At 64.8% G+C, this 57,671-nt stretch carries 42 protein-coding genes (1 of these 42 cut by a window edge); 9 read left to right on the top strand and 33 right to left on the bottom strand.

Annotated features, from left to right (window positions below; all coding sequences use genetic code 11):
- Window positions 1-137: 137 nt before the first annotated feature.
- The gene (locus tag IE071_RS14025) at window positions 138-1,373 is read left to right on the top strand and encodes a multifunctional CCA addition/repair protein (RefSeq protein ID WP_189442031.1); all 1,236 of its coding nucleotides are present in this window, start codon (window positions 138-140) and stop codon (window positions 1,371-1,373) included.
- Window positions 1,374-1,449: 76 nt separating this feature from the next.
- Window positions 1,450-3,666: an LTA synthase family protein gene (locus IE071_RS14020; RefSeq protein WP_229792914.1), complete on the top strand. Its 2,217-nt coding sequence runs from the start codon at window positions 1,450-1,452 to the stop codon at window positions 3,664-3,666.
- On the opposite strand, the gene IE071_RS14015 is transcribed toward IE071_RS14020, so the two are convergent.
- The 3 genes from IE071_RS14015 to IE071_RS14005 form a co-directional block, all read right to left on the bottom strand.
- A complete protein-coding gene (locus IE071_RS14015) occupies window positions 3,643-3,987 on the bottom strand; it encodes a VanZ family protein (protein ID WP_425503466.1) in 345 nt (114 codons plus the stop codon). The two genes, IE071_RS14020 and IE071_RS14015, sit on opposite strands and share 24 nt — an antisense overlap.
- Window positions 3,988-4,061: 74 nt before the next feature.
- Entirely contained in the window at window positions 4,062-5,255 is a 1,194-nt protein-coding gene (locus tag IE071_RS14010; protein ID WP_189442026.1) for a class I SAM-dependent methyltransferase, read from the bottom strand.
- 50 nt (window positions 5,256-5,305) lie between these two features.
- A complete protein-coding gene (locus IE071_RS14005) occupies window positions 5,306-7,468 on the bottom strand; it encodes a TonB-dependent receptor (RefSeq protein ID WP_189442024.1) in 2,163 nt (720 codons plus the stop codon).
- Window positions 7,469-7,682: 214 nt separating this feature from the next.
- Between IE071_RS14005 and IE071_RS14000 the strand changes: the two genes are divergently transcribed.
- A complete protein-coding gene (locus tag IE071_RS14000) occupies window positions 7,683-8,465 on the top strand; it encodes a hypothetical protein (protein WP_189442022.1) in 783 nt (260 codons plus the stop codon).
- Window positions 8,466-8,537: 72 nt separating this feature from the next.
- A complete protein-coding gene (locus IE071_RS13995; protein WP_189442020.1) occupies window positions 8,538-9,284 on the top strand; it encodes a pteridine reductase in 747 nt (248 codons plus the stop codon).
- Window positions 9,285-9,317: 33 nt separating this feature from the next.
- Here the strand turns inward: IE071_RS13995 and IE071_RS13990 are convergent, their stop codons facing one another.
- The 3 genes from IE071_RS13990 to folB all read right to left on the bottom strand — a co-directional run bounded on the left by IE071_RS13990 (window position 9,318) and on the right by folB (window position 11,104).
- Complete coding sequence (locus tag IE071_RS13990) at window positions 9,318-10,181, bottom strand: DUF6159 family protein (protein WP_189442018.1); 864 nt, start codon at window positions 10,179-10,181, stop codon at window positions 9,318-9,320.
- A gap of 75 nt (window positions 10,182-10,256) precedes the next feature.
- Window positions 10,257-10,745, bottom strand: coding sequence for a 2-amino-4-hydroxy-6-hydroxymethyldihydropteridine diphosphokinase (folK, locus tag IE071_RS13985; RefSeq protein ID WP_189442016.1), 489 nt, complete (start codon window positions 10,743-10,745; stop codon window positions 10,257-10,259).
- Window positions 10,745-11,104 (bottom strand): dihydroneopterin aldolase, encoded by a 360-nt coding sequence (gene folB / locus IE071_RS13980; protein WP_189442014.1) that lies wholly within the window; start codon window positions 11,102-11,104, stop codon window positions 10,745-10,747. The genes folK and folB overlap by 1 nt, the downstream gene beginning before the upstream one ends.
- 99 nt (window positions 11,105-11,203) lie before the next feature.
- Between folB and dbpA the strand changes: the two genes are divergently transcribed.
- The gene (gene dbpA / locus IE071_RS13975) at window positions 11,204-12,583 is read left to right on the top strand and encodes an ATP-dependent RNA helicase DbpA (protein WP_189442012.1); all 1,380 of its coding nucleotides are present in this window, start codon (window positions 11,204-11,206) and stop codon (window positions 12,581-12,583) included.
- A 31-nt stretch (window positions 12,584-12,614) separates the two neighbouring features.
- On the top strand, window positions 12,615-13,400 hold the full coding sequence (locus IE071_RS13970) for a glutaminyl-peptide cyclotransferase (RefSeq protein ID WP_189442010.1): 786 nt from the start codon (window positions 12,615-12,617) through the stop codon (window positions 13,398-13,400).
- A gap of 9 nt (window positions 13,401-13,409) precedes the next feature.
- Here the strand turns inward: IE071_RS13970 and IE071_RS13965 are convergent, their stop codons facing one another.
- The 19 genes from IE071_RS13965 to IE071_RS13805 all read right to left on the bottom strand — a co-directional run bounded on the left by IE071_RS13965 (window position 13,410) and on the right by IE071_RS13805 (window position 43,596).
- Window positions 13,410-14,666 carry a TIGR03862 family flavoprotein gene (locus IE071_RS13965; protein WP_189442009.1) on the bottom strand — a complete coding sequence of 419 codons (1,257 nt, stop codon included), beginning with the start codon at window positions 14,664-14,666 and terminating at the stop codon, window positions 13,410-13,412.
- Window positions 14,667-14,833: 167 nt separating this feature from the next.
- On the bottom strand, window positions 14,834-16,168 hold the full coding sequence (locus IE071_RS13960; protein WP_229792913.1) for a PKD domain-containing protein: 1,335 nt from the start codon (window positions 16,166-16,168) through the stop codon (window positions 14,834-14,836).
- Window positions 16,169-16,693: 525 nt separating this feature from the next.
- Window positions 16,694-17,767: a hypothetical protein gene (locus IE071_RS13955; RefSeq protein WP_229792912.1), complete on the bottom strand. Its 1,074-nt coding sequence runs from the start codon at window positions 17,765-17,767 to the stop codon at window positions 16,694-16,696.
- A gap of 635 nt (window positions 17,768-18,402) precedes the next feature.
- Complete coding sequence (locus IE071_RS13950) at window positions 18,403-20,490, bottom strand: PKD domain-containing protein (protein WP_189442005.1); 2,088 nt, start codon at window positions 20,488-20,490, stop codon at window positions 18,403-18,405.
- Between the two features lie 670 nt (window positions 20,491-21,160).
- Window positions 21,161-23,683 (bottom strand): ATP-dependent helicase HrpB, encoded by a 2,523-nt coding sequence (hrpB, locus tag IE071_RS13945; RefSeq protein ID WP_189442003.1) that lies wholly within the window; start codon window positions 23,681-23,683, stop codon window positions 21,161-21,163.
- A gap of 102 nt (window positions 23,684-23,785) precedes the next feature.
- Window positions 23,786-26,407 carry a type II secretion system secretin GspD gene (gene gspD / locus IE071_RS13940; RefSeq protein ID WP_189442001.1) on the bottom strand — a complete coding sequence of 874 codons (2,622 nt, stop codon included), beginning with the start codon at window positions 26,405-26,407 and terminating at the stop codon, window positions 23,786-23,788.
- A 3-nt stretch (window positions 26,408-26,410) separates the two neighbouring features.
- Window positions 26,411-27,109, bottom strand: a complete 699-nt coding sequence (locus IE071_RS13935) for a general secretion pathway protein GspN (RefSeq protein WP_189441999.1) — start codon at window positions 27,107-27,109, stop codon at window positions 26,411-26,413.
- A complete protein-coding gene (gene gspM / locus IE071_RS13930; protein WP_189441997.1) occupies window positions 27,106-27,759 on the bottom strand; it encodes a type II secretion system protein GspM in 654 nt (217 codons plus the stop codon). The genes IE071_RS13935 and gspM overlap by 4 nt, the downstream gene beginning before the upstream one ends.
- Window positions 27,756-28,943 carry a PilN domain-containing protein gene (locus tag IE071_RS13925; protein WP_189441995.1) on the bottom strand — a complete coding sequence of 396 codons (1,188 nt, stop codon included), beginning with the start codon at window positions 28,941-28,943 and terminating at the stop codon, window positions 27,756-27,758. The genes gspM and IE071_RS13925 overlap by 4 nt, the downstream gene beginning before the upstream one ends.
- The gene (locus tag IE071_RS13920) at window positions 28,940-29,812 is read right to left on the bottom strand and encodes a type II secretion system minor pseudopilin (protein WP_189441993.1); all 873 of its coding nucleotides are present in this window, start codon (window positions 29,810-29,812) and stop codon (window positions 28,940-28,942) included. The genes IE071_RS13925 and IE071_RS13920 overlap by 4 nt, the downstream gene beginning before the upstream one ends.
- Entirely contained in the window at window positions 29,809-30,468 is a 660-nt protein-coding gene (locus IE071_RS13915) for a prepilin-type N-terminal cleavage/methylation domain-containing protein (RefSeq protein WP_189441992.1), read from the bottom strand. The genes IE071_RS13920 and IE071_RS13915 overlap by 4 nt, the downstream gene beginning before the upstream one ends.
- A complete protein-coding gene (locus tag IE071_RS13910; RefSeq protein WP_189441990.1) occupies window positions 30,465-30,887 on the bottom strand; it encodes a type IV pilus modification PilV family protein in 423 nt (140 codons plus the stop codon). The genes IE071_RS13915 and IE071_RS13910 overlap by 4 nt, the downstream gene beginning before the upstream one ends.
- The gene (locus IE071_RS13905) at window positions 30,884-31,342 is read right to left on the bottom strand and encodes a GspH/FimT family pseudopilin (protein WP_189441988.1); all 459 of its coding nucleotides are present in this window, start codon (window positions 31,340-31,342) and stop codon (window positions 30,884-30,886) included. Before IE071_RS13905 ends, IE071_RS13910 begins: the two co-directional genes overlap by 4 nt.
- A gap of 3 nt (window positions 31,343-31,345) precedes the next feature.
- Window positions 31,346-31,771 (bottom strand): type II secretion system major pseudopilin GspG, encoded by a 426-nt coding sequence (gene gspG, locus IE071_RS13900; RefSeq protein WP_189441986.1) that lies wholly within the window; start codon window positions 31,769-31,771, stop codon window positions 31,346-31,348.
- A 31-nt stretch (window positions 31,772-31,802) separates the two neighbouring features.
- The gene (gene gspF / locus IE071_RS13895) at window positions 31,803-33,020 is read right to left on the bottom strand and encodes a type II secretion system inner membrane protein GspF (RefSeq protein ID WP_189441984.1); all 1,218 of its coding nucleotides are present in this window, start codon (window positions 33,018-33,020) and stop codon (window positions 31,803-31,805) included.
- Between the two features lies 1 nt (window position 33,021).
- Window positions 33,022-34,755 (bottom strand): type II secretion system ATPase GspE, encoded by a 1,734-nt coding sequence (gene gspE / locus IE071_RS13890; protein ID WP_425503463.1) that lies wholly within the window; start codon window positions 34,753-34,755, stop codon window positions 33,022-33,024.
- A 234-nt stretch (window positions 34,756-34,989) separates the two neighbouring features.
- Complete coding sequence (locus IE071_RS15945; RefSeq protein WP_268244965.1) at window positions 34,990-40,890, bottom strand: ESPR-type extended signal peptide-containing protein; 5,901 nt, start codon at window positions 40,888-40,890, stop codon at window positions 34,990-34,992.
- A gap of 313 nt (window positions 40,891-41,203) precedes the next feature.
- Window positions 41,204-43,183 carry a PA domain-containing protein gene (locus IE071_RS13810; protein WP_189441983.1) on the bottom strand — a complete coding sequence of 660 codons (1,980 nt, stop codon included), beginning with the start codon at window positions 43,181-43,183 and terminating at the stop codon, window positions 41,204-41,206.
- Window positions 43,180-43,596, bottom strand: coding sequence for a post-PEP-CTERM-1 domain-containing protein (locus IE071_RS13805; protein ID WP_189441982.1), 417 nt, complete (start codon window positions 43,594-43,596; stop codon window positions 43,180-43,182). The genes IE071_RS13810 and IE071_RS13805 overlap by 4 nt, the downstream gene beginning before the upstream one ends.
- Before the next feature lie 529 nt (window positions 43,597-44,125).
- On the opposite strand from IE071_RS13805, the gene IE071_RS13800 reads away from it, so the two are divergent.
- Window positions 44,126-44,914 carry a TatD family hydrolase gene (locus IE071_RS13800; protein WP_189441981.1) on the top strand — a complete coding sequence of 263 codons (789 nt, stop codon included), beginning with the start codon at window positions 44,126-44,128 and terminating at the stop codon, window positions 44,912-44,914.
- Between the two features lie 119 nt (window positions 44,915-45,033).
- Here the strand turns inward: IE071_RS13800 and IE071_RS13795 are convergent, their stop codons facing one another.
- The 4 genes from IE071_RS13795 to IE071_RS13780 all read right to left on the bottom strand — a co-directional run bounded on the left by IE071_RS13795 (window position 45,034) and on the right by IE071_RS13780 (window position 48,922).
- Window positions 45,034-45,570 carry a pseudouridine synthase gene (locus tag IE071_RS13795; protein WP_189441980.1) on the bottom strand — a complete coding sequence of 179 codons (537 nt, stop codon included), beginning with the start codon at window positions 45,568-45,570 and terminating at the stop codon, window positions 45,034-45,036.
- Window positions 45,571-45,613: 43 nt separating this feature from the next.
- A complete protein-coding gene (locus IE071_RS13790) occupies window positions 45,614-46,543 on the bottom strand; it encodes a class I SAM-dependent methyltransferase (RefSeq protein WP_189441979.1) in 930 nt (309 codons plus the stop codon).
- A 273-nt stretch (window positions 46,544-46,816) separates the two neighbouring features.
- Entirely contained in the window at window positions 46,817-47,929 is a 1,113-nt protein-coding gene (locus IE071_RS13785) for an S-(hydroxymethyl)glutathione dehydrogenase/class III alcohol dehydrogenase (protein WP_189441977.1), read from the bottom strand.
- 72 nt (window positions 47,930-48,001) lie between these two features.
- Window positions 48,002-48,922, bottom strand: coding sequence for a LysR substrate-binding domain-containing protein (locus tag IE071_RS13780; RefSeq protein ID WP_189441976.1), 921 nt, complete (start codon window positions 48,920-48,922; stop codon window positions 48,002-48,004).
- A 107-nt stretch (window positions 48,923-49,029) separates the two neighbouring features.
- Here IE071_RS13780 and IE071_RS13775 point away from each other — a divergent pair, with 107 nt between their 5' ends.
- Both IE071_RS13775 and IE071_RS13770 read left to right on the top strand, forming a co-directional pair.
- On the top strand, window positions 49,030-49,209 hold the full coding sequence (locus tag IE071_RS13775; protein ID WP_189441974.1) for a hypothetical protein: 180 nt from the start codon (window positions 49,030-49,032) through the stop codon (window positions 49,207-49,209).
- A 105-nt stretch (window positions 49,210-49,314) separates the two neighbouring features.
- Window positions 49,315-50,262, top strand: a complete 948-nt coding sequence (locus IE071_RS13770; protein WP_189441972.1) for an aldo/keto reductase — start codon at window positions 49,315-49,317, stop codon at window positions 50,260-50,262.
- Here the strand turns inward: IE071_RS13770 and IE071_RS13765 are convergent, their stop codons facing one another.
- From IE071_RS13765 to IE071_RS13750, 4 genes are all read right to left on the bottom strand, one after another.
- Complete coding sequence (locus IE071_RS13765; protein WP_189441970.1) at window positions 50,263-51,366, bottom strand: TraB/GumN family protein; 1,104 nt, start codon at window positions 51,364-51,366, stop codon at window positions 50,263-50,265.
- Between the two features lie 163 nt (window positions 51,367-51,529).
- The gene (locus IE071_RS13760; RefSeq protein WP_189441968.1) at window positions 51,530-53,755 is read right to left on the bottom strand and encodes an NADP-dependent isocitrate dehydrogenase; all 2,226 of its coding nucleotides are present in this window, start codon (window positions 53,753-53,755) and stop codon (window positions 51,530-51,532) included.
- Window positions 53,756-54,011: 256 nt separating this feature from the next.
- Entirely contained in the window at window positions 54,012-54,536 is a 525-nt protein-coding gene (locus IE071_RS13755) for a hypothetical protein (RefSeq protein ID WP_189441965.1), read from the bottom strand.
- A gap of 293 nt (window positions 54,537-54,829) precedes the next feature.
- Window positions 54,830-57,671: the 3' portion of an efflux RND transporter permease subunit gene (locus tag IE071_RS13750; RefSeq protein ID WP_189441963.1), read on the bottom strand. It continues 287 nt past the right edge of the window; the window shows 2,842 of its 3,129 coding nt (coding positions 288-3,129); the start codon falls outside the window, past its right edge — the gene reads right to left on this strand; its stop codon occupies window positions 54,830-54,832.

Below are 57,671 nucleotides of genomic sequence, written 5' to 3'. Positions count from 1 at the left end.
CAATCCTGTGTCACAAGCTTACGTGAGGGCCGCGGCGGCATAAAGCACGTGGCGACTCCTCGGCTTGGCCGTCTCGATTCCCGGCTGCGATGCCGACGCATGGCATCAGCTGGCATGGCGCATGGCAGAATCCTCCCATGCACATCTATCTGGTCGGCGGCGCGGTCCGTGACAACTTGCTGGGGCGGCCGGTGGTCGATCGCGATCACGTGGTGGTCGGCGCGCTGCCGGAGGAGTTGCTGGCGCTGGGCTACAAGCCGGTGGGAAAGGACTTCCCGGTGTTCCTGCATCCGCAGACCGGCGAGGAATATGCGCTGGCGCGCACCGAGCGCAAGACCGGGCGCGGCTATCACGGCTTCGTGTTCCAGGCCGATGCGACGGTGACGCTGGAGCAGGATCTGGCGCGGCGCGACCTCACCATCAACGCGATCGCGCAGGACGGGCACGGCGCGCTGACCGATCCGTACCACGGCGTGCGCGACATCGAGGCACGCGTGTTGCGCCATGTGTCGCCGGCGTTCGTCGAGGATCCGGTGCGTGTGCTGCGGGTGGCACGCTTCGCCGCGCGCTTCGCGCCGCTCGGTTTCACGGTGGCCGAGGAGACGATGGCGCTGATGCGGCAGATGGTGCGCGACGGCGAGGTCGATCATCTGGTGCCCGAACGCGTGTGGGCGGAAACGCGCAAGGCGCTGGGCGAGCCGCAGCCGTCGGCATTCCTGCGCGTGCTGCGTGAGTGCGGCGCACTGGCCGTGCTGTTTCCCGAGATCGATGCCTTGTATGGCGTACCGCAGCGTGCCGAGTTCCATCCGGAGATCGACACCGGCGTGCATCTGGAGATGGTGCTGGATGCGGCGGCACGGCTCGCACCGGGCGATGACCTGGTCGGTTTCTGCGCGCTCACGCACGACCTCGGCAAGGCACTGACGCCAGCCGACGATCTGCCGCGGCATATCGGCCATGAGCATCGCGGTGTGGCACCGCTGCGCGCGCTGACCGCTCGCCTGAAGGTACCGACCGAGCACGCCGCGCTGGCCGAACTGGTGTGCCGTGAGCATCTGAATGCGCATCGCGCGTTCGAGCTGAAGCCGGCCACCGTGCTGAAGTTGCTGAGTTCGCTCGATGCACTGCGGCGACCGGCGCGGCTGGATGCCTTCCTGGCTGCCTGCGAAGCGGACAAACGTGGCCGGCTTGGCCACGAGCACGATGCCTACCCGCAGGCGGCGTACCTGCGCGACGCGCGTGCGGCCGCGGCGGCGGTCGATGCTGCAGCCTTTGTTGCCGCGGGCCTGAGCGGTTCAGCGATCGGCGCGGCCATGGAAACGGCACGAACCCACGCCATCGCCGCGCTGAAAACTAACCATTCGCCAAGCTGATCCGCGGTATAAAGCCCGGGTTACGGCGCCTGCATCGCGCGCCCGTTGATCACATATTTTTTTGCTGGAGTTGCCTGTGTCGAGCGCATTCACCCCGACTTCCCCGCTGCGTCAGCGTTTTCGCCCGTTGTGGTGGCTGGCGATCACCTTCATCGCGATCTCGTTCGTCACCCGCGTGGTGCTGCTGATCATGTCCGGCAACGAAGTGGCACATACGCCACTGAACCTGCTGTACGCATTCGGCGTGGGTTTCGGCTATGACCTGATCACCTATATCTACGTGGCGTGGCCGCTGGTGCTGTTCCTGTGGCTGGTGCCGACGCGACGTGCCACGGTCTCCGGCCTGGGCCAGTGGCTGCTGTGGATACTGGCGCTGGCGCTGGTGTATGCACTGTGCCTGGGCGTGCTGTATGCGCTGTATCGCGCACACATAGGCATGACCTGGCCGCTGGTGGTGCTGTTCCTGCTGGTATTGCCGATCCCGGGTTTCGCCTATGTCTCGCGCGGCGGCCAGTGGGCGCTGTACGGGCTGGCGCTGGTTCTGCTGTACGGGCTGCTGTTCGTGGCGGCGTCGGAGCTGGTGTTCTGGAACGAGTTCAGCGTGCGCTTCAATTTCATCGCGGTGGACTATCTGGTCTACACCAACGAGGTGATCGGCAATATCCGCGAGTCGTACCCGATCGGCCGCTGGCTGGCCTTGCTGGTGGTGGGCGCCCTGGTGGTGTTCGCGATCGGCCGGCGCGGCCTGCGTGCGCGCGACGACGGCAGTCGCTTATGGCAGCGTGGCAAGATCGCGCTGCTGTGGCTGGTGCTGACCGTGGTCTCGCTGGCCGCAGTCAACGGCGGCATGAAGGATCGCACCAGCAACAACTACGTCAACGAACTGGCCGGCAACGGCATCTACCAGTTCTTCAACGCATTCCGCAGCAGCCATCTCGACTACGCGAAGTTCTACCGCACGTTGCCGGATGATCAGGCATTCCGGCTGGTGCGCGAAGGCCTCAAGACGCCGGACGCGACCTACCTCAGCGATGACCCGCAGGATCTCACCCGCGCGATCCGCCGGGTCGGCCCGGAGCAGCATCTCAACGTGGTGCTGATCAGCGTGGAGAGCCTGTCCGGCGATTATCTAGGCACGTTCGGCAGCAAGGAAAACATCACGCCGTACCTCGACTCGCTGGTCAGCCAGAGCCTGTTCTTCGACAACCTCTACGCGAACGGCACGCGCACCGTGCGCGGGCTGGAAGCGCTGTCGCTGTCGGTGCCGCCGACGCCCGGCGACTCGCTGCTGAAGGAGCACAACAACGAGAACCTGTTCTCGCTGGCGGACATCTTCAACGACCGCGGCTACCAGTCGGACTTCGTCTACGGCGGCTACGGCGAATTCGACAACATGAATTACTTCTTCGGCCACAACGGCTATCGCACGGTGGATCGTCGCGACATCCCGAAGGGCGCCACGATCCACAGCGAGAACGTGTGGGGCGTGGCCGACGAGGATCTGTACACGCTGGCACTGAAGCAGATGGACGACGCACATGCCGCCGGCAAGCCGTTCTTCCTGCACATCATGACCACCTCCAACCACCGGCCGTACACCTTCCCGGCCGGACGCGTCAGCCAGGCCAACCAGACCCGTCCCGGCGCGGTGGCGTATACCGACTGGTCGATCGGCGACTTCATCAAGCGTGCGCGCGAGAAATCGTATTTTGACGACACCGTGTTCGTGATCACTGCCGACCACTGCGCCTCCAGCGCCGGCAAGACCAGCGTGCCGGTGAACCGCTATCACATCCCGCTGTGGATCTATGCGCCGAAGCACATCAAGCCGCAGCGCGTGGAGCGGCTGATGGGCCAGGTCGACATCGCGCCGACCCTGCTCGGCCTGCTCAACTTCAGCTACCGCTCGCGCTTCTTCGGCTACGACCTGTTCCAGCTGGAGCCCGGTCGCGAGCGCGCGTTCCCGGCCACCTACGAGAAGCTTGGCTACCTGCACAACGACGTGCTCACCGTGTTGGAACCGCAGCGCAAGCTGGAGCAGATGAAGCCGGACTACGCCACCGGCGATGCCACGCCGATCACGCCGCAAGACGAAGGTCAGATCGATCAAGCGATCGCCTATTACCAGGTCGCCAGCGGGCTGTTCCGACATGGCGGACTGGTGCGCCGGCCAACCGATTCGACCGCGGTGGAGCCATTGCCGGCAGCAGCGGCTTCCGTGCCGGTGCCAGCCAGCTCAACCGCGCCGGCTACCGCCAGTTCGATCGGCTCAGTGCCTGCGCCAACGCATTGACCATGACTCGACGCTCGCCAGTACATTGGCGAGCGCCGTGCGCAGCAACAAGAGCGCCAGCAGGATGCCGATGCCATCGGCCAGTACGTCGAACACATCGGCATCGCGTGGTGGGCACAACCACTGCGCGAACTCGATGAAGATGCCGAATGCCAGGCAGCCCCATGCGGCCCAGCCACGGGCATGCCGTTCGCGATAGACATTGCCCCACCAGCCCATCAGGCAGGTGAACGTGGTCGCGTGAAGCAGCTTGTCGCCATACGGGAAATCCAGCGTAATGCCGGGGTCCGGGCGCAGCGCCATCCACAGTATCCAGAGCATGATCACGCCGCCCAGCGCGATCCATAGCCGTTGCCAGCGCAGCCGTCCAGACGGCTGAATCGACACCGGTCCGGTCAAAGCCGGCCGCCCTGATCGGCCGCCAGCAGCTCGGCCGGCAACGGTAGCACGTCGAGGCCACGCGCCAGCAGCATCGCCTGGAAGCGTTCGCCCATCTGATCGGGCAGCATCAGCCGCTTCACCTGCTGCGCGAGCCGATAGCGGCTGTGCTCGTCGGCGATCTTCGCCTGCTCGCTTTCGAAGATCTCCTGCAGACCGGCGCCGATCAGGAACTGTGCCTGCGGCAGGTACGCGGCCACACCGAAGCCGGCCGAGTTGCCCGCTTCGGCCAGCGCAGTGAAATCGACCGAGGCAGTGAGGTCGTTGAGGCCTGGCAGGTACAGCGGATCGTTGTGCGCGTGATGGCGGTAATGCGCCATCAAGGTGCCGTCGTCGCGCTCGGGAAGGTAGAACTCGCGACGCACGTAACCGTAGTCGACGAACAGCATCAGTCCAGCCGTGAGCGAACCGGCCACCGCCTGGATCCAGTACGGCAGCTGCGGCAGGATTTCCGAACGATAGCCATCAACAAAGTCGCTGCCGAGATCGCGTTCGACATGACGCACTGCACCGGCCACCAGCGCATCGGCCGGACGATCGATGCGCATCAAACGGCCTTCGCCATCCAGCGCCACGTATTCTTCGTAGACTTCACCAGCACGCATCGCAAAGCGCGTGGCCGGCAGCGCGTCGATCACTTCGTTGGCAAACAGCACGCCGCGCCAGTCCTGTTCGGGTGGACGATCCAGCCATTGCACACGGGCGCTGAGCTCGGCTGGGAGATTTGCGTGCAGCCGTTCGTTCTGACGCTCGCGCAGGTCCGCACTGGGTTCGAGGATCAGGTACTGCCGCGGCAGCGTGCCGTCAGCCACCAGCGCCTTGAGTGCTGCCTCGGCGAAGGCGCCGCTGCCTCCACCCAGCTCCAGAAAATCCGCGTCGTCGCCAAGCATCGCCAGTGTCGGCTGCACTGCATTGATCACGCAGCGCGCGAACAGATCACCCAGTTCCGGCGCAGTGACGAAATCACCAGCCGCGCCGAACTTGGTCTTGCCCGCGCTGTAGTAACCCAGCCCCGGCGTATACAGACAACGCTCCATGTATTGCGAGAACGGCAGTGGCCCGTGCGAGGCGATCTGCTCGCGCAACAACTGCAGCAGATGATCGGAATGCGCGCGCTCGTCGGCGCTGGGTTCAGGGAGACGGGAAGGCATCGGACTTGCCGGTAGTGAAAAGCGCGGCAAGCATAGCGGATGGGGCGCGATCAGAAATCCTTCTGCAGGCTCAGATACAGGCCGCGACGCGGACCGAACTGTGGTGCGCCGACGCCGATGCCGGTGCCGTCGCGCAGCTCATAGGTGCGGTCCAACGCATTGATCACCGCCAGCTGGGTATGCAGCTTGCCGAAATGATCAAAGGTGAAGTCGTGCGAGACGTTGAGGTTCAACTGGAAGTACGCCGGCAGCGAGGCGCCGTTCGGCACGGTGCCGTCCTTGCGCAATCCGCTGCCGAACAGGAAATCGGCGCCGAGCTTGGTGTTGCTGTCCAGCGCGTAGTTGACGCCGCCGGAGGAAGACAGTTTCTGGTCGTGGTCGAGGAAGATGTAATGGTTGTAGACGTAGGCCAGATCTTCCGGCGAGAAGTTGTACTGGCTGGTGATGATGCGCTTGCCCATCGCTTGGCTCAGCGCCACGTTGAAATAGGCCGACAGCGGGCCCTGCTGGTAGTTGGCAGTGAACTCCAGACCTTTCACCCGACCGAGGTCGTAGTTGAAGGTCGAATAGACCAGCGCGGAACCGAACTGGCCCTCATCCTGCAGTCGCTGCACGTTGCGGTAGTAAGCGTCCACGCCCACGGTCCAGGCACTGCCGAGGTTCTGCGAAATACCCGCGTCGAAGTAGTCCGAGCGCTCGGCCAGCGGCGTGTTGTTGCCGTTGTCCGGCACGGCGTTGGTGGTGCCGTCGAATTTGGCGATATTGGCGCTGGCGATCATCTCGGTCGCCGGCGGCGTGAAGTAGCGCGAGTAGCCGGCGTGCACGGTGGTGCTGGCGGTCGCCTGCCAGACCAAGCCGAGGCGCGGGCTCAGCTGGCTCTCGGTGCGCGCCAACTGGTACTGGTCGCCGCGCAAGCCATAGTTCAGCGTCCACTTGTCGCCGATGCTCCACTCGTCCTGCACATAGGCCGACCAGGTCTTTGCAGTGAGGCGGCTGTTGTCGAGGATGTTGATCGGCGTGGTGCTGGTCTGGTTGCCATCGGCGTCGGCCGGAAACACCCACGCATCGTTGCCGCTGACGGCGCGTTCGAAACTGCTGTAGACGCCGTAGCGCAAGGTATGGCTGCTGCCCATCGGCGTGGAGAAATCCGCCTGCAACGTGCTGGCGCGATTGTCGCGAGTCACCGCCGAGGCAACGCCGTTGAACATCAGCTCACCGATCTCGTCCGGCGTATAGGCGACGCTGCTGTAACGCTGGCCCACCGATACCTGATAGTCGGTCAGGCCCAACCGACCCTGCAGCGCCAGCACGCCGAAGCGGGTGTTCTCGCGCTGCTGCTCGTTCAGATCGGCGGAGTTGAAATCGACGGTATCCAGGTAGCCGAACTGCGGTTGCTGGCCTGGATTGTTTGGAATCTGGAAGCGGTTGTTGGCCATGCCGAACAGCAGGCTCAAGCGGGTGTCGTCGTTGATCAGGTAGCTGATGTCGCCGAAGCTCTTCACCTGATTGGTATGGTCGTGGATCGCCTTCTTGCTGGCCGTCGGGTTCTCGATGCCGACGTCGTTTTCCAGATAATTGGCCGTGAGGAAGTAACTCCAGCGATCATCGCTGCCCCAGATCGACGCATTCGGGTTGAGCGTGCCGTAAGAGCCAGCGGTGATACCGACACTGCCGCCATTGCCCAGGTCATGCCCGCTGCGGGTGGTGATGTCGACAACCGCGGCCGTGCGCAGGCCGTACTGGGCCGGCAGTGCGCCATCGAGCAGCTTCACGTTATCGATCATGCGCGCATCGAGACTTTGCCCGAAGCCACCGATCGACTCGGGAATGATCACGCCATTGATGCGGTATTGCAGGTTCGCGTGGTCGCCGCGCACGTGCAGGCCGCCATAGGAATCCTGCACCACGCCCGGCGCCTGCAACAACACCTGGTTCATCGGCGTGGCCGCACCCAGTGGCAGCTGGGCGATCGCCTTCTGGTCGATCACGTACTGGCTGCTGCCGGTATCCGGCGATAGCGCGTTGCGCGCCTGATCCAGCTTGGCCGACACGTCGATCGCGCCCAGAGTCTTGGTCGTGGGCTGGTCGTTGCCGCTATCAGCCGGGTCATCCGTGCCTGTGGCGGCAACTGTTGTCAGCGGCGTCTCGGTGGCGTGCACGGCGGTCACCGCCAGGGCAGCGGCAAGGCTCAGGGCGAGCAGGGATGGTTTCATCATGAATTCCAGCAAGGGGTCAAAAAGGGAGTTGTGTGTAATGTTATAACATTACTAACCATCCGCCTCACCTGCCTGGGCCAGAAGTCATGTCTTGTCCAGGGCCGTAACCCGCCGCGATCAGCCACTGCCGGCCATTGAGTCCGGCTTCACACAGCTCCTCTAGACTGCATGGACGTCCGCCTTTCACGGTGGCGATTCCATGGAGTACCGCATGGCCAAGCACAGCGAGCAGGTTCCCGCCGTCATCGCACCGGTCGAGCACAACCGGGTGACCCAGGCGATCCTCGATTTCGTCAGCAAGGTGCCGGACAGCAAGGTCGGCAGCAGCAAGGACCCCGCCACGGAGGCGCGCCGGCTAGCCCAGCGCGCGGCCCAGCGCGCCGCACTCACCGCCGGTTCGCTGGCGCTGCCGCCGGGTCCGCTGGGCTGGCTGACTCTGCTGCCGGAGCTGATCGCGATCTGGAAAATCCAGGGCCAGATGGTCAGCGATATCGCCGCCGCTTACGGTCGCAATCACAGCCTGGGCCGCGAACAGATGTTGTGGTGCCTGTTCCGGCATACCGCCGCGCAGGCGTTCCGCGACCTGGTCGTGCAGATGGGCGACCGGCTGGTGTTCCGACGGATGTCTTACACCGTCGCTCAACGGGTGGCCAAGCAGGTCGGCGTGAAGCTGACCCAGCGCACGGTGAGCGAGGGCCTTTCGCGCTGGCTGCCGGTGATCGGCGCGCTCGGTGTCGGCGCCTACGCGTATTACGACACCGGACAGGTCGCCAGCACCGCGATCGCCCTGTTCAGTGGCGATGTCGTGATGACCGACGAAGGCGATGAAACCGTTGCGGAAGCGGTCAAGGCGGCGCCGCGCAAGAAGGCCTCACCGGTGCGTCGCGCGATGGACAAGCTGGTCGACAAGGCGACCACCGGTGCCGCGCGCAAAGTCGCCAATGCCGCACGCAAGGCCGCCAGCAGGAAACCGCGCCAGCCGAAGGCGGACTGATCGCTCGCCAGTGGATGACGCACTGCATGCTTTACGGCAAGCTGCCCGCTGGACTGCCGCAGGAACCGACGCATGAAGCCACGCCATGATCGCCCCGTCGCACTGATCACCGGCGCCGGTCGTCGCGTGGGTGCGGTGATCGCACGCACGCTGCACGCGGCCGGCTACGACCTCGCCCTGCACTATCGCCATTCCGTCGATGATGCCCGCGTACTCGCCGATGAACTGGAGCAGCAGCGCAGCGGCAGCACCTTGCTGCTGCAGGCCGAACTGGCCGAGTTGTCGACGCTACCGGTCATGATCGATCAGCTGCTGGCGCATTACGGCCGGCTCGACGCATTGGTCAACAATGCCTCGGCGTTCTATCCCACCCCGCTGGGCACCGCGACAGTGCAACAATGGAACGAGCTGTTCACCTCCAACGCGCAGGCACCGTTCTTCCTCAGCCAGGCGGCGATACCGGCCCTGCGCGCAGCGCGCGGCGGCATCGTCAACATGATCGACATTTACGCCGAACGGCCACTGGCGGCACACCCGCTGTACTGCATGGCCAAGGCGGCGCTCGCCGCGATGACCCGCTCACTTGCACTGGATCTGGGTCCGGACATACGCGTCAACGGCGTAGCGCCCGGCGCCGTGATGTGGCCGAGCGACGGCAAGCCGTATGCTGACCAGCAGGTAATGCTGGCCCGCACGCCGCTGCAGCGTGCGGGCACGCCGGACGATGTGGCCAGCGCGGTACTGTGGCTGCTGCGCGACGCGCCATTCGTCACCGGCCAGATCATCCGCATCGACGGCGGCCGCACATTGTCGGTGTGACTGCCTCCCTGCGCGGGGAGGCAGTTCATCGCATCACTGCTTCTGCTTGCTGCGGAACGCCTGCTCCAGCAACGCCTGATCGAAACCGACACTGGCCTCGCCACCTTCCGCATAGCGATACAGCGCGGCCGCATAAATACCCTGCAGCGACGACTGGATCAGCCCGAGCAGGATGAATCCCAGCACCACCACGGTTACCGCCAGCACGATCGCCACGACCGACTGCAGTGCGAACGCTCCGCCGATCAGTGCCGCACCCACCAGCACAGCCACGAACATCAGCAGGCCGAACACCACACCGATGCCGCCGTTGCCGATCAGGTTCTCGCCCCAGCTGCGCTTGAGCAGCTCCACACTGCGCTTGACTGCATCCACCGGCCCCACGTCCTGGCTGGCGAGGATCGGCACCACCAGAAACGTTGCCACGGTCCATGCCAGACCGAGGAAGCCGACCACCAGCCGCCCGATCAGGCCGAGCCGCTCCTGCACCATCCGCAACAGCAGACCAACGGTGGCCGCAATCAGCGCGTAACCAAGGATGTGCGGAAGCCGCGAACGCGCCAGCGCAAAACCCGTCGCCACACTGGTCGGCTCACCGCGCAGATGCATCAGCGCCACACCGGTCAACGCGGTCTGGAAGAAGATGATCACGAAGTACTGCACCAGATAGAACGCGAACATCAGCAGATATGCGCCCGCCGACATGCGTTGATGGAAGTCCTGCCCGGCATGTTCGCCACCGATCACCATCACTGCGACCGGGATCAGGAAACTCGCCGCCACCAGCAGCGTGCACAGCCCCGACAGCAACGGAAACACCAGCAATGACTTGTCCGAGCGCAACACCGTCGCGCTCGCCTTCATCAAGGCCCAACTGCGTGCAAATTTTCCAGCCATGTGCGTCGCCCCGCGTCCGTGGATAGTGAGTTGCCTTTCTAGCACCAGCCATCGACACGCAACAGTGCGGACCACTCAGTCCGGCAGCGGCTCGACGATCAGCGGCTCTTGTTCCGCCGGAAACGCCGCCCACAGTTCGGCCATGCTGCGCCCACTCAGCGGGTGCCGGAACGCCGGCGCGATATCCGCGATTGGCCGCAGCACGAAGGCGTGCTTGATCTCGTTGCGCGGAATCTGCAGATGGCCCGGCCCATCGAGCACCAGCGCGTCGTAGAACACGATGTCGATATCCAACGTGCGGTCGGAGTAGCGCGGCACATCGCGGCGGCGGCCGTGGCTATCCTCCAGCGCATGCAGCCAGTCATTCAGCGCCTCGGGCGAGAGGTCGGTATCCAGCCCAACCGCCAGATTGACGAAGTCCGCACCGTCAAAACCCACCGAGCGGCTGCGATACGCCGGCGATACCGCGATCGCGCCGAAGCGATCGCGCAACGCGTCAATCGCCGCAGGCAGATAGCGCCGCGGCTCGAGATTGGAGCCCAGGCTCAAGTAGACCCGCGCCATCAGTCCGGCCGCGTGCCGCGTTCGATCCGCACGCCGACCGCCTTCGCCCCGCGCACCGCGCCGGGCTTGGACAATTTCAGGCGCACCCAGCTGACCCCGAACTCCTCGCGGATGATCGCCGCGCAGCGCTCGGCCAGCGTCTCGACCAGACCGAAACTCGACTCACCCACGTAACCGATCAGGCGCTTGGACACATCCTTGTAGTTCAACGTCAGCGCGATGTCGTCGCTGGCCGCCGGCACCGTGTTGTCGAACGCCATCTCGATATCGAACGACAACGCCTGCCGCACGCGGCGCTCCCAGTCGTAGATGCCTATGACGGTGTCGATGCGCAGATCTTCGATGAAAACGATATCCATGGCGGTAATCACTGAGGCGATAGCCGCACAGGGTCCGCGAGCTGGCGGCCGGATGCAAGTCGCAAGGGCGTATGGTGGCGGTCGTGCGATCATATACAGATGACCACCTTCAGCTCGCTCCCGCTCAAACCCGCCCTGCTCGCCAGCGTCGAAACGCTCGGCTACGCCACGATGACGCCGGTGCAGGCGCAAAGCCTGCCGCCGATGCTGGAGGGTCGCGACGTGATCGCACAAGCGCAGACCGGCAGTGGCAAGACCGCGGCGTTCGGGCTGAGCCTGCTGCAATCGATCGACGTGGACACGATCCGGCTGCAGGCGCTGGTGCTGTGTCCGACGCGTGAACTGGCCGATCAGGTCAGCAAGGCGATCCGCAAACTCGCCGCGAACATCCCGAACGTGAAGCTGCTGACCTTGTGCGGCGGCATGCCGCTGGGGCCGCAGTTGGCTTCGTTGACGCATGACCCGCACATCGTGGTCGGCACGCCTGGCCGCGTGCAGGAACATCTGAAGCGGGAAAGCCTGCACGGCGGCGGCATCAAGGTGCTGGTGCTGGACGAGGCCGATCGCATGCTCGACATGGGTTTCACCGAGGCGATCGACGACATCATCGGACGCATCGCCAAGCACCACCAGACCCTGCTGTTCTCGGCGACGTACCCGGACGAGATCCGCGCGGTGAGCCAGCGCGTGCAGAAGAATCCCGTCGAGGTCACCGTAGACGCGCCGGTGCATGAACAGCCGGCGATCGAGCAGCGCTTCCACGAAGTGGAGCCTGCGCAGAAACCTGACGCGCTGGCTCAGCTGTTGGGTGGCGCGCACGCCGAGCATGCGCTGGTGTTCTGCAATATGCGCCGCGAAGTGGATGCAGTGGCGCAGGAACTCGATCGTCGCGGCTTCTCCGCGCTGGCGCTGCACGGCGACATGGAGCAGCGTGATCGCGACGAGGTGCTGGTGCGCTTCGCCAACCGCAGTTGCGCGGTGCTGGTTGCCACCGACGTCGCTGCGCGCGGGCTCGACATCGTCGCGCTGCCGCTGGTGGTGAGCTACGACATCGCCCACGATCCGGAAACCCACACGCATCGCATCGGCCGCACCGGCCGCGCCGGCCAGACTGGCCTGGCGATCACGCTGTGCACGCCGCGCGAGCGGCCGAAGGCGGCGAACATCGAGGAGCTCAACGGCACGCCGCTGCCCTGGCGTCCGCTGAAAGTGGCGCCGTCGCGCGGCAAGACCTTGCATCTGGCGCCGATGAAGACCTTGGTGATCGACGCCGGGCGACAGGACAAGCTGCGCCCCGGCGATATCCTCGGTGCACTCACCGGCGATGCCGGACTCGACGCCAAGGACATCGGCAAGATCGACGTGTTCGCCACTCGCGCCTACGTGGCGATCAGCCGGGCGCTGGCGAACAAGGCACTGGAGCGGTTGCGTGCCGGCAAGATCAAGGGCCGCAATTTCCGCGTGCGCCCGCTGAGCTGATCCCAACCTTTCCCCTGCGTGTAGCTGACCGATGACCCGATCGCCCGGCCTGTCCCTGATCTTTTTTGCTCTCGCCCTGCTCGGCGGCGGTGCGCGTGCGGCCACATCCATTCCCGTCTATGGCTACAAGGTCGTGCACAGCTATCCGCATGACCCTGGCGCCTATACCGAAGGCCTGTTCTACAAGGACGGCTATCTCTACGAAAGCACCGGCCAGGCCGGCACCTCGACGGTACGCAAGGTCGAGCTGCAGAGTGGCGAGACGGTGCAGCGTTACAACGTGCCGTCGCAGTATTTCGGCGAAGGCATCGTGGACTGGAAGAACCGGCTGGTGCAGCTCACCTGGCAGACACAGACCGGCTTCGTCTACGACCTGACCAGCTTCAAATTGCAGCGCACGTTTACCTATCCGGGCGAAGGCTGGGCGTTGACCCGCGATGATCGTCATCTCTACATGAGCGATGGCACGGCGGTACTGCGCGTGCTCGACCCGGAATCGCTGGCTACGATCCGCCGCATCACGGTGACGGCCGACGGGGTGCCGGTCACCAACCTCAATGAGCTGGAATGGATCAAGGGCGAGATCTACGCGAACGTGTGGCTGACCAACCGCATCGCGCGAATCGACCCGGCGAACGGCCACGTCGTGGGCTGGATCGATCTCGACGGTTTGTTCGACATCAACCAGCTGCCCGACCCTGGCAACGACGTACTCAACGGCATCGCCTATGACGCCGCGCACGATCGCCTGTTCGTCACCGGCAAGCGCTGGCCGAAGCTGTTCGAGATCACGCTGGTGAAAAAGCGCGCGCCCTAATACCGGCGATCAAACGTCGCGTTGCCTCTGCTGCGCTTTCAACCAGCGTGCGGCGCCGCGACCGGCGAGCAACCCGCTGGCGAAGCACGCGGTCAGCAGATAGCCACCAGTCGGGGCTTCCCAGTCGAGCATCTCGCCGGCACAGAACACGCCGGGACGGACATGCAGCATCAGGTTTTCATCCAGCGCTTCCAGTCGCACGCCACCGGCAGTGCTGATCGCTTCGGCGACCGGTCGTGGTGCGCGCAGCCGCAGCGGTAGCGCCTTGAGTTGTTTCGCCAACGCCACCGGATTGGCCAGGGTGGCCTTGTCGGTAAGCTCGAATACCAGCGCGCACTTCGCCGCATCCAGCCCGGCGCGACGACGCAGCCAGTCGCCGATGCTGTGCTTGCCGCGTGGTGCCGCGAGGCGCTCGGCGAGCACCGATTCGGTGTAACCGGGCACCAGATCGAGCATCAGCGTGGCGTCGCCACGTTCGGCAATCTGCTCGCGCAGCTCCGCGCCGATCGCATAGATCAGGCTGCCCTCGATGCCATATTCGCTGAGCACGCATTCGCCCTGACGCGCATGCGCCGCTCCGCGGCGATCGACCCAATGTGCCACCACCGGTTTGAGCGGAGCGCCGCCGAAACGGCTGGACAGATGCTCGCTCCACGCCAGCTCGAAACCGCAGTTCGCCGGTTGCAGTGGTGCGATGTCGATCGCTGCTTCCTGCAACGGTTTTACCCAGGCGCCATCGGAGCCGAGCTGCGGCCAGCTGGCGCCGCCGAGCGCCAGGATCACCGCGTCCGTCGGCACCGCCCGTTCGCCCTGCGGCGTGGCGAAGTGCAAGGCGCCGTGCGCCTGCCAACCGAGCCAGCGATGATGCATGTGGAACGTCACGCCGGATTCGCGCAGGCGTCGCAGCCAGCCACGCAGCAATGGTGCCGCCTTCAGATCGGCAGGGAATACCCGGCCGGAACTACCGGCAAAGGTTTCCACCCCGAGCCCGCGCGCCCAGGTGCGCAGCGCATCCGCGTCGAACGCATTGAGCCAGCGCTGGATCTCCGTCCGCCGCGCGCCGTAGCGTTCGACAAAACGTGCCTGCGGCTCGCTGTGGGTCAGATTGAGGCCGCCCTTGCCGGCCAACAGGAATTTTCGGCCGACCGAACCCATCGTGTCGTACAGATCGACGGCCACGCCCGCCGCGCACGCCGCCTCGGCCGCCATCAGGCCAGCCGGGCCGCCACCGATGATCGCCAATCGTGGAGGGGTTGTCGGAGTCATCCGCACATGGTCGCATGTCGCTCGCACAAAAAAGCCCGATCGTTGTCGATCGGGCGGGAAGACTTCAGCTCGGAAACCGGGATGCGATGTCATGCATCCCGGAGAACCCGAGACAGCAGCCGCGCGAAGCGACTGCCGCCGGGGTTACGTACGACTGATGATCGTCATCAATGCCTCTTTACGGTTACCGATGCTGTCTTGGCGTTCGAGGTGCCGTTGACGCTGTCGGTCACCGTCTCGGTCACGCTGTAGGTGCCGGCCGCCGCGTAGGTGTGGCTCGGGCTGGTCGCGGTGGAGCTGCTGCCGTCGCCAAAGCTCCACGAGTGCCCGCTGATCGTGCCGCCCGTCTCCGTGGAGGTGTCGGTGAATTTTGCGACAAGTTTGCTCGTGGTGAAGGTGAAGTTCGCCACCGGAGTACCACTGGTGCCGCCACCACCGCCAACAATCGGGTGCGAGATCGCACACGAATTGGTGTCATTGGACCAGCTGGCCTGCTCGGTATAGGTGCCGTTGCCCATCGTGATGTTGGCTGCGCCACCGGGTGATCCTGCCGCGATCCAGGCGCACTCGTCGGAGTTTTCCTGACCGTTGCTTGCAGTCCAGCCACCAGCCGGATACGTATCCGACATCATTTCATGCCACTCGTGACCGAGCGTCATGGTGTAGCCGTCCAGCGTACCGGCACTGCCCGAGTTGACGAAGTTGACGCCGCAACCGGCGCCGGAATCCGTGTTGTACGGCTGGTTGCTGTACGCGATGTCGCCGTAGCTCGAGGTGGTGTAGTCGTGCCACGCGCAGTACGCACCCTGGTAGTTGTCCGGATTGGTGCCGTGTGGCGACATGATGACGTAGTAGGTGTCACGGTTCGACCCGGCGGCCGTGTTGCCGAAGTGCGCCGCGGCAGCGACCGCCTCGGCAGCGAGCTGGGCTTGCGTGGCAGCAGCAGGCGAGGCCTTGGAGTTGTCGTACCACACGCCGGCGAGCGTGCCGCCGGTCTGGTACGGCACGAAGCTGCCGTTCGACGGGCAGCTGGTCGCGCCAGTAGTGACGTTGGGGCCGTCGCACCACTGGGTCAGATCCGCCGACCACAGCTCGTTGCCGGTGCCGATGCCCTTGAACATCATCTGCGTGACCGGCGCCGCTCCGCTCGGATCACCGGTGAACGTGGCATTGCCCTTGCTGTCGGTGCCCTGGGTGCCCCACTGGCTGCCGTACATCACCAGATAGACCCGCACGTGGGTGGACATGACGCCGACGCCACTGATGCCACCGCCGTAGTGCAGCGTCTTCGAACCGGAGGCCTTGTTGACCGCGGCAAGCGGGTGTTGGGCTTCGTAGTGCTGCATCTTCTGCCACACGTCGCGATGCGGCACGACACCGTGGCGATACGAATGGCCGTTGGCCGGCGAATAGGGGTTGGTCTCCTGGGCGAATACCGGCGCGGCAGCAAAGCCGAGCAAGCTGCAGGCGGCAAGAGTGTTCAACAGAAAATTGGACTTCATGAATTGATTTCCCCGGAATGAGGACGAGCGGGCCGAACACGGCCGCCCAGACCTCGTGGCAATAGACATGCCGCGCGCTCGCGCGACTCTCGTACTGCAATCAATTGCCTTGCGGTTCCGCGGCCCCGGTGAGCCGTCGCTCCCCCTGTCGTTCCTCGAGGACGGTGTCGAGTTGTTGCTTGAACGGTGCGCGACCTTCCGATTCATGACGCCGTTACGGAACCATCCGCCTGATGTTTCGCCGAGACGGATCGTTTGAAGCTAGTCGCGATGATGCGCGAGTGTCAACTCAGCATTGGTCAGGCGTGATTACAGGCGCAAAATCTAACGCACACATCAAGATTTACGCATTATCTTGCGCATCGTTTTCGATTAATCATGCAGACACGATCTTGCGCTGTTCATATTGTCGAGCGGCATGTCTTCAAATGACCGACACGAAAAGGCCCGACCGTTGCCGGCCGGGCCCCATGCTTCAAATGACCGATGCGCGTCCCTGCGCACCGCATGCCACCAGTTCGCTACTTAGTGGAGTATCGGGTGCGAAATCGCGCACGCGTTGGTGTCGTTGGACCAGCTGGCCTGCTCGGTGAACGTGCCGGTGCCCATCGTGACGTTGGCCGCACCACCGGGTGAACCCGCCGCGATCCAGGCGCACTCGTCGGAGTTTTCCTGGCCACTGCTCGCGGTCCAGCCGCCGGCCGGATACGTATCCGACATCATTTCGTGCCACTCGTGACCGAGCGTCATGGTCCAGCCGTCCAGCGTACCGGCACTGCCCGAGTTGACGAAGTTCACACCGCAGCCCGCGCCGGAATCCATGTTGTACGGCTGATTGCTGTACGCGATGTCACCGTAGCTCGAAGTGGTGTAGTCATGCCACGCGCAGTAACTACGCTGATACCTGTCCGGGTTGGTGCCGTGCGGTGACGCGATGATGTAGTAGGTGTAGCGGTTCGAGCCTGCCGCGGTGTTGCCGAAGTGCTTCGCGGCAGCGACCGCTTCAGCCGCCAGCTGGGCGGTCGTGGCAGCGCGAGGCGAGGCCTTGGAGTTGTCGTACCACACGCCGGCAAGGGTACCGCCGGTCTGGTACGGCACAAAGCTGCCGTTCGACGGGCAGCTGGTCGCACCCTTGGCGACGTTGGGGCCGTCGCACCACTGGGTCAGGTCCGCCGACCACAGCTCGTTGCCGGTGCCGATACCCTTGAACATTTCTTCAGCCACCGCCGCGGCGCCGTCGGCGTCGCCGGTGAACACGGAGTCGCCCTTGGCATTGGTGCTGCGCGTGCCCCACTGGGTGCCGTAGTACACGATATAGACCTTCACGTGGCTGTCCATCACGCCCACACTATCGAGGGCGCCGCCGTAGCTCAGCGTGTTCGCACCGGTGGCTGTATTGACTGCGGCAAGCGAATGCGAGGCCGTCCAGTGGTTCATCTGGTTCAGCACATCGCGGGTCGGCAGCACACCGTGACGGTACGCGTGACCGTTGGCCGGCGAATACGGGTTGGTCTCCGAAGTTGAAGAGAACGCCGGCGCGGCGGCAAAGCCGAGCAATGCGCAGGCGGCAAGAGTGTTCAATAAAAACTTGTGCTTCATGAATTGATTTCCCCGAAATGAGGACGAGCGGACCTAACGCGGCCGCCCAGACCTCGTGGCAATGACATGTCGCGCCCTCGCACGACTCTCGTATTTCAATCAGTGCCTTGCGATTCCGCGATACCCGATTAACCGTTGATCCTCCTGTCTTCCCTGGAGAACGGTGTCGAGTTATTGCTTGAACGACACATGGATCCCCCGATCCATGCCGCCGTTACGGAACCATCCGCCTTGATGTCTCCCCGCGACGGACAGGCGAAACTAATGGCTCCGGCTCGCTTGTGTCAACTGGGAATTAATCCTAGACGGTTACGGCGAGTAAATAATGTGCACCATGTGTAAATCGCATTATCTTGCGATATTGATCAAATCCGTTCGTCAACGCACTACAGGTCAATGCACGGCGCGAATCCATCGGTTGAATTCGTCAATATCCACAGATATTCCGGTGGCAAAAAAGATGTCTCGCCCCTTTCAAATACCGTGTCAGCCTGGCCCCGTCACCCGCGCGCAAAAAAAAGCCCGATCGTTGCCGATCGGGCCGGTGGACTTCCTGGTCGAAACCGGAGGCGCAACCTTGCGCATCCTGGAGCCATTGACGGCAGCCGCGCGAGACGGCTGCCGTCAAGGTTTACTTACTGCACGGTCAGCGTGACATCGTCCAGCACGAACGAGGTCTGCAGCGAGCTGTCTTCCTTGCCGGTGAACTTGATCGTCACCGTCTGCCCGATGTACGCGGCAAGGTTGGCCGTATGCACGGTGTAACCACTCGCGGCGTTGACATTCGAGTACGTCGCCAATGTCGCGAGCACCGTGCCCGCGCTGTTCAGCACCTGCACGGTCAGCTTGTCATATGCCGTCGATCCGGTCTCCGCCGTATCGATGTGCAGGTAGTACGACAGGGTGGCCGAGGTCTTGCCAGCCGGAATGGTCACTGACTGCGACAGCGTGTCGGTGTGCGTTGTGCCGTAACCGTCGAGCCACGCGAACCAGGTGCCGCCATGGGCAACTTCACCCGAGCAGGTGCTGTTGCTGCACAGCGTGCCGGAGCTCATCGTCCACGGCGAGGCAGCGCCGCTTTCGAAGCCGGTGTTGCCGAACAGCTGCGACGAGCCACCGCCGCTGGTGACCGTCACCGATGCCGTCTTGGAGCTGGTCTGGCCATCGACACTATCGGTCACCGTCTCGGTGACGCTGTAGGTACCCGCTGCCGCATAGGTGTGGCTCGGGCTGGTGGCGGTCGACGTGCTGCCGTCACCGAAGGTCCACGCATGCGAGCCGATGGTGCCGCCCGAATCAGTGGAAGTATCGGTAAAGGTCGCAGTCAGGCCGCTGACGGTGTCGGTGAAGTTGGCGGTCGGCGTGCCACCGGTGCTCGCGACGGTCACGGAGGACGTCTTGGAGTTGGTCGCACCGCTGACGCTGTCGGTCACCGTCTCGGTCACGCTGTAGGTGCCGGCTGCCGCATAGGTGTGGCTCGGGCTGGTCGCCGTCGAGGTGCTGCCGTCGCCGAAGGTCCACGAATGCGACGAAATGGTGCCGCCGGTATCGGTGGAGCTGTCGGTGAAGTTCACCGTCAAGCCGCTGATCGTGTCACTGAAGTTCGCGACCGGTGTGCCGCCACCGCCGCCGCCACCGACGATCGGATGCGAAATCGAGCACGCGTTGGTGTCGTTGGACCAGCTGGCCTGCTCGGTGAACGTGCCGGTGGCAAAGGTGATGTTGGCCGCACCGCCGGGCGAACCCGCCGCGATCCAGGCGCACTCGTCAGAGTTTTCCTGGCCGTTGTAGGTCGCATTGCCGGTGTGGTTGGTCCAGCCGCCGGCCGGATACGTATCCGACATCATTTCGTGCCACTCGTGGCCGAGCGTCATGGTGTAGCCGTCCAGCGTACCGGCGCTGCCCGAGTTGACGAAGTTCACGCCGCAGCCCGCACCGGAATCCATGTTGTACGGCTGGTTGCTGTACGCGAGATCGCCGTACGACGACGTGGTGTAGTCATGCCATGCGCAGTACGAACCCTGGTAGCTGTCCGGGTTGGTGCCGTGCGGCGACATGATGATGTAGTAGGTGTAACGGTTCGAACCTGCCGCGGTGTTGCCGAAGTGCGCCGCAGCGGAAACCGCTTCGGCAGCGAGCTGGGCTTGCGTGGCAGTAGCTGGCGAGGCCTTGGAGTTGTCGTACCAGACGCCGGCAAGGGTGCCGCCACTCTGGTACGGCACGAAGCTGGCGTTCGACGGGCAGCTGGTCGCGCCGCTGGTGACGTTGGGGCCGTCGCACCACTGGGTCAGGTCAGCCGACCACAGTTCGTTGTTGGTGCCGATGCCCTTGAACATTTCCTCGGCTTTCGCCGCGCCGCCGTCGGCGTCGCCGGTGAACACGGAGTCGCCTGCGGCATTGGTGCTGCGCGTGCCCCACTGGGTGCCGTAGTACACGATGTAGACCTTCACCTTGCCGCTCATCACGCCCACACTGTCGAGGGCGCCGCCGTAGCTCAGCGTTTCGATGCCGGTGGCTGCCGTCTGCACGGTTGGATTGTGCTGGGCCTTCCACTGTTGCATCTTCTGCCACACGTCGCGGTGCGGCAGCGCACCGTGACGGTACGCGTGGCCGTTGGCCGGCGCATACGGGTTGGTCTCCTGAGCAGCAGCGAACGCCGGCCCGGTGGCGAAGCCGAGCAAGGTGCAGGCGGCAAGAGTATTCAATAAAAACTTGTGCTTCATGAATTGATTTCCCCGAAATGAGGACGAGCGGGCCTAACACGGCCGCCCAGACCCCGTGGCAATGACATGTCGCGCCCTCGCACGACTCTCGTATTTCCATCAGTGCCTTGCGATTCCGCGATACCCGGTAAACCGTTGCTCCCCCTGTCTTTCCTAGAGAACGGTGTCGAGTCATTGCTTGAACGACGTATGGATCCCCCGATCCATGACGCCGTTACGGAACCATCCGCCTTGATGTTTCCCCGCGACGGATCGGGGGAAACTAGTGGCCGCAATAAGGGGTGTCAACCCAGAATTAATCCTATGTGATTACCATCTCACTTTTAATGTTCGCATTGAAATTTCGCATTATCTTGCGCCTCTACTTTCAATTTTCGACTTGGCAAAATCTTATCGCTGCCGATTAATAAAAAAATGCACGCCATGAGATTTACGATTGACGCAGCCGAAACCTCACACCGACAAGCGAGTAATCGATTTCACGAAATGCAAACTGGCAGGTGCCAAAAAAGACCCGCCGATGGTTGAAGGCTCGACGCTTGAACATTATTTCTTGCGATTCCTGCTCATGCCGGTTCGCTGTCGCACATGCTCTGGTGCATGCTCGCAACACGCAGCGGCATCTGATCGCGTGATCGGGATAGCCCGGCTGCCACATTGAAAAGCTGGATCAGCTCCCGCGTGGCTTCGCCCGATGCGTTGGTGTGGCGGTCCACGGGTCGTCCGGCCATGGATGGCGCGGATAACGGCCTTTCAGTTCCTTGCGCACTTCCGGATAGGTGCGCTCCCAGAAACCTTTCAGATCCTGGGTCGCCTGGATCGGTCGACCGGCCGGCGACAGCAGGTGCAAGGTGACCGGAATACGGCCGCCGCCAACGCGCGGCGTATCGGCGAGGCCGAACAATTCCTGCAGTTTCACGGCCAGCACCGGCGGCTCGCCTTCGGCGTATTCGAGCCGTCGGCTCTGGCCGCTCGGCACCGTGAGGCTTTCCGGTGCCTGCGCATCGAGCAGGCGCCGCTGCTCGTAATCGAACAACGCCGCCAGCGCCTGCGACAACTCGTCTGCACCCAATGCGTCGAGCCGATGCTTGCCCTCCAGATACGGTGCCAGCCACTCCTCCAGCGACGTCAGCAAGGCCGCATCGGAAACATCGGGCAGGCCCAGCTCCGGCATCCATGCACGCAGCGCCTGCATGCGCGCGCGCAGTCGCCGCGCATGTTCGCTCCACGGCAACACGTCGAGACCGTTGGCGCGCACTGCCGCGAGCAGGGCTGGCAACGCATCCTGCGGCCGTACCGGGACACTGCGGCGTTCCAGCACGATGGCGCCGAAACGCTGCTCGTCGAACGCTTCGACGGCGGCGCGTTCGGCATTCCAGCGCAACGTGCGTTCACGCGTGAACTGGGCGGGGTAATCGCGCTCCAGCACGCGCGAGTCGAGCGGTGCGGCGGCCAGGATCAGGCTGTCGCGCGCCTCGTAGCGCAGATCCAGCGCGACCAGCCAGGGTTCGCCATGCAGGGCGGTGTTTTCGTGCAGGCGCGCGCCACGGCCATTCGCCAGCGTGTAACGCAACGGATTGTTGTCGTCGCGACGCGCGACACGATCGGGAAACGCGTGCAACAGCAGCTCACCCACACGGTGGCTGTCCGGCATGCCGCTGGCCGCGGTACGGACGTCCAGACGGCGACGCCAACCCTTGCTGGCTTGCTCGATCGCGGCCAGTGCACCGGTGTCCACCTCGCCGCGCGCGGCACTGCCGCGGCGATCGCGCGACGCATGCAGCGCGGCCACCCGCACCCGAAAATCATCGCTGCGCGCCTGTCCGCCACGCAATGGCGAACGCGCCTCCATCAAGGCCAGCAGATCGGCGATCAGTGCACGCCACTCGACCGGCGCACGCCATGCCGCCGCGGCAAGACGCGGCGCGGCGCCCAGCTCCAGCATCCCGCGACCCAGCGCGCTGATGCGGCCATCCGTACCCAGCGCGCCAAGCCGGGTCAGCAGCTCACGTGCCTGCGCCAGCGCACCGACCGGTGGCGAATCCAGCCAGTGCATCGCTTCGATGCCATCAGCCGGGACGCCCCAGGCGGCCAGTTCCAACGCCAGCGCGGAAAGCTCGGCCTGGGCGATTTCCGCGCTGCGCGCCGGTTCCAGCCGCTTGCTCTGCGGCCACAGGCGATACGCCGTGCCCGCCGCCACACGACCGGCACGACCGGCGCGCTGGTCAGCCGAAGCCTGCGAGATGCTGACCGTCTCCAGTCGGGTGAACCCGGAGTTCGGATCGAAGCGCGGCTCGCGCGCGAGGCCGGCGTCGATCACCGCGCAGATACCCGGCAAGGTGATGCTCGACTCGGCCACATTGGTCGCCAGCACGATGCGCCGTGTCCCCGCTTCAGCCGGCGCCAGCGCGGCCTGCTGTTCGGCCAGCGAGAGTTCGCCGTGCAACGCGAGCACCTCGACGTCATCGCGCGTCAACGTCTGCGCCAGCACAGCCTGTGTTCGCGCGATCTCGCGCTGGCCGGGCAGGAACGCCAGCACGTCGCCGTCGTTTTCTTCCAGCGCCTGTCGCGCGATGCGGGCCAGATGATGCTCGATGCTTTCCTGTGTACGTGCCGGCGGATGTTCGATGCGCACCGGGAAACTGCGGCCGGGACTGGACAGCCGTGGCGCATCCAGCCACTGCGCGATGCGCTCGCCATCCAGCGTGGCCGACATCACCAGCAGGCGCAGCTCGGGTCGCAGCGTGGCCTGCACGTCCAGCGCCAGCACGGCGCCGAGATCGCCGGCCAGATGGCGCTCGTGGAATTCATCGAACACGATCGCGCCGATACCGCTCAGTTCCGGATCGTGCTGGATCAGCCGCGTGAGGATGCCCTCGGTGACCACCTCGATCCGGGTTGCCGCGCTCACCTTCGATTCGAAGCGGATGCGATAGCCGACGGTCTGGCCAACCGCTTCACCAAGCTGTTGCGCCATGAACTGTGCGGCGGCGCGCGCGGCAATCCGGCGCGGCTCCAGCATCACGATCTTCTGCCCTTCCAGCCATGCCGCGTCGAGCAGGGCCAGCGGCACCTGGGTGGTCTTGCCGGCGCCCGGTGGCGCTTCCAGCACCAGCCGCGAACAAGCGGCGAGCGACTCGCAGATCTGCGGCAGCAGTGACGTGATGGGAAAAATCGGCGGGGATGCAGTCATCCGCGCCGATGATAACGGCTGCCGCGGGTGGCCCGTGCGACCACCCGCGACAAACTCTCGCTGACTCGGGTCAGCCCGGCGCCACCATCATGCCGATGGCGCTTATCGCAGGCACTCGGCCTGCTGCTTGCGGGCAGCATCAACGGTACCCAGCCGATTGCTGTGCTTGCGCGCCTCGATGATGACCTGCCAGTTGCGTTCGCACAGAGCGCCGCGCTGCGAGCCCTGCTTCCACGACTGCATCGCCAGTTCCTGTGCGGTGGTGTAGTCGGAATGCTGCAGCGCGGTCTCGGCATGCTGCTGCAACTGCTCCGGCCAGCCGGGCGCAGGTGCCGTCGTGGTCGGCAGCGGTGCGATGACCGCTGGCGTTGCAACGGCATGGTCGGCCGATGTGCGCAGCGGTGCCAGCGACTCGAACTTGTCCTGGTAGTCGTCGGTGATCTGCTTGGCATCCTCGGCGCCGCGAATCACCCGCGGCGTGATCAGCACGATCAGCTCGGTGCGTGCCTTGCCGCGGCTGGTGGTGCCGAACAACCGGCCCAGCCACGGGATGCGATTGAGTCCGGGGATGCCGGTATCGGTACCGGACTCGTCTTGCTGGATCAGACCGCCGAGCAGCACGGTCTGCCCGCTCTGCACCGCGACCTGGGTCGCCACGTCACGTTGCGCGATGGTGAAGTTGCCCTGCGAGTTCGCCTGGCCAAGTGTCGAGCTGACCTGCTGATGCACGTTGAGGTAAACCAGGCCACCTGGATTCACCCGCGGCTGCACATCGAGAATCACGCCGGTCGGCAGATAGGTGACATTGCTGGCTGTCGCTTCCGTGCTGCTGCCTGTGCCCAAGCCGATGATCGAGGTCTGGTTGACCGGGATCTGGTTGCCCACCTGGATATGCGCCAGCTGGTTGTTGAGCACGACCATCGATGGCGCCGACAGCGTCTTGGTATTGCCATTGGTCTCCATCGCGCTGAGCGCTACTTGCATCCTGCTGTTGATGAAGGAATAGAACAGCGCGTCGCCGGTGTTGTAGGTATTGCCGCCCGAACCCAGCGCGATCTGGCGATGGCGATACGGCTCGCCGGGCGTGACACTGCCGTCGCTGTTGGTGGTGCTGCCGGTCAGCCCCTGCAGATACCACTGCACGCCGAACTGGAAGTCGCCGGTCAGCGTCACTTCCATGATGCGCGTCTCGATCTGCACCTGCAGCGGCACGTTGTCCAGCTTGGCGATCGCTCCCTTGATCTCCTCCCACTGCGACGGTCGCGCTCGCACCATCAGCTGGTTGCTGCTGTCGACCGAACTGATCTTCACGCTGCCGTCGCTGGAACTGTACTGCTGCTCGTTCGAGCCGCCGCTGCCACTACCGCTGGCGTCAGCCGTGCCGCCCGCGGCGCCCACGCCGAAGCTCTTTCCACCGCCGCCACCCGCGATGCTGCCGCCGAAACCACCGCTGGTACCGGACGTACCCGTGGTGTTGCCGAGCCCGCCAAAGCCGCTTGTGCCCGTCGCACCGGTCATGCCGCCGGCTGAACTGCCGAAGCTGCCGGCGGTACTGCCCATGCTGCTGGCGCCATTGGTGTTGTTGGCACTGCCCAGGGTGCCACTGCTCAGACCCGGCCCGACCTGGCCGCCGTTGTCGCCGCCGCTGCCGGCGCCGTTGGTGTAGATCTGAGCCAGATACTTCGCCAGGTCCGAAGCCTTGATGTTGCGCACATCGTAGACGAACAGTTGCGGCTCGTTGCCGCCGCCACGGTCGATCTTGGCGATCCAGTCGCCCACTTCCTGCAGATATTCCGGCTGGGTGCTGATCACCACGATCGCGTTGGTGCGTGCGATCGGGATGAAGCGCAGCATGCCGGCCAGCGGTGTGTCGCCGCCCTTGCCGAACATGCCGTCCAGCTTCGGCATCAGCTCGCCGACGTTGGCGTACTGCAGGTTGAACACGCCCACCGACATGCCGCGCAGCCAGTCGACGTCGAAGGTGCGCACCATGCTCTGGTAGTTGGCCAGTTCTTCCGGCGTACCGGACATCACCAGCAGGTTGCGTGCCTGATCCACCAGCAAGGTCGAGTCCGTCCGCGCGAACGGCTTGATCAGCTTCTGCATCTCGGTGGCCGAGATGTAGCGCAGCGGGAACAGCCGTGCCTGCAGGCCACCCTGCGGTGCCGAGGCGCCGAGGCTCGGCACCAGATTGCCGGCTACCGCTTCCTTCTCCGGCATCACCACATAGCCGCCGTTGCGCTGCACCAGCGCGTTATGCGTCCACGACAGCAAGGTCTCCAGGATCGGCAACGCCTGGCTCGAATCGACCGGCTCCGAGGTGGCGAACGAGATATTGCCCTGCACGCCCGGCACGATGGTGTAGTTCTGTTTGAGCAGGTCGCCGAGGATCGCCTTGACCACCGCCTGCACCGGCTGGTTCTCGAAGTTGAACGTCACCGCGCCGTTACCACTCGCCGCCGGACGTGGCGTACTCAGCGCACTGGGCCGGATGAACTGGCCGCTGCCGTGACTGACTTCGGCTTGCGCCGTGGCCTCGCTGCCGCTGCCGGTGTCGTTGTTCAACGGTAGCGGCGCCGGCACCGGCTTGTGCGTGCCGGCCATCGCCTCGCGCTGCAGCGCGCCGTCGTCATGCGGCTGCGGCAGGCTGGCACAACCGGCCATGCCCACGACAACGGCAAGTGTGGCGGTGCGCAGGACTTGCTGGGTGAGCGTGCGGAACATGGATCAACGTACTCCTTCATTGGCCGCGGCGGCACGGGCAGCCCGACGTTTCTGGATACTCTGGCGCAACCGCTCGGCGGCCGATTCTGCGGCGGGGTTCGGCGCGGACTGTTGCGGCGGCGTACCCATTCCCGCAGCCCCCGGCTCGACGCGCATGATCGTACCGGCACCCGGACCTGCATTCGCAGATGAGGCTGCAGTCGCAGCCGTCGTGTTGTCGTCGATCAGAGCGCCAGCTGGCAGCTTCAGTTCGGTGCGGCCCGCGGACGAATCGAACAGTGCCGAGCGTGGACGCACCTCGACCAGCTTCACGCTGCCATCGGGCAGCGACTCGCCTTCGTGCAGGCGTACCTGCTTGTCGCCGTTCTTGTCGTGCAGCAAGGCCATGTGCAGATCGGGCGTGAGGATGATGCCGGTCAGTTCGAGATCACCGAGGTTGCTGCCACCATCGGCCGCATGCGCCACCGGTTTGCGGTCGGGGCTGAACAGCGGTTTCTGCCAGACCAGCGCAAACTGCTGCAGCGGCAACGGCTGCGGCAGATCGGCCGGATTGCCAACCGGCGGCAACGCGGCGAGCGCGCGCGGCGCATCCCACTGCGCACCGCGACCGATGCCGCTCAACAGCAGCAACAACACGGCGCCGAGCAGTGCCGCAATCGCTGCCAGAATCGGCGTCAATTGGCGTTGGTTGGCGGCGTTCATGGCGTCGCTCCCGCGCTAACGGGCGGCTCGCTGGATGACGCAGGCGCGGGCGCGCTGCGCGCTGGCCGCACATAGCCGGACAGAGTGAACTGCACTTCCAGCGGCGCCGCATGATTCTGCTGCGCCGCCACCGGATTGCGATAGATGCCGATATCGTCGACAAACAGGTACGGCGTGCCCTGTTCCAGCGCTTGCAGCACGGCCGCCAGCGGCTCGACGTCGCAGCTCAGGCTGATGCTTACCGCCGCCTTGCGGTACGGCTCACCGGCACTGACGGGTGGATTCGGCAACGGCATCTTCTGACTTACCACGCAGCTGCCGCCCTTCGTGTTGCTGGCGACCACGTCGACCACGCGCTGCATCAGATCGGCCGCGGCCGTGTTCGGATCATCCGCCGCCAGGAACGCGCTGCTGGCGGCCTGGCCGGCGCCGAGCGTGGCGATGCGCTGCTGCAAAGCCGGCTTCTCGGCGATCGCGGCGGCGTAGCGGCTGTGGGTATCCCGCAGGTCGGCCATGTCACTGCGGATCTGCTGCAACGGCGCCACGAACCACCAGTGCAGCAACACGAAATAAGCCAGCAGCAAGGCCAGCAGCAACAAACCGATCGCCACGATGCGGCTGTCGCGCGGATTGAGTGCAGTCATCTTCATGGCGCACTCCCGCTGCTGGCCGGAGCCGGCGACTTCGCCTTGCCGGCGGTGGGCTGATGCACCCGCGCGGTCAGGTAGAAACGCTCCTTGCCGGTGGTTGGATCCGGCTGGATGCTGCCCTGGAAACTGGCATCGGTGATCAGCGTGGAGTCCTTCAAGGCGTCGAGCAGTTTCGTCGCCTGCTGGCTCTGCCCCTGAAAACCGATCTGGCCGGTGTTGTCGACGCTGAAACGCTCCAGCCACGCACTGTCCGGCAACCGCGCGGTGGCTTCCTGCAGCAGGCTGAGCATGCTGACGGTGTTCTTCTTGCGCTGGGCCAGGAAACCGGCCGCGCCGGCGTTGTCCTGCAGCTGCTGACGCAGCGCGACCACCTGCTGCGCCTCGCTGCGCATGCTGTCGACCTCGGCCTGCATCTGGCTGAGTGCCGCCTCGCGGTTATGCAGCCACGCGCTGAGCACCAGCACCAGCAACAACACGCAGGCGCCAGCCAGCGCCAGATTCAGGCGCCGGCGCGGACGCGCGCGATGCGGCGTCTGTTCCGGCGACAACAGGTTGACGCCGAGGCGATCGTTCGCCACCGCCACGTCCACCGCGTCGATCGAAACGCCTTGCGCATGCAGACGCGCCAGCAACGGATCCAGCGTGCCACGGGTGACCGCCACCAGCTCCGCGTTGAAACGGCCCGCAGCCGCTGGCGTGCCCAACTCGCGCACGGCGTAGTACACCTGTGCCATGTTGAAGGGCGTCTGCCGGTCCATCTCGAACCCGACGACCTGTCGCAGGTTGTCGCGCGCGGCCAGCGGCAACGCCAGCGGACGGCGCAACACGACGGCGCCCGGCATCAGCAGCGCCAGGCGCCGATCTTCGCGATCGACATGGCGCAACGCGGCGTCCAGTGCAGCCGGTGGGAGGTGCGCATCGCCGGTTGCGACGTCGACGCTGTCGTCCCAGCTCGCCAACGGTTCGGCGTAACCACAACGGCGCAGCGTCCATTGCGCCGCGACCTCGGAGTGCTGCAGCAGATGCCAGTCCGCGCCACTGCCGAACCAGCCGCGCCAGCGCAACGGCAGCAGATTGCGCAGCTCGCCACCCCACCAACCCAGGAATCCCGGCAACGGCGAAGCCCGCCAGCCGCGGCGTACGCGATCCATCAACGGCTGCAGCGACTGCGTTGCCGTACTCATTCTGCCTCACCCTCCTGCCAGCGCAGCACCACGTACGGTTGTGCGCTCCCCTGTCCCGTCAAACGAATCGTGGCACGCAGGACGGCGTGCGTGCCGTCGGCCAGCGTGGCCTCCGACCGGATACTATGCGTTGTTCCATTGCCGAGAGCCAGACTTGGGTCGTTCGCCTGCCGGCTGCGTGCGGCCTGGATCGCCACCAGCTGTTCCGGCGTCATCCCCGGAATCGCGGCCAGCGCCAACGGCGGCGCGGTATTCGGGTTCGGGCTCGCGGTGCCCGACCAGATCGTTACCACCGGCTCCAGCTGCCGATACAGCGCCGGCGTGATGCCAAGCACCATCTGCAACTCCTCGATGCTGGCAAACGACCCATGGCGAGGACCGTAGTCGCGTCCGGCCCCCACATACTTGGCACGCTCGGTATCAGCCTCATCGCCGAGGCTGGCCGGACTGTGCCAGTCCACCACACGATCAGCCAGCACCTGCGCATCGGCCGGCTTCAACCCTGTGGCATGGAACAGTGCCTGCAGTACCTCGGGCGTAGCGGTGTTGAGATCGACCTTGCCGCTCTCGTCGATCGCTGACAGCGAGATCGTGGCGTTGTCGTATTGGAAGGTGTAAGGCCGGCCGTCGCCGATCCAGCGCTGCTTCGCCACCGGATCCTGCAAGCCGTAGGCGGCACGCATCAAGCCGGCCTCGGCGGCGTAATGCGCCTGAGTCTGCGCAAACTGATAACGCGCCTGCAGGCCTTCGGTACGCGCCAGTGCGGCATAACCGCCGAGCAGGATCGCCAGCAAGGTGCATGCCCACAGCACCAGCAACAGGGCGACCCCGCGCTGATTCGCACGACGCGGCAGCGACTGCCATCTCATGGCGTGCTCCTGCCGCGCAGACCCATCCGCTGCAACACGTTGGGCTGTACCGGATTGACCCGCAACGGCACGTCCAGTTGCGGCCACTCGACGTTGCCGGGCGACTGCAGCTTGATCCGCACCAGCTGCGGCAGCACCCTGCCATCGACCCATGCCGTTACCCACGGCACGGCGGCGCCCTGACCATCGACACCGCGATAACTGAAGCTGCCCTCCTTGATGTGATCGAGCAGCACCTGCGGCTCACCCAGCGGCTGCGGTGGCCTGCCGTCCGGCGGCAGCAAGGTCAGGCTCAATTCCAGCCGCAATCCGTCATGACCGTCGTCGACCAGCTGCAGCCGCTGCAACTGCGGCCCGAGCTTGCCGAGATAGCCGGGCAGCGGCGCGACATAGCGCATCTCGTGCGCGCTGCCGACGAAATAGATCGGCTCGCCCTGATCGGTATGGCTGATCGGCTGGGTCAGGCTCTGCGCCAGCTCGCGCCGCAGGAACTGCTGGGCCGAGCGGATCTGATCAAGCCGTTCGATCGCGGCGGTGCCCGAGCGTACGCTGTGGGTGGCGGTGCGAATGCCCGAATACACGCCGACCAGCAACAGCGCCAGCAGCACCAGCGCGGCGAGCACTTCCAGCAACGTAAAGCCGGCGGCACGCTTCATGGCGCTGCCTGCATGCTGTTGGCAGCGTCCGGACCGCCCAGCCGCAAGGTACGGAAGTGCGCCGAACGCGGATGCGCCAGCGGCCCCCACAACACGTCCAAGTCCAGCTGATAGAGATGCAGCGATACACCCGGGGCAGCGTTGCCGGTCTGGTTCCATGGCGTCACGTTGAGCTGCCAGCGGTACTGCTGGTCGAATTTCCCCGAACTGCTGCCCGACTTGATCGGTTCACCCACGAACACGCTGTCGAGCAGGCTGCGCGCGCACATCGCGGCCTGGCTGTGTTCGGCCGCGTTGTGGCTCAGGCTGATCGATGCGCCGGCCACTTTCATCAACGCGGTGAATGCGATCGCCAGCAGCATGATTGCCGCGATCACCTCGAGCAGGCTGAAGCCCTGCTGCCGGCGTATGCCGTTCATCGCACCGCCACCGTGTCGACCACACGCACTTCACCGGTCAGCCACGACACGTTGACATGCCACTCGCGCTTGCCACTCTGCAAGGTGATGCGCCCGCCGGTGGAACTGCCGTCGGGGAAGAAGCGGATGCGCCCGGTGTGATCGTTCGGCTGGTCTTCCTTCGCGCTGGTGATGCTGACCTTCAACCCCTTCGGCAGCCGCACGTCCTGCTGCTTCACATTGAGGTAGCTGTTCGTGCGGGTGTCGATATCGAAGTGCTGTTCCTGCCCGCGCACGATCGCCTGCGCGCGGGTGGCACGCAACGCACCCGCCAGCTCGCTGCTGGCGGCGCGCACGCGCGCGCTGGCCAGCCCCTGCGTCACCGAGATCGACACCGCTGCCGCCGCAATGCCGATCAACAGAATCACCGCCAGCATTTCGAGCAGGGTGAAACCGCGGGCGCGCGATGCCTTCATGGCTTACTGCCAGTTACCCACGTCCTGGCTATAACCGTCGCCACCGGGCTTGCCGTCCTGACCGTAGAAAATCAGGTCGAAATTGCCGTGCTGGCCCGGGTACTGATAGCCGAAGGCATGTCCCCACGGATCCTTCAGCTCGGACTCCTTCGCATACGGCCCCTGCCAGTTGGCCGCGTTGGCCGGCTTCACCAGCAGATCCTCCAGCTGCTGCGGCGGCGCGCCGTTGTCGAGCGCGTAGTTCTCGATCTTCTGGCTCAGCGTCGTCAGCTGTGCCTTGCCGGCGCCGTACTTGCCCTTGTCGACGTTCTTGCCGACCTGGGTCACCACTACGGCACCGATGATGCCGATCAGCACGATCACCGCGAGCATTTCGAGCAGGGTGAAACCGGCGTTCAAGCCGATGCGTCGTGGTTGTCTGTACTGCATGGGAATCACCTCAAATCTGCGAAGGGAATGGCTATTGGATATTGCTGGTCAGGCTGAGCAGCGGCAGCAGGATCGCTGCCATGATGATCGCCACCATCACCGTCATCACGATGGTCAGCGCCGGCACCAGCGCAGCCAGTAAACGATCGATCGCGCGTTTGGACTCAAGTTCAAATGTATCGGCCACTTTCAGCAGCATGGTGTCGAGCTGGCCGGCTTCCTCGCCGACCTGCACCATCTGCATCGCCAGCCGCGGGAACAGTTTCGACTGCCCCAGCGCGAAGCTGAGCCCGGCGCCGCCCTTGACCTGTTCGTGCGCCGCGCTCAACGCCGTATCCAGCGCGAGATTGCCGGTGACCTGGCGCGCGATGGTCAGCGCACTCAACAGCGGCACGCCGTTCTTCAGCAAGGTGCCAAGCGTGCGCGCGATCCGCGCCGTCTCCACCTTCAGCAGCAGCGGACCGATCAGGCGCAAGGTCAGCAACTTGGTATGCCAGGCGAGCCGCGCGGCCGGTTCGCGCAGACGCGCGCGCCAGACGAACACGCCACCACCAATCAGCAGCAGGATCAGCCACCACCACGTCTGCAGCGTGTTGCCAAGTATCAGCACGGCCTGGGTGATCCACGGAATCGGTACCTGCATGTCCTCGAAGATCGGCACGAACTGCGGCACCACGTAGGCCAGCAGCAGTACCAGCGAACCGAGCACGCCGACCATCAGGAATGCGGGATAGATCAGTGCATTGACGATGCTGCCGCGCATCGCCTGCGCGCGCTCCAAATAATCGGCGAGCCGGCGCAGCGTTTCCTCCAGCGAACCACCCGCCTCGCCGGCGCGCACCAGGCTGATGTACAGCTTGGGGAATACGCCATGCTCTTCATCCAGTGCCGAAGACAAGGTGTTGCCGCCGCGTACACGATCGCGCACGCGCTCGATCAGCTTCTTCGCGCTCTCGCTCTCGGGCAGGTCGAGCAGGATGCTGAGCGCGCGATCCAGCGGCTGGCCGGCACCGAGCAAGGTCGCCAGCTGGTGGGTGAACTGGGCCAGCTGATCGCCCGTGAACGGACCGCGCTTGAACAACGCCGCGAGACCGCTGCCGCCGGCCGCACCATCGGCTGGCTGCGCTTCCAGCGGGGTATGGCCCTGATCCTGCAGACGCCCGATCACTTCCTCGACGCTGGCCGCCTCCATCTGGCCCTGCAGCATCTCGCCAGCGTCGTTGACCGCCTTGTAACGGAACTGCGCCACGTCAGCCTTCCTGCGTCACGCGCAGGACCTCTTCCAGCGTGGTGATACCAGCCACGGCCTTGGCGATGCCGTCCTCGTACATTGTGCGCATGCCTTCGGCACGTGCCTGCCGTTCGATCTCACCTTCGTTGGCGCGTTGCATCACCAGCCGGCGCAGCGGGTCGCTCATGGTGAGGAATTCCATGATCGCGCGGCGGCCGCGGTAACCGCTGGGATTGGCTGCGCTACTGCCGGGTTTCCACAGCCGGATCGGCCGCTCGTCGGTGTATTTCTCCAGTTCGAATTGCGCGATCACTTCCGGCAAGGCCTCATAGGCAATCGCGGTTTCCGGATCGAGCCGGCGCACCAGCCGCTGCGCCAGGATGCCGTTGATGGTCGAGCCGAGCAGGTAATCCTCCACGCCCATGTCGAGCAGGCGCGTGATGCCGCCGGCCGCGCTGTTGGTGTGCAGCGTGGACAGCACCAGATGGCCGGTGAGCGCGGACTGGATCGCGATGCGGCAGGTTTCCAGATCGCGCATTTCGCCGATCATGATCACGTCCGGGTCCTGGCGCATGATCGAACGCAAGGCGCCTGAAAAATCCAGCCCGATCTGCGGCTTCACCTGGATCTGGTTGATGCCTTCGAGCTGGTACTCGACCGGATCCTCGACCGTGATGATCTTGACGTCGTTGGTGTTGATCTGCGACAGCGCGGTGTACAGCGTGGTGGTCTTGCCCGAACCGGTCGGACCGGTCACCAGCAGGATGCCGTGCGGCTTTTCCAGCACATCGACGAAGCGCTGTTTGAAGCTGTCGGTGAAGCCGAGCGATTCGAAATCGAACACCACCGATTCGCGATCGAGGATGCGCATCACCACCGACTCGCCGAAGCTGGTCGGCACGGTCGACACGCGCAGATCGAGTTCCTTGCCCTGAACGCGCAACTGGATGCGGCCGTCCTGCGGCAGGCGGCGCTCGGCGATGTTCAAGCGCGCCATGATCTTCACGCGCGAGATTACCGCCGCGGTGGATGACGACGGCGGCGCTTCCACTTCATGCAATACGCCGTCGATGCGGTAGCGCACCTTCAGTCGGTTCTCGAACGGTTCGATGTGCACGTCGGACGCGCGCTGTTCGACCGCGCGCTGAAGAATAAGATTGACCAACCGGATGACCGGCGCCTCGGAAGCCAGATCACGCAGGTGCTCGACGTCATCCTCTTCGGCAGCGCTGCCATCGAGGTTCTCCACGATCGTGCCCATCGCCGAGCGGCCGCTGCCGTAATAACGTTCGATCAGGCCGTCGATTTCCGAACGCAGGCCCACCCGCAACGCCACCGGTCGACCGGCAGCAAGCTCGACCGCCTGCCGCGGATACGGATCGGCCGGATCGGACACGATCAAGGCCAGTCCATCCACCTCGTCGTGTACCGGCACGACATGCTGCTGCTTGAGAAAGCGCAGCGATATGTCCAGATCGGCCGGCGGCATTTCCGGCGCATCGCGCGCGGACAGCAGCGGCACCTGCAGCAATTCGGCCCACGCTTCGGCCAGGTCACGCTCGGACACCAGCCCGAGCGTGGCCATCAAGGTGGTCAACGTGCCCTCGGACGATTCCTCGTGCAACCGGCGTGCGCGACCCAGATCGCTGTCTTTCAGACGACCACGCGCAACCAGCCATGCGCAGACTTCCGCCTCGCGACTGTCCGGCATCTTGTCTGCCCCGCTGGTCACCGGCTCAATGGCTGCCGACATCCATCCACCCCACTCAAGTTCATGCGATTGCCCCGTCAACGCCCCCCGACGCTCACGCGGCAAACGCCATTGGTATCACATCCGGCCAACGACAGGCGAGCATGCCCGGACGCGCCAGGGGAATGATCTGTCCGGCACCCGGTAATTGCGTCGTCCCGCACAAAAAACCGGCGCCACCAGGGCGCCGGTTTCCGTCCAGCCCAGCGACCCGGCAAGCCGGGCCGCTGCCGGCTCTTACCAGCCGATACCCACGCCCACACCGCCGGAGCTCTCGTTACCGCTGACCGCCGCACCGAAGGTCACGTTCGCCCTTGGCGACAACTGCCGCGAGTAACCCACCGACAGGGCTGCCTGGCCGTGGTAACCGCCCACGCCCACACCCAGCCGGTTGTCCGTGTTGATGCCCTGGGTGCTGAACGCCATCTGCGCCATCGCCGTACCCATCGCGCCGACCTGGTTCACACGCTTGTCCATCACGTGGAACTGGTTGTTGACCTGGTCACGCAGCGAGTTGACGTCGCTGGTGGTGGCAAAGCTGCTGACCTTCTGGTCGGTATACGACTTCGCGCTCTGCAAGGTCTGCTGGGCGCTGGCGTCGGTATAGCCCTTGGCCGTCACCAACGCATCCTGTACTTGGCCCAGGTTGGCCGCATCGGTAGCCTGCGTGCCGGCCGCGACGTTGGTGATCTGCCGGTTGTTCGCCGCCGTACCCACCGACACTGTATTAGCGCGATCGGCCACCGAACCCTGGCCCAGAGCGACCGCACCGGCCGCCGTAGCCGAGCTGCCCTGACCGATCGCGGTACCGGAAGCCGCCGTCACCGACGCCCCTTCACCGACCGCTACCGCGTTGGTCGCCGCCGCTGCGATGGTGGTGTTGGCACCGACCGCGGTGCTGCCATCAGCGTTCACTTTGGCATTGCCGCCGATCGCGGTGTCATTCGGTCCGGCGGCATAGCTGTCGCCACCCACCGCCGTGCCGTGATCGCCACCAGCCTCGGCGTTGGAGCCGAGTGCGACGCCCTTGGAACCGGACATCACGCTGGCCGCATCACTGCCGTCGTCCGCACCATCGACCGCCACACGCGAGTTGGTGATTCCGCCGTTGGCAGCACCCTGTTCCAACGAAGTCATCCGGCTGTCGAGACTGTCGATGTTGGCCAAGGCCCCACTCAACACCGAGTCCAGTGCACCCAGGGCGTCGCCGACGTTGTTGTAGCTGCCGCCCTGAATGGCGTAGCTCGGCATGGTGATCGCACCGCCTGCCTGCAACATCGCACCACCGCCGAAGGCACTCAGCACGTCTTCGATCTGCCCCACAGTGGCGGCATCGCTCGACACATCACTGGCCTGCAGATTGCTGATCCGGGTGCCGTTGGCACCAGCCAGAGTGATCTGATCCTTGTTGGCATCGTCGTACTTCACCGCCAGCGCATCCAGCTGACCGGCCTGTGCTGCGACTGCGTCGAGCTGAGCCTTGTTCACCGCATCCGTGGCCTGCGTACCGGCTGCCACGTTGGTGATCTGACGCTCGCTGCCGGCACTGCCCACCGACACCGTGTTGGCACGGTCAGCCAGCGACTGCGCACCCAGCGCCACCGCATTGTTGGCCGTGGCTTGCACCCACGCACCTGCACCCAGCGCCGTGCCGTTGACCGCATCCGATCCGGCCAGCCAACCCACCGCCGACGAGAAATCACCCGTTGCGTAGCTGCCTGCACCCAGCGCCGTCGCGCCGTAACCGGAAGCTTCGGTAACAAAGGCGCCGCCAGCAGCGCTGCCGCCGAGCGCTACGCTTTCGTCGCCAGTGGCCATGCTGCTCTCGCCTACCGCCACGCTGCTTGCGCCACTGGCGGTAGAGAAACTACCCAGTGCAGCCGCATAGTCGCCTGACGCATTCGCCAACGCGCCCACCGCCAGCGAGGTGTATCCGCTCGAAACGCTTTCAGCGCCCAGGGCGGTAGAACCCAGACCCGATGCCGAGGTGGCATACCCGACCGCTGTCGACTCGATGCCGCTGGCTTCGCTTTCGCTACCGATCGCCGTCGCGCCATCGTCCGATGCATTTGCACCGTAACCCGACGCCAACGCCTCTTCGCCGCTGGCCAACGACCCGGTGCCGCCGGCCGTGCTGTTCAGACCGGTCGCCTTTGCACCGTTGCCGTAGGCCGAGGCACCGACATCGCTGGCAACGCTATCGCTGCCGGTCGCCACGCTGCCGGCACCGCTGGCTTGCGCGTTGTTGCCGGTCGCCACGCTGTAGTCACCGCTGGCCACACTGGTGTAACCGGTCGCCGTGCTGAATGCACCCAGCGCCGTGGACAGCGAACCGATCGCCGACGAACCTGTCATGAACGCGAAGCTACCCGCACCCAGCGCCACGCTGTTGTCGCCCATGGCACCCGAACCGGAGCCATACGCCGCACTCTCCACGCCGATCGCGCTGCTGTTCGCACCGGCAGCCACCGAGTGCTCGCCATAGGCCAGCGCGTCTTCGCTGCCGTCGGTCGCACCGTCCGCCTGGAAGAAGCGCGTCGCCGCCGCTGCCGTCGCCGCCACCGTATCCAGCTGACCCTTGTTCACCGCGTCGTTATTGGCCACACCGTCGGCCACGTTGCTCACCGTCACCGGCGTGCCCGCCGTACCCAACGCCACCGCCGTCTTGCCCGCATCGGTGTAGAACACCGCCGTGTTGTTGATCGTGTTGATCGACGCCGTGTTCGCCGCAATGTTCGCCGTATTCGCTGCCACGTTCGTGTTGGTGGTGTTGAGCTGGCTGCCATTCACCGCATCGGTGCTGGTCGCACTCAGCGTACCGGCCGCCACGTTGGTCACACGACGATTCAGCGCACTGCCGTAAGCCACGCCTGTGTTCGGATTCACGTCGGTAGCCAGATGGCCCACGGACACCGTGTTGGCGATACCCGCCACCGAGTTGGCACCCAGCGCCACGCTGTTGCTCGCGCTGGCCGCCGTATTGAAGCCCAAGGCCACGCTGTTGGCGGCACTGGCAGTAGAGAAGCTGCCCAGTGCAGCCGCATAGTCGCCGGACGCGGTCGACACGGCACCCACCGCCACCGCGGCGTAGCCGCTGGAGACGCTCTCTCCGCCCAGGGCCGTGGCACCTAGACCCGATGCCGAACTGTAATAACCGACGGCCGTCGATTCGTCGCCGCTGGCCTGGCTTTCGCTACCGATCGCCGTCGCTACCGCGCCCGTAGCGCTCGCCAGGTAACCGGAAGCCAACGCCTCGATACCGCTGGCAACGCTGTAGCCACCCGTCGCTACGCTGCCGTCGCCGAGGGCCTGCGCGTTGGTACCCGTCGCCACACTGTCGGCACCCGAAGCGAAGCTGCTGTAGCCGGACGCCGTGCTGTAGTCGCCCAGCGCACCTGCCCCCCAGCCCATCGCCGACGCGCCGGTACCCTGCGCCACGCTACCGGCACCCAGCGCCGTGCTGAAGTCGCCACCCGCCGTCGACCCGAAGCCGTATGCCGAACTCTCCTCGCCGATCGCAAAGCTGCTCGCGCCCGACGCCGTCGAGTGCTCGCCGAATGCCAGCGCGTCTTCGCTGCCATCCGTCGCACCGTCCGCCTGGAAGAAGCGCGTCGCCGCCGCTGCCGTCGCCGCCACCGTATCCAGCTGACCCTTGTTCACCGCGTCGTTATTGGCCACACCGTTGGCCACGTTGCCCACCGTCACCGGTGTCGTGCCATCGCCCAGCGACACCGCTGTGCGCGTCGCATCGGTGTAGAACACCGCCGTATTGTTGATCGTGTTGATCGACGCCGTGTTCGCCGCGATGTTCGCCGTGTTCGCCGCCACGTTGGCATTGGTCGTGAACAGCTGGCTGCCGTTCACCGCATCCTTGCTGGTCGCGCTCAACGTACCCGCCGCCATGTTCACGATCTTGCGCTGGCTCGTTGCAGTACCCACCGACACCGTGTTGGCCACGTCGGCCACCGAGTTGCTGCCCAGCGCCACCGCGTTCGCCGCCGTCGCCTGGGCGCTATAGCCCAACGCCATGCTGCTGGCCGCCGAGGCCGTCGCCGACGTGCCCAGTGCCACCGCGTACGTGTTGCTGGCCGTCGCCAACGCGCCCACCGCCAGCGAGAGGTCGCCACTGGCCACGCTTTCCGCGCCTACGGCGCTCGCGCCAAGACCCGACGCCACCGTGCCTTCACCCACGGCGGTCGCGAAGTCGTTCGAAGCGGTCGCTCCATAACCCGCTGCCAGGGAAGCGTCGCCACTGGCGATGCTCTCACTACCCACCGCCGTCGCCACATCACCCGAAGCGCTCGCCAGGTAACCGGAGGCCGACGCCTCGATGCCGCTGGCAACGCTGTAGCCACCCGTCGCTACGCTGCCGTCGCCGAGGGCCTGCGCGTTGGTACCCGTCGCCACACTGTCCTCACCGCTGGCGAAGCTCGCATAGCCGGACGCCGTGCTGTGGTCGCCCAGCGCACCTGCCCCCCAGCCGATCGCCGACGCACCGCTGCCCATCGCCGCGCTGCCGGCACCCAGCGCCGTACTGAAGTCGCCACCCGCCGTCGACCCGAAGCCGTATGCCGAACTCTCCTCGCCGATCGCAAAGCTGCTCGCGCCCGACGCCGTCGAGTGCTCGCCGAATGCCAGCGCGTCTTCGCTGCCATCCGTCGCACCGTCCGCCTGGAAGAAGCGCGTCGCCGCCGCTGCCGTCGCCGCCACCGTATCCAACTGACCCTTGTTCACCGCGTCGTTATTGGCCACACCGTTGGCCACGTTGCCCACCGTCACCGGTGTCGTGCCATCGCCCAGCGACACCGCTGTGCGCGTCGCATCCGTGTAGAACACCGCCGTATTGTTGATCGTGTTGATCGACGCCGTGTTCGCCGCAATGTTCGCCGTATTCGCTGCCACGTTCGTGTTGGTGGTGTTGAGCTGGCTGCCATTCACCGCATCGGTGCTGGTCGCACTCAGCGTACCGGCCGCCACGTTGGTCACACGACGATTCAGCGCACTGCCGTAGGCCGTGCCTGTGGCCGGATTCACGTCGGTAGCCAGATGGCCTAAGGACACCGTGTTGGCGATACTCGCCACCGAGTTGCTGCCCAGCGCCACCGCGTTCGCCGCCGTCGCCTGCGCGCCATTGCCCAACGCCGTGCTGCTGGCTGCATTGGCAAGGGCGCTCACGCCGGCTGCCAGCGAAGAGTCGCCGATGGCCTGCGCACCATAGCCCACACTCGTGCCAAGGAAGCCGCTGGCTACACTTCGTCCGCCGATCGCGGTTGCTCCATCATTCGAAGCCGCCGCCAGGTAACCTGCTGACAGCGATTGCTGACCGCTCGCCGTCGCGGCGACGCCGACCGCCATCGACAAGTCACCGCTGGCCACACTTTCCGCACCTACTGCGCTGGCTGCATAGCCTGATGCCGCGGTGCCCTCACCCAACGCCGTCGAGAAGTCACCAGTGGCCTCGCTGCCAACACCGGTCGCCACGCTGCTCGCACCACTGGCCATGCTGGCGTAACCGGACGCCGTGCTGTAGTCGCCCAGCGCACCCGCACCCCAACCCATCGCCGACGCACCCGTGCCCTGCGCCACGCTGCCGGCACCCAGCGCCGTGCTGAAGTCGCCACCCGCCGTCGACCCGAAGCCGTATGCCGAACTCTCCTCGCCGATCGCAAAGCTGCTCGCGCCCGTCGCCACCGCGTGGTCGCCAAGCGCCAGCGAGTTGTAACCCGTCGCCACACTCCCCAGACCCCACGCCGTGCTCAACGCACCCGATGCCATCGAGTACTCGCCCATGGCGGTGGCCCCATTGCCGAGGGCAACACTGTAGTCTGCGGTTGCGTTACTCCAGGAGCCGAGGGCAACGCTGCGCAAGCCATTCGCGTTGGCGTAGAGGCCGCACGACAGCGCATCCTGGCCCGTCGCCGTCGGCGCACCCGTTGCGCCCGGACCACCGTAAAACGCATCGCAGCTATTGCCCGCATACGCCGAACTGGTCGCCATGACCAGACTCACAGCCAGTGTCGCGGCGGCGGCGCGCGCGCGTTTGACGCTGCTGCCCTTGCCGTTCGCATGAGCCAGCTCCGAGGCCACCACGAGCATACCCAACGACTTGTTCCAGACCTTGCTGTAAATCTTGTTCATGACTTCCCCATGTAATTTCGACATTCAATTGTTTGGCGCAGGACAACTCTCTTCCGCACCTCGTTGCGCCAGGCTGAAGTGCATCGAGCATGTCGAGCACAATTCACGCCATGGCGTAGCTTCTTTATTCATGGCAAACGGACGTCTATACGGCCGTGCAATTCCAGTACGGAATCCCCGGCTTGCCGAGGATCCCGTTTTCCGCCCGGAGGCGTCATGCAACGGTTTGAACCGAGGGCATGCGCGCGATCCGGTTGAATTGGCAGGAGCGGATCGCCGTCTCAGCGGAACCCGCTCCTGCTGTCTTCCGTCTTTACTGCGGGGTATTGGCGAAGCTGCCCAGAACGCTCACGCCGCTGTAATCGGTCTCGCCGTACACCGTGACGCTGTACGTACCGGCAGCCGGACGTGCGATCAGAACAGACTCGGCGTTGGTACCGGCATGGACCGACTTGTAGGTGTAGTTCGTGGGATCAGCCGCCTCGCCCACCTTCACGTAGATCGACACATCGCCCGTGCCACCCAGGGTACGCAGGGTCAGGGCAATCGCACCGCTCGGCACATCAAGCTCGTAGATCTTGGCGCTACCGGCCTTTCCACTCTGACCAGCGACCGTCAGCCCGTTCTGCAGGGTGGCCGGCGCAAACGGACTCCAGGCCCTGTACTGCTTCTGCGTTTCCGCATTGCTGAGGCAGGCATTCAGGCTGGTGGCCTGCTGTGCCGTGACCAACTCCTGGGTAGCCAGGTCGGCTGCATAGGCCTGCATCGACGCGCGGTAAGTGCCGATATTGGCCGCCGATGCGGCCAGATTCTTGGCCTTGGCATACACGTTGGCGCCGATCACGCTGCCGCCCGGGACCCAGGTCGGCACGCCGGTGTTGCAGCTCAGCAGCATCTGGCCGGTTTCATTCAGCACCCAGCCTTCGTCCTTGTACATGGCCGGCGACAGGTCGAGGTTGATGTGACCCTTCAGGTCGGAGCTTTCGAAAGGTTCCATCAACGCATTCGGCGACAGACGGGTGTCGAAATGCGAGAGCGTCGAGCCCGGCGACACTACCGTCGGCGTGTAGATCAACACGTTGCCGTTCGCGTCGGCGCCGGCCAGGCCTGTACCGAGGCCCAGCGTCATGCTGGAGCCCGCGGTGTTCGCCTTGAGCTTGGCACCGTCCGTATCGCTGACCAGAATCGTCGGAATGTTGTTCGGCAACGTATCGCCCGCGGCGGTAAGCACGCCCGGCACATTGTTGGCGATGATCACGGCTGAGGCGCCAGCAGCCTCGGCATTGCGCGCCTTGACAGCAAAGCCGCAGGTGCCACGCGTAACGATTGCAATATGCCCTGCGATGTCCGAAGCATTGGTCAACGCTTCACAAGCCAGCCCAGTGGGATCCGCTGCCACCACGGCCGAACCGTTGAAGTTCGCCGGGGTGGGGGTGGGGCCGAATGCAGCCGCTGCATAGACGTAGTCACCGGCCGCAGCGGCCGGAGCCGTCACCTTCAGCACCGGCGGCTTGCCCAGGGCCAGGGGTGCTTGTGCCACGACGTTGGGGCCGCGGAACACCAGCGTGCCATCTCGCTTTACCGAAGCCACGCGCTCGGCATTGGTCATCGCAGCCCACGCCTTGCCGACCTGGTTGTCGTACATGAACGACGTCCAGATATCGTCGAAGCCGCCGCTCAACGCACCGCTGGTGAGGTTGCTGCGGAAGTTGAAGCCCAGGCCATGACCCATTTCATGCAGCATCACGTTCAGCAGGTTGTTCTGGCCCTGCGGCGTATTGCCATCCAGACCGAAGTACCAGCCACCATCGGGCAGGCACGTGGAACCCAGCGCGCCGTTGAATGACATGGTCATTTCGGACTGGGTCGGCGAGGCGTCGCCGCCGATGAACATATTGACCATCGAGCCGGGATACCAGATATCCGCTTTCGCACCCGGAGGTACGCCATTGGCGACTGTAAAACGCCCGGTGCCGTTGGTGCCGGTGGAGCCCAGGACGACGCCTGTGCTGTCGCACTGCAGTGGAGAGAATTTGGCGTCGATCGCGATCGGGCCGTCGCTCTTCAGGACCGCGCCCCACATGTTGGCGGCGAACTCGAACACGATGCGCGCCTGCTCGCCGCGGGTGGTGCCGACGTTGCCGCCGATCGGGGCGGCAGGCTTCGGATCGTTGAGACCCTGGCCAGCAGGGTCCTTGTTGATGACGGTGAGGGTCGCGGCCATGGCATTGCCGGCCAGACTCAGCACACCCGCGACCATCAGGGCGGCGAAAAGCTTGTTACGACGGATCATTTCGTCACCTCCGCGGCGGTCGTGGTCGCAGCGTCACCGGTGGAATGCGCCCCCACCAAATTGCCGTTGGCATCGACCATGCCGATCAGATAATTGACTTCGGTCTCGGGAGTGTCGGCAACGACCATGGTGTAGCCGTTGACGCTCACCGTACGAGCGGCCTTCAGCGCCTCGGCATCGGTGCGCGGGCGGCCACTCGTGCTGGGCTGCTGTGCCTGAAGCGCGCGCTGGGCTTCCAGCTTTGCTGCAAAATTGGCAGCTTCTTCCGGCGTGGCCGCACGCAGCTTCTTGGTGACCGGATCAATAAAAGCGATCTGCAGCGAACCGCCAGCGGTATTCACTGGCTGTACCGGCGGCGCCGGCTTTTTATCAGCCGCGATCGCCGCACTGGCGAAAAAGCCAGTCAGGATCACCGCTGCTGCCTGAGTCATTACGTTCTTCATGGTGCAAAACCCCTCCCGTTGAAATAGCGCCGTCAGCCGGCACCAAAAAAATCAAGGCGCACTCTTCCACCGCGCCCGAATCGCGCACACAGCCTGAAAATTGGTTACTTGGTCATGCTCGGAGGGGATGGGTCCGCAAGCACTACGCTGCGCATACACCAGAGCCGCTGTTTCGACCATGCCGCAGTCGTCCAATGACTCGCCCCCCGCATCCCGCCCCTCACCTCGACGATGCCTGATCAACTCAGAACATCATCGGCTCCCGCCTGCTGCGAACCCCCGTTCGTTAGCGATCGTCATGTCCGTGGAAGAGAGCCGCGACTTTTAACCGCGACTTAAAGTCTGTGGAGCACATCACGAAAACTAACAGCAAGTTCTTGCGAACGTCAACGCAAATTCTTGACGTTCAATGCACACAAAATGCTGCAATGCGAGTGTCAGTACGCTTGTGCGAAACATGGCGTCTGCCAGAATTGGCGGCTCTTTAACGGCCAAGACCATGCAGTTACTTGATATCGGCGCCAACCTTTGCCACGAGTCGTTCCACCCTGATCTCGATGCCGTGCTGCAACGTGCGCTAACGCATGGTGTGACGCGAATGATCGTTACTGGTGCCTCGCGCGACGGCAGCAGGCATGCACTGGCCTTGGCCAAGGCCCATCCCGGCCTGTTGTTCGCCACGGTCGGCGTGCATCCCCACCATGCGATCGACTATGACGACGCCACTGATGCCCTGCTGCGCGAACTGGCGCGCGAGGCTTCGGTTCGCGCGATCGGCGAAACCGGGCTGGACTACAACCGCAACTATTCGCCGCGCGATGTGCAGTTGCAGGTGTTCGAGCGGCAGTTGCAGATTGCCGTGGATGTGCAGAAGCCGCTGTTTCTGCACCAGCGCGATGCACACGCGGACTTCATCGCGCTGCTGCGCCGTTATCGCGACAAGATTCCCGCGGCCGTGGTGCACTGCTTCACCGATACCGGCGAGGCGCTGCGGGATTACCTGGCGCTGGATTGCCATATCGGCATCACCGGCTGGATCTGCGACGAACGCCGTGGCACCCATCTGCGCGAACTGGTGCGCGAGATTCCGGCAAACCGATTGATGATCGAGACCGACGCGCCCTACCTGCTGCCCCGCACGGTGCGGCCGCCACCGGCACACCGGCGCAACGAGCCGATGTATCTGAAGCACATCTGCGAGGAGATCGCGCGCGACCGCGGCGAGCCGGTGGAAGTCACCGCGGCCAACAGCACGGCGACGGCCGAGGTGTTCTTCGGGCTGCCGTGAGGTCTGGTCCCTCTGCGCGCAGGGGGCACTTCATGGTCAAAAGCACCCCTCACCTAAAGGACTCCCTTGCGGTCGCCAACCCTCCCCTGCATGCAGGGGAGGGAGTACAACGTCCGCCCTCAACCGGCGAGCACCCTCGTTTCACCCGGCGCCAGCCCGTCCAACGCATGCTCGCCGATCCGCACGCGGATCAGGCGCAGGGTCGGAAAGCCCACCGCCGCCGTCATTCGACGCACCTGGCGGTTGCGGCCTTCGCGCAGGGTGAGGCTGAGCCAGCTGGTGGGAATGCTCTTGCGGAAACGGACCGGCGGATCGCGTGGCCACAGCCAGTCCGGCTCGGTGGCCAATACGGCTTCGGCCGGCAGGGTTGGGCCGTCGTTCAACAGCACGCCATGACACAGTGCCTGCAGCGCCGCCTCGTCGATCGCACCATCGACCTGGGCCAGGTAGGTCTTGCCCTGCTTGTAGCGTGGGTCAGTCAGCCGCTGCGCCAATCGTCCATCGTCGGTCAGCAACAGCAGACCTTCACTATCATGATCCAGCCGTCCAGCCGCATAGACGTCTTTTTGCCTGACGAATTCGGCCAGCGTGCGCCGCCCGTCCGGATCGGTGAATTGGCACAACACGCCAAACGGTTTGTTCAATGCGATCAGCATGCGTGTCCGACTCGCGCGCCTCGCCAGCGGGCGCGCGATGGCCTCAGTGAATCGATGCCGAAACAGCCGGTGCCGCCGGCTTGATGAAGCGCAGCGTCATCCGGTCGGATTCGCCGATCGCCAGATACTTCGCCTTGTCCTGCTCGCCCAGTGTGAGCGTCGGTGGCAGCGTCCACACACCCTTCGGATAATCCTTGGTGTCCTTCGGGTTGGCATTGATCTCGCTGCTTTCGTCCAGCGTGAAGCCCGCCGCGGTAGCCAACTGCACCACGTAACGGGTCGGCAGGTAGCCGCTCTGCTTCACCGCGTCCAACGATGTCCCATCGTTGGCCCGATGGTCGACCACCCCGAGCACGCCGCCGGGCCGCAACACCGCGAAGAACGCCTTGAACATCGCCGGCGCGGTATCGGCCCCATCTTTATTGGAGGCGATCCAGTTGTGCACGTTGCGGAAGGTCAACACCAGATCGACCGAACCGGGCGCCCCGAACACCGGCGCCTTCGGATCGAATTCGACGAACTTCGCCTTGCCATAGTGCGCCGCGTCAGCGGAAAACTTCTGATGCAGGGCATCGCCATCGCGACGCGCTTCGCCACCACCGGCGGGCACCTGCACCGCGGCGATGTAGTGGCCGTTGTCATGCAGCAGCGGCGCGAGGATTTCGCTGTACCAGCCACCGCCTGGCGTGATTTCCACCACCGTCTGATCCGGCCGGATACCGAAGAACTGCAAGGTCGCCTTGGGATGGCGATACACGTCGCGTGCACGGTTCGCGGGCGAGCGCCAGCTGCCGGCCAGCACGCTGTCCAACTGGGACGACGTGAAATCGCTGGCACTGGTCGGCGGCACCAGTTCGTCGGTGGGCTGATCCGGCTCGGTCGACGCCGTTGGCGCTACTTGGGCGTTGACCATGACCGGCATGCCGAAAAGCATGGCCAGCAACAAGGCAGCACCCAGACCAGTCGCTTTCATCCCGCGTTTCATTGGTGACCCCTTGGCGTATCAGCCAGCCAGACTTGACGCAGTATCACGAAAACCATGTGCACGCCCGGTGGATGCTTCAGAGAAGTCGATGCCCCCACAACGCGCCCGTTTCGCCACGGGGCTGAAATTCGCCGTGCCGTCGACAAGGCTGACGGCGCGGCTCTCAGGATGACCCGATGGACATGCAGACATGGAAAGATAAACACCACCAGCAAGATGAGCTGGCGGCGCGCGCTTATTCTAGAGCTTCGGCAGCTCCTGTCAGTAGTGGATCACCGAGCGGATCACCCTGCCTGCATGCATCAGCTCGAACGCGTCGTTGATACGCTCCAGCGGCAGTACCTCGGTGATCATCTCGTCGATCCGGATCTCGCCGGCCATGTAGCGATCGACATAGCCGGGTAATTGCGAGCGACCCTTGACCCCGCCGAACGCGGAACCGCGCCACACGCGACCAGTCACCAGCTGGAACGGCCGCGTGCTGATCTCCTGCCCGGCGCCGGCCACGCCGATGATGATCGACTCGCCCCAGCCCTTGTGGCAGCACTCCAGCGCCGCGCGCATCACATGGACGTTGCCGATGCACTCGAACGAATAGTCCACGCCGCCATCGGTGAGATCCACGATCACCTGCTGGATCGGCGTGTCCGGGTAATCCTTCGGATTGATGCAGTCGGTCGCACCGAGCAATTTCGCCATCTCGAACTTCGCCGGGTTGGTGTCGACCACCACGATGCGGCCGGCCTTCGCCATCACCGCGCCCTGCACTACCGACAAGCCGATACCGCCCATGCCGAACACGGCCACCGATGCACCCGGCTCGACCTTCGCCGTATTGAGTACCGCGCCGATGCCGGTGGTGATGCCGCAACCGAGCAGACACACTTTTTCCAGTGGCGCAGCCGGGTTGATCTTCGCCAGCGAAATTTCCGGCAGCACGGTGTATTCGCTGAAGGTGCTGGTGCCCATGTAATGCAGCAGCGGCTTGCCGTTGAGCGAGAAGCGCGAGGTGCCGTCGGGCATCAGGCCCTTGCCCTGGGTGATGCGGATCTTCTGGCACAGGTTGGTCTTGCCCGAACGGCAGAATTTGCACTCGCCGCATTCGGGCGTGTACAGCGGGATCACGTGGTCGCCAACCTTGAGCGAGGTGACGCCCGCACCGACTTCCTCGACGATGCCACCGCCTTCATGCCCGAGGATCACCGGGAACATGCCTTCCGGATCGGCGCCCGACAAGGTGAACGCATCGGTGTGGCAGACACCGGTGGCGACGATGCGCACCAGCACCTCGCCGGCCTTCGGTGCGGCGACATCGACTTGCTCAATCGTGAGCGGTTTGCCCGCTTCCCAGGCTACGGCGGCACGTGACTTCATGGTTCAAACTCCTGGCAAGCGGCCTGCAACGACCCACGATGATGACGGGTCCGCCCGCTTTGCGAAACCGCATCAGCCCAGTGGCGTGTCATCGGGCCGAAACGCCGACATCTGGCGGCCATAGTCGTCCGCCTCAGCCAGCAGCCATTCGCGGAACAGCTGCAAGCCGCGATGCTCCTGCGAGCGCGGCGGATACACCAGCCAGTACGCCTCCTTCACCGCCAGGTAGCTTTCGCCCAGCACCTGCAGCCGCCCGGCGTCGATCAGCGACTTCGACGTCACCATCCGCCCCAGCGCCACGCCAAGACCTTCCAGCGCTGCGTGGCGCAGCGCATCGAGGCTGTCGAACTGCGCCACGTAGCGCGTCGGTGGCGTACCGCCGCTGCGGGCGAACCAGTCACTCCAGCGCGTGGAGGGCGGCGGTTCGCCGAGCAGCGGCCAGCGCGACAGGTCACGCGGATCGACGCCGTCCATCCGCGCCACCAGTTCGGGCGCCGCGACCGGCGCAATCCATTCACCGAACAGCCGCTCGCTGTGCAGGCCGGGCCAGTCGCCACGACCGTAGCGCAGACCGACATCGACCGGCTCACGCTCGAAATTCACCAGCGCCGACGTCGACTGCAGGCTGAGTTCCAGGTCCGGATGCCGCGCGACCAGTCGCGGCAGTCGCGGCACCAGCCAGCTCGACATGATGCCGGGACTGGCGCTGAGCGCGAGCGCATCGTGGCGACGCTGGTGGTAGCGCGACAGCGCATGCTCGATGCCGTCGAAATGCTCGCCGACCGCCTCGAGCAGGCTGCAGCCCTCGACGGTCAGTGTCACTCCACGCGGCCCGCGTTCGAACAGCCGTCGCTCCAGCCGCTCTTCCAGCTGGCGCATCTGATGACTGAGCGCACTCACGGTGAGATTCGCCTGCGTCGCGGCGCGCGACAGATTGCCCAGCCGGGCGACCAGCACGAACTGTTGCAGCAAGCCCAGCGGCAGCTTTCCCATCTTGAATTTCTCTCAAGTCTGGCTTGCCAATATATCGCTTTTTGGCGGCGTGTGGCCCGCGTATCTTGAACTCACACCAAGCCTCGATGCTCTCAGGAGATCCCGTCATGAGCTCACTCTGGACCAACCTGTTGTTCCTGCATGGCCACGTCACCCATAACGATCTGCCCTGGCGCCCCGATACCCGCACCACGACGAGTCGGCGCAAGCCCGCCCCGGCGAAACCCAAGACCATCGCGCGGATGTGCTGCGCGGCGGTCTGGCCGCGGCTGGTCGGACCGCGCTGAGTCGACGCCACCCGTGTCCGGCGCGCAACCGCCCCGGATCAATCACGCCTTATTTGCCCGGACGCGTGCATGCTTGGCACTTCCCATGGCTCGAGGTGTTCACCCGTGCACAAGCGCCCACTTGGCAAATCGTCGTTGTCCATCGCCCCGCTCGCGTTCGGCGGCAACGTGTTCGGTTGGAGTGCCGACGAAAAGCGCTCGTTCGAACTGCTTGATGCGTTCGTCGGCGGCGGCGGCAATCTGATCGATACCGCTGATGTGTATTCCGCGTGGGTCCCGGGCAATCGCGGCGGCGAGTCGGAAACCATCATCGGTCGCTGGCTCAAGCAGAGCGGCAAGCGCGGCCAGGTGGTGATCGCCACCAAGGTGGCGAAATGGGCCGAGCACCCCGGCCTGTCGCCGGCCAATATCCAGCAGGCCGTCGATGGCTCGCTCCAGCGCCTGCAGACCGACCACATCGATCTGTATCAGGCGCATGAGGACGATGCCAGCGTGCCGATGGCGGAAACGCTGGGCGCGTTCGCACGACTGATCGAGGCCGGCAAAGTGCGCGTGATCGGCGCCTCCAACTACGGCGCCGCACGCTTTGCCGATGCGCTGGCGGTCTCGAAACAACATGGCCTGCCGCGCTACGAAAGCCTGCAACCGGAATACAACCTGGTCAGCCGCGCCGGCTACGAGAAGGAACTGGAACCGCTGATCCGCGCGGAAAACATCGGGGTGATCAGCTACTACGCGCTGGCCAGTGGCTTCCTCAGTGGCAAGTACCGCAATGCCGCCGACCTGGCCAAGAGCGCGGCACGCGGTGGCGCCGTGAAGAAATTCCTGAATCCGCATGGCCAGCAGGTGCTCGCCACGCTCGATGCGGTCGCTGCCGCACACCACGCCACGCCGGCCCAGGTCGCGCTGGGGTGGCTGATCGCCCGGCCCGGTCTTACCGCACCGATCGTCAGCGCCACCAGCGTGGAACAGTTGCATGAATTGCTTGGCGCCACGTCACTGCAGCTGAGCCACGACGAGATCGCGCAGCTGGATCTGGCCAGCGCCGGCTGATCAGTGCGATGCCGAGCCGACGCCCTTGCTGACGCCGACGCTGCTGCTGGCCGCCGGATCGGCATCGTCATCTTCCGGTGACTCGACCACATAACCCTGCGCCTTCAGCTTGCTGATATAGCCGTCCGGCTTCAGCAGCTCATCCATCGGCAGCATCGCGAACGACTGCTTATTGCTGCCTAATGTTGCGCGTGCAGCAGCCAGCCAGACCTGTGCCAGCTTCGCCGGCACATCATCGAGTCCCAGCGTGCGCGCAAAACCCGCATCGGCGAGCGCCGCAACACAGGCATCCCGGCGCGCACTGTCGGGCAGCTCGCGCAGCGCCTGCAGATCACCGGTGGCCCATGCGTTGGCGCGCGCCTTCATCGCCGGCATGTCCTGCTCGATGCTGTCCATCGTGCGAATGAAACACGTCGTGTCGTGCGGGGCTGAGCTCTTGAATGCCTTGAGCGCCGCACCCGGATGTTCGATGACCACCTGATAGCTGGTCGGCACTTCCTTGACGCCGTAGCGCTTGGCCAGCGCGTCGACGTTGGCCTGGATCCCGCCGGTCTTGCTCAGGCCATTGGCCTTGATCGCTCTCTTGTACAGCTCCTGCGCCACGAAGATCGGCCGCCAGCGCTCGATGCCACGATCGTTGCCGATGTACTTCTGCTTGAGCACCTGCCAGCGCGCATACACCGGCGGCGGCAGAACCTGTTGCAGGGTTTGCCCATCGTCGTTCTTGCGTGCGCTGTAGGCCGACGGCAACAGGAACATCTTGCCGAGAAAGCCGACATCGGCCTTGAACGTGACCGACGGCGACAACAGCACCTGCTGCGACTCGCTGATCACCTGCTCAAGGTCATGCGACTGCCATTGCACGCTCTGCGGCAACGGCGACAGCGTGCCGAGCACCCACAACACATGGTCGCCGGTCGCCGGATCTTTCCGGGTCACCTTCCACAGCCCGGGCCCGGGCTGCACACCGGTGACGACCACGGCAGCGAGTTCGGCCACGTCCGATGGCACCGGTGGCGGCACGGTCGTGGTCACCGTCGACTGTGCGAACACCGGCAGCAGGCCGCTCAACACGAACAGGAATAAAGCGCGCATCAGACGCATCGGCAAGGCTCCATCTTCATAGACATGCATTGTGTCAGGCCGATCCTGACTCGCAGGTTGCCCATGGATCGGCGACCATCCAGACAGAAACGGGGCGCCATGGAGCGCCCCGTTTCTGTCACTGCCGTTGTGCGTGCAGCACGTTCAGATCAACGCGACTACCTCAAGCCGACAGCATCGCCAGCGCAGTGTTGAACGTCGCGCTGGGGCGCATGGCCGCACTGACCAGCTTCAGGTTCGGGTGGTAATAACCCTGGATATCCACCGGCTTGCCCTGCGCGCCATTGAGTTCGGCGACGATCTTCGCCTCGTTCTCCTGCAAAGCCTTGGCCAGCGATGCGAACTTCGCCTTCAGTGCGGGATGCGTATCCTGCGAGGCCAGCGCCTGCGCCCAGTACAGCGCCAGGTAGAAATGACTGCCGCGGTTGTCCAGTTCACCGACCTTGCGTGACGGCGACTTGTTGTTGTCGAGGAACTTGCCGTTGGCCTGATCGAGCGTCTTGGCCAGCACGTCGACCTCGGCACTACCGTAACGATTGCCCAGATGTTCCAGCGACGCGGCCAGCGCGAGGAACTCGCCCAGCGAATCCCAGCGCAGGTAGTCCTCTTCGAGGAATTGCTGCACGTGCTTGGGCGCGGAACCGCCGGCGCCGGTTTCGAACAGGCCACCGCCGGCCATCAGCGGCACGATCGAGAGCATCTTGGCGCTGGTTCCCAGCTCCATGATCGGGAACAGGTCGGTCAGGTAGTCGCGCAGCACGTTGCCGGTGACGGAAATCGTGTCCAGCCCCTGGCGGATGCGCTCCAGCGAGAACTTCGTGGCTGCGACCGGATCCATGATGCGGATGTCCAGGCCGCTGAGGTCGTGATCCTTCAGGTAACGCTCGACTTTCTTGATCATCTGCGCGTCATGGGCGCGCTGCGGATCCAGCCAGAACACCGCCGGCGTGTGCCGCGCGCGGCTCACCGCCAGCTTCACCCAATCCTGGATCGGCGCATCCTTGGTCTGGCACATGCGCCAGATATCGCCCGCCTCGACCTCGTGCTGCAGCAGTACGTTACCGGCTTCGTCGATCACCTTCACCACGCCGTCGGCGGCAATCTGGAAGGTCTTGTCGTGCGAGCCGTATTCTTCGGCCGCCTGCGCCATCAGGCCCACGTTCGGCACGCTGCCCATAGTCGCCGGATCGAACGCGCCATGCGTCTTGCAGTCGTCGATGGTGGCTTGATACACGCCGGCGTAGCTGCGGTCGGGGATCACCGCGACGATGTCCTGCAGCTTGCCTTCGGCGTTCCACATCTTGCCGGAGTCGCGGATCATCGCCGGCATCGAGGCATCGATGATCACGTCGCTGGACACATGCAGGCTCGTGATGCCCTTGTCGGAATTGACCATCGCCAGACCCGGACGCTGCGCGTACTCCGCGTCGATATCGGCCTTGATCTGCGACTGCTGCGCTTCCGGCAACGCGGCGATGCGCGCATACAGGTCGCCGATGCCGTTGTTCGGATTGAAACCGACCTGCTTCAGCACAGCAGCGTGCTTCGCCAGCACGTCCGCGTAGAACTCGCTGATCACCACGCCGAACATGATCGGATCGGAGACCTTCATCATGGTCGCCTTCAGATGCACGGAGAACAGCACACCCTGCTGCTTCGCATCGGCAATCTGCGCGTCAATGAAGCTGGCCAGCGCGCGCTTGCTCATCACCGCGGCGTCGATGATCTCGCCGGCCAGCAAGGCAGTCTTCGGCTTCAGCACGGTATGGCTGCCGTCCTTGCCGAACCACTCGATGCTGACGTTGCCGGCCTGCGCGACGACGGTAGATTTCTCGGTGCCGTAGAAATCGCCACCGTCCATATGCGCCACGTGGGTCTTCGAATCCTTGCTCCACGCGCCCATCTTGTGCGGATGCTTGCGCGCATAGTTTTTCACCGACGTCGGTGCGCGGCGATCGGAGTTGCCCTCGCGCAGCACCGGATTCACCGCGCTGCCCTTGACCCGGTCATAGCGCGACTTGATGTCCTTTTCCGACGCATCCTTCGGCTCGTCCGGATACTCCGGCAACGCGTAGCCCTGGCTCTGCAGCTCTTTGATCGCCGCCTTCAGCTGCGGCATCGAGGCGCTGATGTTCGGCAGCTTGATGATGTTCGCTTCGGGCGTGGTGGCGAGCTGGCCCAGCTCGGCCAGGTCGTCGGCCATCTTCTGATCGTCGCGCAGGAACTCAGGGAACAGCGCAATGATGCGGCCGGCCAGCGAGATGTCGCGCGCCTCCACCTTGATACCCGCGATGCCGGTGAACGCGGCGATGATCGGCAACAGGGACTGCGTGGCCAGAAACGGCGCTTCATCGGTCAGCGTGTAGATGATCTTGGGCGTGGTGGACATTGTCTGATGGACCTCTCTAGTTACGACGTTCAGGGATGGGCTGCCGCTGGGAGCCGCCGTCGCAGACGCATCACGTCTGCGCCAGCCGGATCATTCCAGGTTGCCCTGGGCGAGCCCGATCGGCACTCACGAAAGCCTCCCATTGTCGCGTTTTCGCCGGGGAGGGGAAAGCACGGACGGTGAAGCACTCATCGCCGCAACGACAAAGGGCGCGGCATGGCCGCGCCCTTGTTGCATCCGTCGCTGCTGCCGCGACTTACCTGATCGAGAAATCCTTGCTGGCGACTTGGCTGCCATTCAAGGAAATGTCGACCTTGTAATTGCCGGCCGCGAAGCCACTGGGTTTGCTGATCATGAAGGCGGTGGTCTCCGGACCGCTGGAATTGAGGGTCTTGCTGTCCTCGTGCACGGTCTTGCCGTCCTGGTCGCTCCACGTCGCAGCCAGCGTGGCGGTGCCGCTGCCGCTGGTGTCGACCGAGGCATAGATGGTGTCCGACGGGGCGAAGCTGCTGCCGCTGGCGAGGATCTTGTTGCTGGCATCGACGGTTGATCCCAGCTCCACCGAGCCGAACGTGACGGCAGCGGGCGCGTCGCTGGCCGGCATGCCCGCGGCTGCCGTGGATGCCGGCGATGGCGCCGGCGCCATCGCCGGTGCGGAGGCGGCCGGCGGTGGCGTGGCCGGTACCGACGAAGCCGATTCATCATGCTTGCCGCAGGCACTCAAGGCCAGAACGGCGGCCAGCGATGCGGCAAGGATCAAGGGTGGGCGAGTCATCTTCATGGGACGTATCTCCTGCGTTGAACTGGGCAGTGGTTCAGGGCGTGGCGGGAATCTTCAGCTGCTGGCCGGTCGTGATCCGATCCGGATCAGCGAGCTGATCGCGATGCACATCGGAGAAATGCGACTCGGCTGTTCTCGTTGCCCATGAACGCATCTCCGCTTCGGAAGAGCGGTCAGTGATACGCAGCTTGCAGTTAACGGCTTGTGAGTGCGCTGCGCGCGCGTTCAGTCAAAGTGTGCACGCAGCCCCTTCGAACTGCTGCCGCCAGCGCGAGTTCAGCGTGCAGAGAAGCTCATCCGGCGCTGGCGCTGGCCACAATGGTCTTGCGCTCACGTCGACGTGCGCTCCAGCTTCTGCGCCGCTCGGCCAGGCACGAGAAGATCACGTACAGCGCGGGTGTGCTGAGCAGGGTGAGGCTTTGCGAGATCAGCAGGCCGCCGATCAGCGCGATGCCGAGCGGACGGCGCAGCTCGGAGCCTTCGCCCAGGCCGATCGCGATCGGCAATGCGGCGAGGATCGCCACCATGGTGGTCATCATGATCGGGCGGAAGCGCACGATGCAGGCCTCGCGCACGGCCTCCATCGGATTCTTGCCGTGCTCGCGTTCGGCGACCAGGGCGAAGTCGATCATCATGATCGCGTTCTTCTTGACGATGCCGATCAACAGCACCAGCGCGATCTGCGCGATCACCGACAGGTCGGTGTTGGTGAGCCACAGCGCCAGCAACGCACCGACGCCGGCCGCCGGCAGGGTGGACAGGATCGTCACCGGATGGATCAGGCTCTCGTACAGCATGCCGAGCACGATGTAGACGGTGAGGATCGCGCCCAGCACCAGCCACAGCATGCCGCTCTGCGACTGCTGGAAACGTTGGAAATCGCCACCCACGTTGAGCTTGATGTCGCCCGGCATGCGCATGCTGTTGGCCGTGGCCTGGATCACTTGCAACGCCTCGCCCATGCTCACGCCGGGCGCCAGGTTGAAGCTGAGACCCATCGTGGTCTGCTGGTTCTGGTGGGTGACCTGGGTCGGTGCGAGGCCAGCCTGCTGGTGCGCGAACGCGGTCAGCGGAATCATCTTGCCGTTGGTCGACTTCACGTAGGTGCTGTTAAGCGAAGCCGGTGACGCGGTCTGGTTCGGCAGCGCGTTGATCACCACCTTGTACTGGTTGAGATCGGAATAGATCGTCGATACCTGACGCTGGCCGAACGCATCGTACAGCGCGCCATCGATGGTGCCGATCGAGAGTCCGAGCCGGGCGGCCTTGTCGCGATCGATCACGATATCCTGCTCGAGGCCGGCATCATCGATGTCGCTGCCGACATCCCGCAGCTGGGTATTCTTCTTCAGCTCGGTGACCAGCTTCGGCAGCCATTCCTGCAGCTTGGCCAGGTCGTCGCCCTGCAGTGATATCTGGTACTGCGCGCCCTGGCTGCTGCCACCACCACCGAAGCTGGGCAAGTCCTGGATCGGGCGCAGCCGCACATTCAGGTCCGGGTACTTCGCCGCCTTCGCACTGAGCCGCGCCAGCGCATCGAAGGTATTGTCCGTGCGTCCTGCCTGGTGCGTCTTCAGTTGGATGTCGAAGAAACCGCTGGCGCCCTGCCGACTGCTGCCCAGTCGCGCGCCGACGGTGGCGACGTCGTGATCCTTCAGCAGCATGTCAATCAAGCGTTGCTGGCGATCGACGGAATCCTGGAACGACACGGTGGCGCCCGACGTCGCGCGACCACGAATCAGGCCGGTGTCCTGCTGCGGAAACAGGCTGGTCTTGACCTGGGTGAACAGGAATACGGTGACGCCGATCAGGATCAGCGGCGTCAGCGATAGCAGCAAGGCATGCCGCAGCGAGAAATCCAGCGCGCGGGTATAGACCGCCAGCATGCGCTGGTGGAAGCGGTCGATCGCCTGGCCCCAGCGCGACGATTCCGCCGCTTCGCGATGTCCGCGCAGGAAATGACCGCACATGGACGGCGTGAGGGTCAACGACACCATGGCCGAAATCACGATCGCCGCCACCAGCGTCATCGTGAACTCCTTGAAGAACATGCCGGTGATGCCGCCCATGAACAGCAGCGGGATGAACACCGCAATCAGCGAACCGGTGATCGACACGATGGTGAACCCGATCTCGCGCGCACCGGTCAGTGCCGCCTGCATCCGCGTCATGCCCTGGTCGATATGCCGCACGATGTTCTCGATCACCACGATCGCATCGTCGACAACGAAGCCGATCGCGACGACCAAGGCCAGCAGGGTCAGGTTGTTGAGCGTGTAGCCGAGCACGTACATCAGCGTCGCCGCGCCGGCCAGCGACAACGGCACCGCCACCGCAGCGATCAGGGTGGGCGCCAGCCGGCGCAGGAACAGCGCCATCGTCAGCACCACCATCGCCAGGCTGATCAGCAGCGTGGCCTGGACTTCGTGCAGTGATGCACGGATGGTCGGCGTGCCATCGAAATACGGTGTCAGTGTGGTGCCCGGCTGCAGATAACCGCGCAGCTCGGGGATCGCCGCCTTGACCCGGTCCACCGTGCCGATGATGTTGGCATTGGATTGCTTGTAGACGTACATCAGGATCGCGGGTTTGCCCTCGAACCACGCCGCCTGGTACGCGTCCTGGGTACCGTCGTAGACCTTGGCGACATCGGACAGGCGCACGGCCACGCCCTTCTGGTTCGCGATGACCAGCTGCGCGAAATCGTCGGCGTTATGCAGGGCATCGTTGGCCGTCACCGCCATGGTGGTACGGCCGTCCGACAGGAAACCCTGCGGCGAGGTCACGTTCGCGGCGGTCAGCGCGTTGCGCAGATCGTCCGGCGACAGACCCATCGCGTTGAGCGCGCGCAGGTTCACGTCGACGCGCACCGCCGGCGTCGACGCGCCGGCGATATCCACCGAAGCCACCCCTTCGAGCTGGCGCAGCCGCTGTGCCAGCAGCGAATCGGCGACGTCGTAGAGGTCGCGTGCGGCTTGCGTGTCGGAAGTCAGCGCGAAGGCGATGATCGGATCGTCGTTCGGATTCGCCTTCTCGTAACTGGGTGGGTTGTTGAGGCCCGACGGCAGATCCGACTGCGCCGCGTTGATCGCCGCCTGCACGTCGCGCGCCGCGGCATCCAGGTTGCGGCCGGTA

The organism is Rhodanobacter panaciterrae (assembly GCF_014651895.1).
Taxonomy (GTDB): Bacteria; Pseudomonadota; Gammaproteobacteria; order Xanthomonadales; family Rhodanobacteraceae; genus Rhodanobacter; species Rhodanobacter panaciterrae.
The sequence above is the reverse complement of the archived record's forward strand: the minus strand, read 5'-3'. Positions and strand labels throughout refer to the sequence as shown.

What these genes read in the sequence shown, in the direction of transcription:
- IE071_RS13915 (WP_189441992.1), bottom strand. Translation starts at nt 30,468, where the DNA reads ATGAAGCGTGCCGCCGGCTTTACGTTGCTGGAAGTGCTCGCCGCGCTG.
- IE071_RS14015 (WP_425503466.1), bottom strand. Translation starts at nt 3,987, where the DNA reads ATGCTCTGGATACTGTGGATGGCGCTGCGCCCGGACCCCGGCATTACG.
- IE071_RS13920 (WP_189441993.1), bottom strand. Translation starts at nt 29,812, where the DNA reads ATGAGATGGCAGTCGCTGCCGCGTCGTGCGAATCAGCGCGGGGTCGCC.
- folK (WP_189442016.1), bottom strand. Translation starts at nt 10,745, where the DNA reads ATGGCGCGGGTCTACTTGAGCCTGGGCTCCAATCTCGAGCCGCGGCGC.
- IE071_RS13925 (WP_189441995.1), bottom strand. Translation starts at nt 28,943, where the DNA reads ATGAGTACGGCAACGCAGTCGCTGCAGCCGTTGATGGATCGCGTACGC.
- IE071_RS13955 (WP_229792912.1), bottom strand. Translation starts at nt 17,767, where the DNA reads ATGAAGCACAAGTTTTTATTGAACACTCTTGCCGCCTGCGCATTGCTC.
- IE071_RS13810 (WP_189441983.1), bottom strand. Translation starts at nt 43,183, where the DNA reads ATGATCCGTCGTAACAAGCTTTTCGCCGCCCTGATGGTCGCGGGTGTG.
- IE071_RS14010 (WP_189442026.1), bottom strand. Translation starts at nt 5,255, where the DNA reads ATGCCTTCCCGTCTCCCTGAACCCAGCGCCGACGAGCGCGCGCATTCC.
- IE071_RS14005 (WP_189442024.1), bottom strand. Translation starts at nt 7,468, where the DNA reads ATGAAACCATCCCTGCTCGCCCTGAGCCTTGCCGCTGCCCTGGCGGTG.
- IE071_RS13755 (WP_189441965.1), bottom strand. Translation starts at nt 54,536, where the DNA reads ATGAAGATGACTCGCCCACCCTTGATCCTTGCCGCATCGCTGGCCGCC.
- gspM (WP_189441997.1), bottom strand. Translation starts at nt 27,759, where the DNA reads ATGAAGATGACTGCACTCAATCCGCGCGACAGCCGCATCGTGGCGATC.
- IE071_RS13765 (WP_189441970.1), bottom strand. Translation starts at nt 51,366, where the DNA reads ATGCGTCTGATGCGCGCTTTATTCCTGTTCGTGTTGAGCGGCCTGCTG.
- IE071_RS13905 (WP_189441988.1), bottom strand. Translation starts at nt 31,342, where the DNA reads ATGAAGGCATCGCGCGCCCGCGGTTTCACCCTGCTCGAAATGCTGGCG.
- IE071_RS13965 (WP_189442009.1), bottom strand. Translation starts at nt 14,666, where the DNA reads ATGACTCCGACAACCCCTCCACGATTGGCGATCATCGGTGGCGGCCCG.
- IE071_RS13910 (WP_189441990.1), bottom strand. Translation starts at nt 30,887, where the DNA reads ATGAACGGCATACGCCGGCAGCAGGGCTTCAGCCTGCTCGAGGTGATC.
- IE071_RS13960 (WP_229792913.1), bottom strand. Translation starts at nt 16,168, where the DNA reads ATGAAGTCCAATTTTCTGTTGAACACTCTTGCCGCCTGCAGCTTGCTC.
- IE071_RS14000 (WP_189442022.1), top strand. Translation starts at nt 7,683, where the DNA reads ATGGCCAAGCACAGCGAGCAGGTTCCCGCCGTCATCGCACCGGTCGAG.
- IE071_RS13935 (WP_189441999.1), bottom strand. Translation starts at nt 27,109, where the DNA reads ATGAACGCCGCCAACCAACGCCAATTGACGCCGATTCTGGCAGCGATT.
- IE071_RS13795 (WP_189441980.1), bottom strand. Translation starts at nt 45,570, where the DNA reads ATGCTGATCGCATTGAACAAACCGTTTGGCGTGTTGTGCCAATTCACC.
- gspG (WP_189441986.1), bottom strand. Translation starts at nt 31,771, where the DNA reads ATGCAGTACAGACAACCACGACGCATCGGCTTGAACGCCGGTTTCACC.
- IE071_RS14025 (WP_189442031.1), top strand. Translation starts at nt 138, where the DNA reads ATGCACATCTATCTGGTCGGCGGCGCGGTCCGTGACAACTTGCTGGGG.
- IE071_RS13760 (WP_189441968.1), bottom strand. Translation starts at nt 53,755, where the DNA reads ATGTCCACCACGCCCAAGATCATCTACACGCTGACCGATGAAGCGCCG.
- IE071_RS13950 (WP_189442005.1), bottom strand. Translation starts at nt 20,490, where the DNA reads ATGAAGCACAAGTTTTTATTGAATACTCTTGCCGCCTGCACCTTGCTC.
- IE071_RS15945 (WP_268244965.1), bottom strand. Translation starts at nt 40,890, where the DNA reads ATGAACAAGATTTACAGCAAGGTCTGGAACAAGTCGTTGGGTATGCTC.
- gspE (WP_425503463.1), bottom strand. Translation starts at nt 34,755, where the DNA reads ATGTCGGCAGCCATTGAGCCGGTGACCAGCGGGGCAGACAAGATGCCG.
- IE071_RS13990 (WP_189442018.1), bottom strand. Translation starts at nt 10,181, where the DNA reads ATGGCTGGAAAATTTGCACGCAGTTGGGCCTTGATGAAGGCGAGCGCG.
- IE071_RS13775 (WP_189441974.1), top strand. Translation starts at nt 49,030, where the DNA reads ATGAGCTCACTCTGGACCAACCTGTTGTTCCTGCATGGCCACGTCACC.
- dbpA (WP_189442012.1), top strand. Translation starts at nt 11,204, where the DNA reads ATGACCACCTTCAGCTCGCTCCCGCTCAAACCCGCCCTGCTCGCCAGC.
- IE071_RS13790 (WP_189441979.1), bottom strand. Translation starts at nt 46,543, where the DNA reads ATGAAAGCGACTGGTCTGGGTGCTGCCTTGTTGCTGGCCATGCTTTTC.
- gspD (WP_189442001.1), bottom strand. Translation starts at nt 26,407, where the DNA reads ATGTTCCGCACGCTCACCCAGCAAGTCCTGCGCACCGCCACACTTGCC.
- IE071_RS13785 (WP_189441977.1), bottom strand. Translation starts at nt 47,929, where the DNA reads ATGAAGTCACGTGCCGCCGTAGCCTGGGAAGCGGGCAAACCGCTCACG.
- IE071_RS13995 (WP_189442020.1), top strand. Translation starts at nt 8,538, where the DNA reads ATGAAGCCACGCCATGATCGCCCCGTCGCACTGATCACCGGCGCCGGT.
- hrpB (WP_189442003.1), bottom strand. Translation starts at nt 23,683, where the DNA reads ATGACTGCATCCCCGCCGATTTTTCCCATCACGTCACTGCTGCCGCAG.
- IE071_RS13970 (WP_189442010.1), top strand. Translation starts at nt 12,615, where the DNA reads ATGACCCGATCGCCCGGCCTGTCCCTGATCTTTTTTGCTCTCGCCCTG.
- IE071_RS13800 (WP_189441981.1), top strand. Translation starts at nt 44,126, where the DNA reads ATGCAGTTACTTGATATCGGCGCCAACCTTTGCCACGAGTCGTTCCAC.
- IE071_RS13780 (WP_189441976.1), bottom strand. Translation starts at nt 48,922, where the DNA reads ATGGGAAAGCTGCCGCTGGGCTTGCTGCAACAGTTCGTGCTGGTCGCC.
- folB (WP_189442014.1), bottom strand. Translation starts at nt 11,104, where the DNA reads ATGGATATCGTTTTCATCGAAGATCTGCGCATCGACACCGTCATAGGC.